The organism is Lacticaseibacillus sp. 22 (genome assembly GCF_055413445.1).
Genome location: NZ_JBVAYD010000017.1, coordinates 1 through 57,671 on the forward strand (window position 1 = coordinate 1; position 57,671 = coordinate 57,671).

Here is a 57,671-nt window from a genome sequence, read left to right on the forward strand (position 1 = left end):
TAGTATTGCTGATTGCAGGTGGGGTGGGGATGCTCACCCTCAAACCGGTTTCCGGAATCACGAAGTATATTGGCGTTGTCGTCCATGATATTACCGAATTGCAGCCGATTGCGATGGGGGTTTTGATGGGGATCATTTTTGCCATTTTAATTGTGACGCCGATCAGTACAGTCGGGATTGCAACGGCTATTATGTTGAACGGCATCGGTGCCGGATCTGCTAACCTTGGCATTGTCGGGGCAAGTTTTGCGCTGGCGGCTTATGGCTGGAAAGCGAATCCGCTTGGGACATCGCTGGCACATTTTCTGGGCTCGCCGAAAATGCAAATGGCCAACATCTTGTCTAAACCGAAGCTCTTCTTACCCATGGCGCTTAATGCCGGCATTCTTGGTGGTATCGGCGCCGCGTTGCAAATTCAAGGAACGCCTGCCAGTGCCGGATTTGGCTTTTCTGGTTTAGTCGGGCCACTTGCTGCACTTGATGCAATGAAGGCGGTGACGGTGGGGAATGTGCTCGAATTGACGGTCATTTTCTTCATCTTGCCGATTGGACTCGCCTATCTTAGCAATTTGCTGTTTACCAAAACCCTGCACTATCAGGTATCGGAAGACTATGCCTTGCATTACGACTAATGGCAGGTCGAAAAGCATTCACGCAACATACGTGACTTTTGAAGCTTTAGTCGGTGGCAAACAAAGAGTAGCTTCTTCATGCCACCGAGACTACATAGAGACGGGGTGTTGGCCCCGCAGTCAGCATGCAAAGCACCACTAAATATTTTTATTATTGGTATAGGCGTATAACCGTTTACATGATAAAATGAGGAAGATTTTAGTCCCTTTGAAAGCGAGGCGAGTGTCGTGTTGGCATGGTGGGCACAGCAAGAACTGTGGTTACAGATGATCGTCGGGGTGGTGGCGCTATTGATCATTGGCGGTCTCTTATGGATGTTGTTATCGCTGGTGCTGTTACCGTTATTAGCGTTATTGCAACGGCTACTGTCGCCGGTTGAGAACACCACATCAATGAGCGATCGGGATTACTTACTCGGTACGCTGACGTTAGATGTGGCGCATCATCACACTGGCGAAGTCATGGTAACCGGTGGTGGACGCGCCCGCCAGACATATCCGGCCAAGTTGTGGTCGGATAAAAGCCAGCCGCTAGATCAGGGCACAAAAGTCGTGATCATTGAACTCAAACAAGGTATTGCCTATGTTGATGCCTTGGCTACTCACAACCCTAAGGAGGGAACTGATGGAAATTTTAACTGATTATATGCCGTGGATTATTGCGGCCGTTTTATTGATCTTGCTCTTTATTTTTCTGGCCACCCATCGTAAGACCGCTTTGCCTAACGAAGTGCTGATTATTTCCGGTGCCTTGATTTCCGGCAAGCACAGTTTTCGCGATGTCAATGGCAATCGTGTCAAATTGATTACCAACGGCGGGTCTTTTATTTTACCGATTTTGCAGCGCTGGGACGTTTTAAGTCTAAATACGCGGACCATTGAAGTCGCAACGCCTGAAGTCTACACGCAACAAGGGGTTCCGATTATCGTCAACGGGACGGTTATTTTAAAAATAGGCTCCAGTCAGGAAGAAGTCGCAACCGCTGCGGAACAATTTTTAGGCAAAAATGACGAGCAGATTAATTCGGAAGCCACCGAAATTCTGGAAGGCCATTTACGGGCAATTTTGGGCACATTAACGGTTGAGGATACCTATCAGAATCGTGATGCCTTTGCCGAAAAGGTCCAGGATGTGGCGAGTTCCGATTTAGCCAAAATGGGTTTACAGATTATTTCGTTCACGATCAAAGATATTGCCGACAAGAACGGTTATCTGGACTCACTGGGTAAGAAGCAGATTGCGGAAGTTAAGAAGAACGCCGCTGTAGCCGAAGCAGCTGCCAATCGCGATACCCGGATTCAACAGGCACAAGCAGATCAGGAAGCAAAGCAGCAGGAAATTGAACGCCAGACCCAAATTGCTGACGCCGAACGGGAACAGCAGGTCAAGATGGCTGACTTCAAAAAGCAACAAGAAATTGCCCAGGCGCAAGCTGATCAGGCCGCGATTGTTGAACAGATGAAGGCCAAGCAGGTTCAAAAAGAAAAAGACATTGAATTAGCCCAAAAGAACGCCGAGTTGCAGGAACAGGAACTGAATGCAACCGTGCGTAAACAAGCGGATGCGGACTTGTATAAAGCCCAGCGTGCCGCCGAAGCCCAAAAAGCAACCCAGATCGCGGCCGCTGAAGCATCAGCAAAAGAGGTTGAATTGGATGCCGAAGCCAAAGCAAATGCAACCAAGGCGATTGGGGAAGCAGAAGCCGGCAAGACCAAGGCGATCGGGCTTGCTCAAGCGGAAGCGATTGCTAAACAAGCGGAAGCAGCACGGCAACTTGATGAGTCTGGCCGCTTCAAGATGACGATTGAAGCAATGCCGAAGATTATTGAGGCTGCTATGAGTCCGTATGCAAATGTTGACTCGATCAAGCTTTATGGCGATGGCGACCTGACGAATCAAACCAGCGGCAGTTTGGTCAAGCAACTGGACATGTTGCAAGAAGTTGCCGGCATCGATATTCGCGGGATGTTAAATGGCGCACTGATGCATCAGGCTGGTAATCAACCGGTTGTCGATGCGATCAAGCACCACGAGCAACCAGCAGCCAAAGCGCCTGACACCAAGCAACCAGCACCGGCGCCAAAGAGTGATCAACCGGCCACTACCGAGCAAGCGGCATCAAGTACACCATCGCGCATGGCCGAGAAGCAAAAGTAGTCATGAGTGAAATTCAGAATGATTGAGCTTAATTAAAAAAGTGGCTCCGTTTGCGATTGTTGTAAAATCGCAACGGAGCCACTTTTTGGTTGATGTCTAAAGAAATTAATACGCTAAGCAATTCCTTCAATGTATGGCGCCGGGCGGTGAAAATTTTGATGAATACTACTATAAATCACGCGGATGGCTTTGTCGTAGTCTTTATCATTTACGCCAATTAATAAATTGATGTCATCATTGGTCTGGCTGACAAGCTGGACATTGAGCAGGTTGTCGTCTAGATAGGCGAGGACCTTACCGGCAATTGCCGGTCGTTGCCGTAACTTTCGGGAAACCATCGCAATGAGCGCAACATTTTCAGTGACCTCGAGTTTATCAGGCTGACACGCTGCTTTAATTGCTGCCGTGAGTTCGTGAACGGAAATCTGATGGCGTGGTTCGCGAATTAACAGACTAAAACTGTCAATGCCGGTGGGGAGATAATCAACGACCAGATGATGGTCAGCAATGACGTCCAGTGCATGCTGAATGATATCGAGGTGTAATGCGAGTTGATATTGCCGAATCGTCACCACCAGATAATGCTTGCGGCCAGCAATCCCGGTAATGATCCGCATATCATTTGCCGGATCATCATCTTGAATAATCAAGGTGCCGGGATCTTCTGGGACGTTCGTGTTAAGAATGCGAGTTGGAATGCCACTTTCTCGCACTGGCTGGACCGCCTCTTCCTGAAAAACACTGAAGCCCATGTAGGTCAATTCGCGCAATTCATCATAACTCATTACGTCAATACTATCGGCATCTTGAATAATTCGCGGATCGGCCATTTTGATTCCGGAAACATCGGTCCAATTTTCGTAAAGATCAGCTTGAGCCAGCCGCGCCAACCACGCACCGGAAATGTCGGAACCGCCGCGCGCCATGATTTGTACGTGACCGGCAGCATTTTGCCCGTAGAATCCGGGAACAACTATCCCATGATGACGCGGTAGCCGCCGATAAGCAGCTAATGTTTTGGCTTCATCAATCGCCCCGTTTTGATCAAAAAAGAGGAGATCAGCAGCATCAACGAAGGTATAGCCCAAATAGGCAGCCATCAGTTGGGCGGTTAAAAACTCACCGCGCGAAACCAGATAATCGCGCGAGTAATGAGTGGCGATGTGATGACGAATCGTATTCATGAGTTTTATGAGCGGCACATGCAAATGTAAAGCCTGATTGATAGCTTCCAGTCGGGCTGCCACTTGAGCAAAAAGCGGGGTGACATCACGACCGGCTTCGAATCCATCCGCAATCAGATAAAGGGTATCAGTCAACTTGCGGGTTGCATCGCCATATTTACCGGCTGCACTGATGACAACGATTTGGCGCTGCGGGTCTTGGTTGATAATGGCTTTGACTTTTTGAAACTGCCCGGCGTCGGCAACCGAACTACCGCCGAATTTAACGACTTTCATTCGATTACCCCCTGATCAACTTGTTCTTTAACGTTACGGGTGGTCAGTTCACTATCGCCAATGGCTGCCATGAAGGCATGAGCGTCAATTGCCAAAACGCCACGCATGAGCCGATGCATTTCGCCGGTCGGGATTTGTTTGATTAAGAGATGATCCCGAACGACTTCGGTGTCTTTATCGTTAAACATGGCAAACGTGATCGGATCGGCTCGCAGCAAGTAATCAGCAGTATTCAGATCTGCATCGAATTGTAAGTTCTGATCAAAGTGCCGCGTCAGATGCGGGGCATTTTCCAGAATGTCGAAAAGATCCTGAACAATGGCATTAGCAGTCGGATATTTACCGGCGCCTTGACCATAAAACTGCAAATCGCCAATGGTCTGGCCGTGCAGTCGGATCAGGTTGAAGTTTTCAAACGTGTTAGCCGCCAAAGCAGTCGCCGGATAAAGGCGCGGTTCAACGACCATACTATAATGGTTGCCAACCCGTCTGCTCTTGCCAATTAGTCGTAAAACCTGATGACGACTGGCGAAAAAGTCAATATCGGCTTTGGTGACATTACGAATGCCAAACTTAGGAACATCGCGCGGCGGAACCATATCGTAAGCCAAGGCGGCCGAAATTTTGAGTTTGTTTACCACGTCATCACCGTCGATATCCGCACTGGGATCGGCTTCGGCATAACCCATGTCTTTAGCTGCCAACAAAACCGGGTCAAAATCGAGATGCGCCCGCTGCATTTGATCCAGAATATAATTACTCGTACCATTAAAGATGCCTTCGATGGTATCAATTTGGTCAATGCGAGCAGCACGTTCCAAATTGCGAATCCAGGGAATGCCGCCACCAGTAGTTGCTTCAAAATAAAAGCGAACGTGATGCTGAGCCGCCGTTGTGATGAATTCAGGCAGGTGTTGCGCAACGACAGCTTTATTGGCGGTCACCACATGTTTACCGTGCTGCAGTGCACGTAGGATATAATCATAAGCAGGATGCAAGCCGCCAATAGCCTCAACGACAACATCAATGTTGGGGTCAGCAAGGATAGCGTCGAAATTTGTTGTCATCTCAGGCATCGTAGCTGGGTGGGTTGGGCGAATGAAAATAGCAGTGACCCGCATTCGGCGATCACCATTTTCAACGATGTCATAAACGCCGCTACCGACAGTACCAAAACCTAAGATGGCAATATTCATTTTCTTCAGCTCCTTGTATATAAAATATAGACACTTGTTTTTCTAATGCGAACAGATTATCATATCCTTATTCCAAAAACAAGTCGGATCAGATAGGAGTCGTTCACATGCGATACACAAGTACACGGGATCAGCGCGTTAGCAAGACTGGACAACAAGCGATCAAGCAAGGCATCTCCGAAGAAGGCGGGTTATTTGTTTTACCGCATCTAACGGATTACCGCTTGAATCTTCAAAATTTATTAGGTAAAGATTATGAAACGATTGCTCAGAATGTTCTCACGACCCTGTTGCCTGATTTTAACACTGCTGCGTTGAAAAAGGCGATCCAATTTGCCTATCATAAAAATTTTTCTGATCGCCGGCTGACGCCTGTTCGGTCTGTGGGTGATTTTCATGTTTTAGAGCTGTTTCATGGCCCAACCAGCGCCTTTAAAGACTTGGGGTTGCAACTACTACCGCAACTGATGCGCCTGGCACTGGATCCGGAAGATCGCATCATGATCTTAGCCGCAACCAGTGGCGATACCGGGACTGCGGCGTTGCAAGGGTTCAAAAATGTCGCCCAAACCGGGATTACCGTCTTTTATCCTGATCATGGGGTTAGTCCGATTCAGGAGCGGCAAATGTTAACGACAACCGGCAATAACACACGGGTTTTCCCAATTGGCGGTAACTTTGATCAAGCGCAGAGTGCCGTTAAAGATCTCTTTACCGACACCGGTTTTGCGGCGCGTTTGCAGGCGGAACAAGTAACGCTTTCGGCCGCCAATTCGATTAATATCGGGCGTTTGATTCCTCAGGTGGTTTATTATTTTTCCGCCTACTTGCAACTGGTTGAATCAGGTGCCATTGAGCTTGGTCAAAAGGTTAATTTCACTGTTCCAACTGGCAACTTTGGGGATGTCCTAGCTGGTTTCTATGCGAAGTTAATGGGGTTGCCGATTCATCAACTAATTGCCGCGGCCAACGCCAACCATGAACTGGCGGACTTTCTTGAAACCGGTATTTATGATCGCAATCGTCCGTTCCTAAAGACGGTGGCGCCAAGTATGGATATTCAGATTTCCAGTAACTTGGAACGGCTACTCTACTATAAGAGTGGTGAAGATAGCAGTTATGTGGCTAAATTAATGGAAGAATTGGCCACAACCGGCCGCTATCAGGTACGGCCCGATGTTTTGGCAGCGATTCAGGCTGATTTTGCTGGCGGTTTTGCCGCAGATGCACAGATTGCAGCTTCAATTGCTGCGGTTTGGAAGCAAAACGACTATTTGTTGGATCCTCACACGGCTGTCGGCTACCATGTGATGCAGCAATATCGGGAGACAACCGGTGATTCGACCCCTAATGTGCTACTCGCAACGGCTAGTCCATACAAATTTCCACGCGCGGTTGCTCAAGCCCTTGACTTGCCGGTGACAGGTGACGACTTTGCTGTGATGACCCAGTTGCATCAAATGAGTGGTGTTCCGATTCCTGCTAATCTAGCGCGCTTGGCAACTTTGACTGCCCAACCTAAACACGTGGTGGCGCCGGAAGAAATGGGCCAGGCGATCATTGCAGCCGCAAAGGAGGTTTTTAACAATGATCAGCGTGTCCGTTCCGGCAACAAGCGCTAATTTAGGCGTTGGTTATGACGTTTTAGGATTAGCCCTTGATCTCAAAGCTCGGTTCACCTTCGAAGCGAGCACCCAAAAGCTTGAGATTTTTGGGGATGATCCCGACTTTGCCAATGAGCATAACTTGATTTATCAGGCATTTGTGACATTTGCCAAAGCGGTTGATCAACCAGTGCCAAATTTAAGGATTACGGTCGATTCGAACATTCCTAGTTCGCGCGGCTTGGGAAGTTCGGCCACGTGTGTTGTTGGCGGAATTGCCGCGGCGAATGCGTGGTTTCATGCCGGCTGGGATCGGACTCAGCTTTTGAAGCTTGCAGCGAAAATGGAAGGGCATCCGGACAATGCTGCCCCTGCAATTTTTGGTCAGCTGTGTGCGACTATTTTGGCAGATGCAGAGCCCATTGTGCGCCAGTATCCGGTCAGCTCACAGTTGCAGTTAGTGACATTCATCCCTGATTATGCTGTGAGCACTGCAGAAGCACGAAAAATCCTTCCTACAACGATGACTTACGCAGATGCTGCTTATCAGATGGGACGATGTGTTCTAATGACGCGGGCGTTGGCAGATGGTGATTTACCGCTTTTACATCAAGTGGCCCATGATCGGATGCAGGAGCCTTATCGCGCCACATTGATTCCGGACTATCAGGCTGTCCGTCAATTGGTTACCGCAGCCAATGGCGTTTTGTTGATCTCGGGTTCAGGATCGACCATGCTTGCAATCGTTGAGGGAGCAGCGGCTGCTCGCCAGTTGCAAGCAGCCGCCAGCCAACAATGGCCAGCATGGCGCGTGCAGATCGTCCAGCCGAGTACAGAAGGGGTGCGGGTTTCAGAAAGCTGAACAATATCAAAAAACGCCAAGCCCTGACACTTGGCGTTTTTGCGTCTAAATCTTGAAAAACTGTTATCCTATTAGTATCTTCATGAATGCAGATTGCCAGTATGGTATAATTCTGGGGCGACGAGCTGAAGGCAATATTCATTTTGACCAACCGCTCAGGGAAAATTATTAGTGCAGTTTGGACCCGCTGAGACAACTTGCCACTGCACTTTCAATGAAAATTTCATGGTACCCGGCATTCTTTTGCCCGCACCTAATCGAACGAGGAGATTATCATTCAGATGAAAGATACACCTAGTTTTACCCCCATCCTGCTTGGCAGTGATATGAACGTGTATGGTATGGCGCGTTCGTTCCACGAGATGATCGGCGGGGCGATTGATGTCTATGCGCGTGAACAGCTGGCCCCAACACGCTTTTCACGAATCGTAAATGTCCATCTGATTAAGCAATTTGATTCTGACCCGACTTTTATCGAAAAAATGCGTGAAGTTGCGCATCTGCACGCGGCTTCGGCTGGCCGTCTGCTGCTAATTGCGTGCGGTGACACATATGCACAATTGGTATCCAAACATAAAGATGAATTAAGTCAGTGGTTTATCTGTCCATATGTTGACTATGATCTTTTAAAACGCCTTAACAGTAAGGAAAGCTTTTACCAGGTTTGTGAAGAATACCATCTTCCTTACCCAGCCACTAAGATCGTGACCAAGTCAATGTATGAAAGCAACGCCACAATTACGGCGCCATTTGAATTTCCAGTGGCGCTGAAACCGACCGATTCGGTGGAATGGTTGAATATCCACTTTGAAGGGCGTAAAAAGGCATTCACGATTCATTCCCAAGTCGAATTGACCAACACCATCGCCAAGATTTATGACAATGGGTATACATCTGACTTAATTCTTCAAGACTTTGTACCGGGTGATGACAGCAATATGCGGACGTTGAATTGTTATGTGGACCAATATCATCATGTCAAAATGATGTGTCTGGGTCATCCGCTACTTGAAGATCCCACACCAGCGTCCATCGGGAATTATGTGGCGATTATGCCGGCTTTTGATCAGACATTGTATGATCAAATCAAAGAATTTCTCGAAGCCATCAAGTTTACCGGTTTTGCTAACTTTGATATGAAGTATGATCACCGCGACAACACGTTTAAGTTATTTGAAATTAATATTCGGCAGGGTCGCAGCAGCTTTTTCGTGACCCTGAATGGCTATAATCTTGCCAGCTGGCCGGTGCGCGATTATATCACCGGCGATCTCAAAAATGCGCCGACTGTTTATGGCAATTCCGATCGCAGCAAGTACAAATTATGGCTTGGGGTGCCTGAACGGGTCTTCAAGCAATACTCCGCCGACAACGAGGCCAAGCGGGAAGCGTTGAAGTTGATCAAAGAAAAGCGCTACGGGACGACGGTCTTTTACAAACCAGATATGACGCTTAAACGCTGGCTATTACTGAAATATATGTTTCATAATTATGTTGGTCGCTTTAAGCAGTATTTTGCGGAAAACAAAGGCGATGTGTGATAAAATAAACATGTTAGGGACACCTAAACTTGCAAGGGGGCATTTCTTTTGGTTACTGAAAATGATTTAACGATTGAATCCGTACATTATAATCGGCTGTTATTGGCGATTGATGATGATGATGACGACTCCTCGCGCAAGGCATTGAACTACGCCTGCACGGTTGCCAAGATCTATGATATTCCGCTGGGGATTGTATCGGTGCTTGAAACCGGCGATCTGAATATTTTTCAGTCATTGACGCCTGAGGATGTTGAAGCAGCACGGGAAAAAATGGCGAAGAACCTGAATACTTATGTTGAAAAAGCCCGTGAGTTTGGCGTGCAGAAGGCCCAGCCGATTATCGCTGAAGGTCGACCGGCAGCGGCACTGCTTGACGAGGTTATTCCAGCGTTCAAGCCGGACTTGGTTATCATGGGTTCACACGTACGTCGTGGCCGTCTGCGACTGGGCCACGTTGCAAGCGAAGTAGCCCGCGATGCAGCGGTATCCGTTATTATTGTCCGTTAATTGTCAGTGCTATGATTCAAATAAGCAGCCGTGAGATTTGATTAAAGTCCGCGGCTGCTATTTTTGTGTGAGCGCGAGCCGGCGCGTTTAGGGATCGGAGTGTAAGTGGCCTCAGGCGTGATGGCCGGTCTTTGGCCATTGCGCCTGAGGTCCTTACACGCAGACTTCTGCGCCGGGGAGCGCGTTATGGGCGTAAACCAGAACATAAGTGGCCACTGCAACCAAGGTCCTTACACGCAAATCCCTGCGCCAGCAAACACGTTATGAGCATAAGTCAGCGCGGTTAATAAGCACTATGCTACCTGTCAGGCAAAATCGAAATGAGGAGCGTTTATGCAGTATCAAAATGTCAGTGTCGGGCAACTGATCCGGCGCGTGAGTCGGTTTACGGTTGAACTTGCGATTGATGGCGTGACGACATCGGTACATATGAACAACACTGGCCGGAATAAGGAAATTCTAGTGCCGGGTTCGCTGGCCAGTGTCCGTTATGTGAATCATCCCAACCGGAAGACGCACTATGATCTGCTTGCGGTAAACCGGCAGAATCGTTGGATTAATATAGACAGCTTAGCCCCCAACCACGTTGCCAGAGAATGCTTGGAGGCTGGCACCATGAAATTGCCCGGATTATCCTTGCCTTATGCGGTTCGTCCCGAGACCACCTGGCGCGATTCCCGGCTTGATTTTGCGGGAACTGCGGCTGATGGCCAATCATGGTTTGTTGAAACTAAAGGCGTCACATTAGCCAACCAAACATTGGCGGCGTTTCCCGATGCTCCCACCACGCGAGCGCTGAAGCATGTGCACACGCTGACAATGGCCCAAGCGGCAGGCTATCAGGCATTTTTGGTTTTTATTGTGCAGTTACCCAATATTCAGCAAATGACGATTTATCGTGAACGGTTTCCAGAGCTTGTCACCGCAATCACAACTGCCAAGCAAAACGGTGTGCGCGTCTTGGCTTATGACACGATGACGGGTCCGGATTTTATTACTTTGGGCCAGCCGATCCTGTTTGACGAGCATCTGCCATTTACGGAAATGAACCTGACGAGTTTGTGAAATATGAGAATTCGGTCATGATATTTTCATATTAACTTGACAACGATTACGATGCACGATTAGCGGGTCATCAATCGTCCCTAGCCCTCAATCCTATGCCGATGAGGGCTTTTTTGTTGTGGCTAAAATTTTCAGCAAGTGAAAACGCCAGCGTGTCTTGAAAATGAAAATGAGATTCCGTGATTTGAATCACACACAAATGACTCGTACAATGGTTAGCATTGTTTCAATTCGATGACAACTGTTTCTGAAACAGAACAAAATCGCAACATCAGGTAAGTAGCGATTTTAAAAAGTACCGGGCACCAAGGCGATATCTTAATTCGTTAAGGGGCCTGAGAGGAGTGAGCAAATGCAACACAAGATTGAAAATGATGCTGAAACCAAAATCGAAGTGAGTGGTTTAACCAAGATTTTTGGCAAACGAATCAATCGTGCCAAAGAAATGTTAAAGCAAGGGAAAACCAAGGCTGAGATTCTAAAGGCTACGGGCGCAACCGTGGGTGTTGATCAAGCTGATTTCACCATTAAAAAAGGTGAAATCTTCGTTATCATGGGGCTTTCTGGTTCGGGTAAATCAACCACACTGCGAATGCTGAATCGGTTAATTGAACCGACTGCCGGACAAGTTCTGATTGATGGTGATGATATTGCCAAGTTGGACAAGCAACACCTGCGTGAAGTGCGGCGGCAAAAGCTGAGCATGGTATTTCAAGGCTTCGCGCTATTGCCTAACCGAACTGTTTTACAAAACGCGGCGTTTGGCTTGGAAATTCAGGGGATGGATAAATCCGAACGTGAAGCTAAAGCCAACAAAGCGCTTGATTTAGTGGGATTAGACGGGTTTGCCGATCAATTTCCTGATCAATTATCTGGCGGGATGCAACAACGTGTCGGCTTGGCGCGCGCGTTGGCCAGTGATGCCGAGATTCTCTTAATGGACGAGGCCTTTTCTGCGCTTGATCCGTTAAATCGGCGGGATATGCAAGACGAATTGTTGGATCTGCAAGAAGAAATGCACAAGACGATTGTTTTCATATCCCATGATCTGAATGAAGCGTTGCGGATTGGCGATCACATCATGATTATGAAAGACGGCGAGATCGTTCAAATCGGGACGCCAGAAGAGATTCTGAGTCAACCTGCTGATGATTACGTTGAGAAGTTCATTGAAGGTGTGGATCGGAGTCAGGTTTATACCGCAGCTAATGTTATGATTCGCGCTAACACCGTGAATATCGACAAGGATGGTCCGCGTTTGGCAGCACGGCGGATGCGTGACAACGAGATTTCCAGCTTGTATGTTGTCAACACCAAGCGACAATTAGTAGGAATCTTGGATGCCGATGATGTTCGTGCGGCCATTGATAGCGGGAAAAAGGACTTAACCACGATTGTTAAGACCGACGTACCGACAACAAAAATGGATACGCCGTTAGCTGACCTGCTGGATGCTGTGTCGACTACTTCAGTTCCGTATGCTGTCATCGATGATCAGAAACGACTTCGCGGGATTATCATTCGCGGTGCCGTTCTTGGCGCACTCTCAGGACAGGAGGTCAATGTCAATGTTTAATCTTTTAGTTACCATCCCAACGTTACCATTAGCACATTGGATTGATTCCTTCGTGGACTGGCTCACTCAATTTGCCGGGTTCTTCGGTGTGCTGACGAACTTTATCGGAACGATTGTCAATGCCTTTCAAGCGGTCTTTGATTTCATTCCGATTTGGCTGTTTATCATCTTAATTATGGCGCTGACTTGGTACCTTAAGCGAGGGCAGAAGTATCGCAGTTTGCTGATTTTCGAATTAGTGGGGCTGTTGTTAATCTGGAATCTGGGATTTTGGCGCGATATGACGCAGACGCTGACCTTGGTTCTGACCGCAAGCTTGTTGGCAATTGTCATCGGCATTCCACTGGGTATCTGGGCTGCTGAAAGTAAAACCGTTTCGGCGATTGTCAAGCCGTTGATGGACTTTATGCAGACCATGCCAGCCTTTGTTTATTTGATTCCCGCCGTGGCATTCTTTGGTATCGGGATGGTTCCCGGCGTTGTTGCGTCAGTCATTTTCGCGATGCCGCCGACAGTTCGGATGACGCAATTGGGAATTGAACAGGTACCAGCTGACTTGAATGAAGCAGCCGTTGCATTTGGTGCTACGAGTTGGCAGCAGCTGATCAAAGTGCAGCTGCCCTTTGCCCGCGGCACCATTATGGCCGGCATTAATCAAAGTATGATGTTGGCTTTATCCATGGTCGTAATTGCATCCATGATCGGGGCAATGGGCCTAGGTACCAAGGTTTACTTTGCTGTGGGTCGTAACGACGCTGGCGGCGGGTTTGTTGCCGGTTTGGCGATTGTTATTCTGGCAATCATTCTGGATCGGATTACCCAAAGTCTCAATCGCACGCGCTAGGAGGTGGCTGTTTGACTTTTTATAAAAAAATCATTGCGGCACTGGCGATGGTAGCCACGGTTGGCTTTTTGACCGCATGCAGCAGTACCCAACCTAAGTACGATGCCAAAAAGCCTCTAGGGCCGCAAATTAACTATACGATTACCGGAATCGATGCAGGTGCCGGCATCATGAGCAGTACCGATAAGGCCTTGAAGGCATACGGACTGGAAGAAAAGAATTGGCAGTTGCAACCAAGCTCGACCGCGGCGATGACCAGTACACTGCAAAAGGCGATTGCCGATAAGCGGCCCATTGTGGTGACCGGCTGGACGCCGCACTGGATGTTCACCAAGTTTCCGTTGAAATTTTTGAAGGATCCTAAGAATGTCTATGGTAAAGCCGAACAGATTCATACGATTGTGCGTAAAGGGCTTAAGCAAGATGCTCCGCAAGCCTACCAGGTGCTTGATCAATTTCACTGGACGCCCAAAGAAATTTCTAGTGTGATGTTGGCGGTGAACAATGGCCAGGATCCTGCTGCAGCTGCAAAAGCATACGTGAAGAAACATCCGGAGCAAATTGCTCAATGGACTAAGGGTGTTAGTCATGTTAGCGGTAGTCCTAAATTAACCCTGACCTATATTGCCTGGGATTCGGAAATTGCCTCCACAAACGTTGTGGCGACCGTTTTGCGGCAAATGGGTTATAAAGTGACGATTCGCGCGATGGAGCCGCAGCCGGTTTGGGCATCAGTTGCGACTAAAGCAGCAGATGCACAGGTATCGGCGTGGTTGCCAAACACTGCCGCCAAGTTATACGCCGATTATAAGAACCAGGTTGTTGATCTTGGCGTGAATATGGATGGCGCTCGGGTCGGTTTGGCCGTTCCAAAGTATATGAAGAATATCAATAGCATTGAAGATTTGAAGTAACCATCATTAAAACGCTGAGGGTACGGTTCGTCATGAAGACGGATCATATCCTTGGCGTTTTTACATAGGCAGATGATTTGCTTTCTCATCTTTTCGTGCCTAGTATAACCGCGGAAGCAGCTTTAATAACACGCCAAAACTGGCAGGTTCAGATTGCCGGTTTTTAAATAAAAGGGGGACTTATGATGGTTGAGACGATTAAAGCTGGGGTTGCAGCGCTACAAACTTTGGAGAGTTGGGGCGTCACGCACATTTACGGCATCCCCGGTGGCACATTTAATAACATGATGTACGCGTTGCATGAGGAAAAGTCGCGCATCAAGTATATTCATGTGCGCCATGAAGAAGTCGGGGCCTTGGCAGCGGTCGCCGATGGAAAGCTGACGGGTCATATTGGGGTGGCGTTCGGGTCAGCTGGCCCCGGAGCAACGCATCTTTTCCAAGGCGCTTACGATGCCAAAATGGATAAAGTGCCTACTTTGTTCTTAGTGGGCCAAGTGGAACAACGGTTTATGAATGCTGATTTCTTTCAGGAATTAGATGAAGATCCAATGTTTCAGGATGCGGCTGTCTATGCACGTACCGTCACCACAGCGCAGAGTTTACCGCATGTCATTGATGAGGCGATTCGGCGGGCATATGCTGCTCATGGTGCGGCGATTGTGGTGATTCCTAACGACTTGGCCGCCGAGTTGATTCCGGCGAATGGGTATTACAGTGCCGCGGCGACCCATGCCACCCCGATTTTAGCGGCCGGCACTGATGAACAGGTGGATCAGGCACTAAGATTGATTCGTACCGCGTCTCGGCCGGTGATGTATGTCGGTCAAGGCGTTCGCGGGGCAGCTGATACGGTGATGACGCTAGCCAAAAAGTTACAGATGCCAGTGATAACGACAGCGCTGGGCAAGCCGATTATTCCGTACGCCTTTGAAGCACTCTTGGGTTCGGCTGCACGGGTCGCATCGAAACCGGCCAATGAAGCATTGCGGGTGGCCGATTTGATCATGTTTGTCGGCTCGAATTATCCATTTGCGGAAGTTATGTTTTCGCCTAAAGCCAAGTTTATTCAAATCGAAGCTGATCCCAAAACCTTAGGCAAGCGGCATCACACAGATGTGGCAATCTTAGCGGATGCACCCGCAACTTTGAAGAAAATGATTGCCCACAGTGATGAGGCTCCTAGCAGCGGCTGGTATCAGGCCAATGTCGATAACGTCAAAAATTGGCATCAGTACAATGATGACATGATGCAACGGACCACTGGCGATATGCGCTTTGAGCCGGTATTTGGCCAGATCAACCGCATTGCGACCGATGATGCAATTTTTGCGATTGATGTCGGGGATGTCACCCAAAATGCTGTGCGCTTGTTGAAAGTGAATGGTCGGCAAGCGTGGACAACCAGCGGACTGTTCGCCACGATGGGTGCAGGATTGCCGGCAGCCTTAGCCGGACAGTTGAGTTTTCCTCAGCGCCAAGTGTTCAATCTTGCTGGTGATGGTGCCGCGGCGATGGTCATGCAGGATCTGGATACAGAAGTGCGGTATCACCTGCCGATTATCAATGTTGTTTTTTCAAATAATGCATTAGGTTATATTGAAGATGAGCAAGAAGATGACGGACACGAATGGTTTGGCGTTGATATGCCAGCAATTGATTTTGCAACGGTTGCCAAGGGAATGGGCATGACCGGTTTGACCGTCACCAAGGTTTCGGAACTCGCGGCTGCGTTTGATGAAGCCGAGGCCAATCGCATCGCTGGCAAGCCAACACTTATTGATGCCAAAATTACGAATGAGCGGCCAATCCCGGTCGAGCATCTGCAGTTAGATCCGGATCGTTTCGATGCCGCTACAATTGCTGCCTTCAAGAAACGTTATTATGCTGATAATTTGGTGCCGTTTAGTTCGTTTCTAGCGGCGCATCATGTTTCGGTGGGTTGAATTTGATTGATGAAAACGCAAACGTGCCCCAAAAGCGGTTTTTACTTTTGGGGCACGTTTTAGTTAACAATCTAGAACTCGATAAGCATAGCTACCGTTTGCGGACAAAGATCAGTTTTGAGAACAGGTAGTTAGCGACGACAATGATGATTTGATCCAGAATTTTGACCAGGATCTCGTTGCCGTGAAGCCAGTCCACGCCGACAATCATAATGAAGTTATCCAGCAACAGTGAAACGCCACGGAGGATTAGAAAACTGGTTAGCTCGAACCAGAATTTCTTTTTGCTTGAATAGTCACTGTGGAAGACGACACTTTTGTTGGCGAAGAATGCAAAAATGACACTGACAATGTTAGCGGTCGTGTTGGTTAAGACCAAGCCAATATCAAAATAGCGCATCACAAAAAAGGTGACGAAATTGATCAAGGTGGTGAGTCCACCGATAAATAAGTAGTTGATGATCATTTCGTAGCGTTTATATAGATGAATCAGCGTTTTCAAAGGTTAAATCTCTCCTAGCTTTGAGTTTGATGCAATGCAGTGTTTGGCTGCGCACGAATGGTGTCAGTATACCATGCAAGCTGAGTGGTAGTGAGATGCTTTTTATAAGGTTCATGCGAGACTGACATTAACGATAACCCTTGTCAGTGCGCAGCTAAAAAAACGACTGAGCTGTTGACTTGCGTTTATCCGCCTAATTGACTTACAATTTGTTAGCGAAAGGCTGAGACTTGGGTGTCATGGGCCTGCTTGAATCTCAGTGGGTTTCAAGGTATGCTCTTTGCAAGGAGGATAACGATGACGAAATCAGGTAAACAACAGTCCCCACGTAAGCATCGCTGGCTATGGCGGACGATTTTTGCGCTCGGTGTCCTTCTGGGCTTAGCGCTGGTTTTCAACGAACCGATTAAGCTGTTTGTCGTTGATCATTTAAGCCAATGGACGATGGGGCAGATTGATCGCAATACAGTTGATAAGAACGAAAAAAGAAGTGCCACGTTTGATTTTAAAGGTGTTAAAGCGCTTGATATCAACACGGTCGGGAATGCCGCGTTGACCCGTAACCTGCATCCGATTGGTAAGATTGCCATTACCAGCGTTCATCTGAAGTTGCCGATTCTCAAGGGGCTGTCAAATGATAACCTGAGTGCCGGCGCCGGGACGATGAAGGCTGATCAGAAGATGGGTGAAGGCAATTATGCGTTAGCCGGCCACTATATGACCAACCAAGGGATTCTTTTTTCACCTTTGAAAAATGTCCAAACTGGCGATACAGTCGCGATTACGAATATGAAGAAAGTTTACACTTACAAAGTGACCACGAAACAGATTGTTAACGAAACCCAGGTGCAATGGATCGATGATGTGGCAGGGAAGAAACTGATCACCTTAGTCACATGTGCGTCACCGACAGAAGGCGAAGTGGATCGGATCATTGTGCAAGGAGAACTTCAGTCGGTCAAGAAAGCAAATCAAAAGAATCTGAAAATTTTCTTATAATTTGAACAAGTGCTGGCGAATGCTTGCACTTTTTTTATTTTTGCGGCACGCTAAGATTTAACTAGCGAAAAATGGATGGTGGGGAAGACGATGTCAGCGTACGAAAAGTTTATCAACAATGTGCCAGTCCGACGTACAGTGGTTTTATTCTCGGTTTTTTTGGTTTTGTGGTTTGCCCGTAGCATTATGAGCGACATTTTGTTGACCTTTATTTTTGCGTTTCTAGTCAGTCGCTTAGTGCACGCGGTTCAACGCCATGTTCATGTTCGGCCGTTTGTGATCGTTGTACCTGTTTACATATTGGTGATTTTAGGGTTGATCTATGCAGCGGTCCATTATGTTCCAGCCATTATTCACCAAACGATCACGCTGTTTAATTCGGTACAGGATTTTTATAACAGCGATGCCTTTGCCAACAACCAGGTAATGCAGTGGGTTTTGCAGAGTACCAAGAGCCTGAACCTCACCGAACAACTTAAGACTGGCCTGTCAACGGTTCTTGAATATGCCGGTAACATTGGTGCGATGGGCTTGACGTTGGTGTTGTCGTTTATTTTAAGTTTCTTCTTTACCATCGAGTTGGATAGCTTACCGGCATTTGGGCAACTGTTTTTGGATTCACCGTTTGGTTGGTACTTTAAAGATCTGCGTTATTTTGCCTTGAAATTCATCAATACGTTCGGGGTTGTCATGGAAGCCCAGATCTTTATCGCGGTGGTTAACACGGTGATTACGACGATTACGCTGTTGTTTATGAAAATGCCGAATATTCCGAGTCTGGCGATTATGGTTTTCCTGTTATCGCTTATTCCGGTTGCCGGGGCGATTATTTCGCTCATTCCGTTGACGATCATCGGCTATACAGTTGGCGGCTGGCAAGATGTCATCACCATTTTGATCATGATTGCGGCGATTCATGTGTTAGAAGCATATGTCTTGAATCCTAAGTTTATGAGTAGCCGCACGCAATTGCCTGTCTTCTTCACCTTTGTCGTGTTGCTGGTGGCAGAACGACTCTTTGGGACCTGGGGCTTGATCGTAGGTATTCCGATCTTCACCTTTTTCCTGGATGTCTTAGGGGTCAAAAAGATTGCCGGAACCAAAGCACATCATTCGACTTATGACACTGTCCCACAGCCAAAGGAGCATCATGAAAATGACGCGTAAACGCCGGTGGCTGATCATTTTGGCGGTGTTAGGTGTTTTGGTCGTCGCTGGCGGCGTGACGATGGGCTGGATCCAGCATCAGCGTCAAGCCAGTAAGATTACGGCGCGACCGGTTCCCCAAGCACAGTTGCGGCGGCATGTTCGCAAACTGATTGATGCGACCGACTTTAGAGGCAGTGTTGCCTTGATCAAAAAAGGCCGGATTGTTTATACAGGCGGTGTCGGTGAAGCAGATCATACGCGCAAATTGGCGAATAATGGGGCGACGATGTTTCCGCTGGCCTCGGTAGAGAAGTATTTAACGGCGCTTGTCATTGGGCGACTGATTGCCGATCACCGGCTGTCATTCACCACTAAGCTAGCCAAGTTTTATCCCGACATTGATCATAGTCGCGACATTACCATTCGGCAGCTGCTGGATCATCGCTCGGGCATTCAAATGGATGAACTTACACCGGAGCAAATACTGACATCAGAAAAAAACGCGCTCGACTGGAATTTGAATCAACTAGGATCCACCGGCGACCATAGCTTTATTTATACTAATGCCAATTATGCGTTATTAGCGGGGATTATTCGCAAAGTCACAAAGAAGCCTTTCGCTGCGGCATTAGACCAAACGATTCTGGCACCGTTAAAACTCACACATACCCGTAACTTCGATGCGTTATCGGCGAAAATGCCAGTGGCGCAAGGTTATCTGAGCGAAGATGATCAATCGTACCAGCCGGATGATTTAAGCCAGGCGCTTTTGTCGAGTTTACTTGGCAGTGGGAGTGTCTACATGAGCGTGACCGACTTGGCCAAGGTGATCATTGCAGCAGAAACCGGGAAGATTATTCCTAAAAAAGTCTATCATCAGTTAATCGCGGCACATTATGCAGACAGTAATCAGTATGCCAGCGGGGTAGCGTGGTTGGACGATCAGCGTTTATTGCAAGGCATGTACAACGACAATCCGGAAAGTTTCAGTACCCTTGCTTATTTTCGTGCTAATGCGACCAGCGGCGTTGTGTTGTTTGGTAATCATACGATGACAACCGACACGGTGACGCTGGCGCAGAACTTAGAAGCGTTAGTGGAATAAACAGGCGGGAACATGAAAACCGGTCTTAATGACAGAAGATAGATGTCATTAGGACCAGTTTTGGGTTGAACGGCAATTGCTTGTTTTTTTAGCGCGAGTGCCTTATGCGTCTGACTGATGGCACAAGCATTCCAGGTGGTTAATACGCGATTGAGCCAGCTGTATTAGTAATTAAACGAGCGGCCAAAATCGTTGAGTCCTTGATAAAGGCTACCCATGATGCTGGCAAGACCAAACATGGTAATCACCATGAAGACAATGGCTAGTAGCACACTGACGATGAGAAGGGCGTAAATCTTGTCGAAATGATTAGTTGACTGAGCCGTAAATAGCATATAAGGACCGGCTAAGAAAAAGAGGCTAAGACTGATGGTCAATAATAACGAAATTAACATTGCCGAACCAACGTTGATGAGACCCAATATCTGCATTAACAGGGTAAAGACGGAGAAGAACACCATCCAATTACAGTGGAACGCATAATCTGTCGTAAAGTCGAGAAAACGTCGCCGCCGATCACCTAATATGCCGCGAACGCCCAGATAATAAATGGCAATCACGCCAATCGCCAGAATCGCAACTAAGACCAGCAACTTCAAAAATGTACTCATGACAGAACTGGCAAGGCTGCCGGGCAAGGATGAAAAAGCCGAGCCGGCGCGCAAAGCAATCGTCAAGGCCAGACTAACGATGGTAATCGCCAGACTGGTCAGTCCAAAATAACTATGATAAGTGCGCTCAATGCTGGCCGGATGCTTAATACTATCGACTAAATACCGCCAGTAACTGCCCGCATACTGCTTGGTAGCCTCAACGGTTGGATTAGGCTGTGGCGTTGGCTGAGGGGCCTGACTGGTTGGAGCATCGGTAGCAGTATTGTCGGTAGTCGGCGCAGTTTGCGTTGCGGCCGCTGAGCTTTCCGAGCTTTGGGCAGCTTGTGAATCGGCGGCCGTATCAGCTTGGGTGGTTTGAGTGGAAATCGGTTTCGTGGTTTCCGGTGCTGCTCCAGATTTTGCGTCTGCCGTTGGTGCGGTTGCTACAGGTGATTGGCTAGTCGCACTAACGGTATCGGCTTCTCCGTTGGTTGTGTCAGGGGTTGCCGGAGCTTGCGGTTGAGTGGCGGCCACCCCCGCCAGATTTGCACCGCATTTTGTACAGAAGTTAGCAGTGGGTGCGTTATGTGCCCCACAATTTGGACATAATTTAAACATGATATTCCCTCCAAAGTTAAACCCAGTTCCATTTTCAAAAACAATCGTCACTTAATCATAACAAAAGACAGACACAATACTGACTAAAATGACGGGAAATTTCTTACCGCCGATGAAATAAACGATAAAGGCCTCCTGCAACTAAGGCAAACGTACCGCCAAGTAAGATCAGATCCATGATGCCATGAACCAACGATAAAAAGCCGTTTTCATTCACTGCCAGTTGCATCGCCGGTAAGTTGATATAAATCAAAAAATAAATGACACTGATCAACCATATACCACCAATTGTGAGCCAAATTTTTTTCACGAGAACCTCCAAATTACTGAGCACATAAGTCATAAGGGACATTAATCCGATGCGCAGCGGCACCCTGTACTGACAAGGTTGCTACCGATGACATCGCACCGTGTGTCGTAACTGATGCACCAATTACAAACGTTGTTAAACCTTTTCTTTTTGCTATGTTTCCAATATACCAGAGAAAGCGGGTGCGAACTTACTGAAAATGGTGTAACATGAGATTCTGTAAACAGGCAGAAGACTGTCAAATCATAAAAGCGAGGTATTCTCTGATATGGCGAAATTAGTATTGATCCGTCACGGACAAAGTGAATGGAACCTGTCCAACCAGTTCACTGGCTGGGTAGATGTTGATCTGAGTGAAAAGGGTGTCGAAGAAGCAAAGCATGCCGGTGAATTAATTAAGCAGGCTGGTCTTGAATTCGACCAAGCTTACACCTCAGTTTTGACCCGTGCGATCAAGACCCTGCACTACGTCTTGGAAGAATCCGGCCAATTGTGGATTCCAGAAATGAAAACCTGGCGCCTAAACGAACGTCACTATGGCGCATTGCAAGGTTTGAACAAGAAGGAAACGGCTGACAAATACGGTGCCGATCAAGTTCACATCTGGCGCCGTTCGTACGACGTTTTGCCACCATTGTTGAAGGCAACTGACGAAGGCTCTGCTGCTAAGGATCGTCGTTATGCCGACCTTGATCCGCGGATCATTCCTGGCGGCGAAAACCTGAAAGTGACGCTGGAACGGGTTATCCCATTCTGGGAAGACCACATCGCACCAGATCTGTTGGACGGCAAGAATGTTGTTATTGCCGCACATGGTAACTCTCTGCGTGCCTTGACCAAGTACATCGAAAACATTTCCGATGCTGACATCATGAACTTGGAAATGGCAACTGGCGAACCGGTTGTTTATGACTTTGATGAAAAGTTGAACGTTAACAGCAAGACCAAGTTGGACTAATGATCCGCTAACTCATTTGCATAATTGAAAAGACGACCATCCCTTGAGCGTTGATAAGACGCTTGAGGGTGATGGTCGTTTTTGTATGGTGTTGCTTAGAATTTTTTATAGAAAATCGGGTCAGTTTTTGGCTCCAGCAACTGTGTGCGAAATCTTGATCCGGGTGATGAGTCGCTTGCACTTGCCAAGCATCTATTGAATAATCAATGTAATGAAATCAAGAAAAGAGGCAACCAAGTGGCAAATTATATAAAAGACATCCGCAGCAAGGTCGGGCATATGCCGATTTTTCTAAATGCAGTTGCGGGTGCTGTCGTCAATGACCAAGGACAAATATTACTGCAACAGCGTACAGACGCGGGAAATTGGAGTTTACCCGGTGGCATGATGGAGTATGGCGAGACGTTTGTTGAGACGCTGAAACGGGAAATGAAGGAAGATGCCGGCTTGCTGGTTGAACCTGTCAAGCCGTTACACACTTTTGAGCAGGGTTTTACCACGTATCCAAATGGCGATCAGGCCCAGATTATCTGCCGACTATATCTGGTAAAGCCAGTGGGTGGCGGTTTGGAGCAAGCTGATCCGAATGAGACGCTTGCCTTGAAGTATTTTAACTTCGATCAGTTGCCACCATTATTCAATACGCAATCACGCGACATGATTGCGTGCGTTCGCGCTTATCTGGATGGGGAACGGCAACATTAAAAAGTTAGCAATTCAATAAAGTAAAGTCCGCCCGGGAATGATAGGGGCGGGCTTTTTGCTAGCATTTGGAACCAGAGTGGCAATGAAGAGCATTACAACATTGGGCTGGAACTTGTGGTCGACAGTCTCAGGGGTTGTTTTGAGGCGGTCACTCAAATTTCTTGATGATTTTATGTTAGTCTTAATTGACACTAACTAAATAGATGGCTATACTAATGTCAGTTAGTCGGATATAAACAAAACTAACTTTTAAAAACCTCGTATTCAAAAGGAGAAGTGTGATGACACAAACTTCAGAAGCATTATTAAAAGCATTCGGGCAATTACTCCAAAAGCGGCCATTTATGGGGGCCATCGCCAGCAGCCTGCGTTTTGGTGATCAGCAGCGGCAACCTAATCAATTGCGTTTGTTGCGCTTACTCGATCAGCACGGTGAACTGACGAACTCGGATTTAGTCGAAGCTTTAGACATTCGCCCTAGCTCGGTTTCGGCTTTGGTGCAGAAACTGGAAGAACTGGGCCTGATTAACCGCCATGAATCGGAAACCGATAAACGGGTTCAACTCATTGCTTTGACTGACGATGGCCGCAAATTCATTGAAACCACCGGAAAGCTGAAAACCGATTTACCGGATCAAATTTTTAGCGGTTTGACTGACGATGAACAAGCTGAGTTGTTGAAATTAATTGAAAAATTAACGGCGGATTTGGCTAATCGCGATGATCTCAGCTGGCCAGAAGGAAAACAGTTTGACGATATGCGGGCGTGGGCGGAGCGCTTTCATCACGGGCATCATGGTCCCCGCCGCGGCTACCCTGGCAGCTTTGGGGCAGGTGGTCCCCATGGCTTCGACCGCCATTTTTAAGCGGTTGTCGTGAAGATGGCGCTTCCGCTTGAAAAGCTTAAAAGTAGCGGATGCACTGACTTAATCTAGAATAAGCTAGTAACTTAAAGAGGCTGAGCAACAATTCACAGCTTCAAAATAAAAGCGAATCGTTTCTCGCTAAAATCGAGAAATGGTTTGCTTTTTAGATTCCTTACATTAGTGTAAATAGACTTTAAGGACTTTAGTGCCAAGGCGGAGCAATCGTAGGCCAGATGGGGCTCAGCCGTGGAAACAACACAGCGACCGGTTTTTGTCGCGGGGGTATGTTGTTAGGCGACTTGGAGACTGCCGGGCTTGCAGGCTCCAAGCGCCGTCTCCGCTCTAGCTTCGCGTCGCCACCCCATCTGGCCGGAGATTGCGGAGTTTGGCACGGCCCGGAACTGTTTTAATGACCCATTCTATTAAAGTATTCGGACTTTAGTAAGCATCACATCCTGAGATAGAATTGTGTCCCAGTTCCTTTTGTTTCGGAACGATCATAAGTAAGTGAGGGTGGAAGCAGCCAATGTTCATTTTCACAAAAATTCAGCGGCAAGATGACTGCTGACTATGCCATTCATGGTTTGCAAAATCGCTTGCTTTTCGTTAAAAAGTTGGCAGAAACTTTACTATTTTGGCGGAAGCAGGCAAGATGGATTTAAACAACAAAAATGGGAGGGAAACCGATTTGGCTGGAAAGATGCGGTACTGTCCAAATTGCGGTTTTAAAATACCGGCAGGCGTTAAGTTCTGTCCAAATTGCGGCATGGATTTGGTGCGTTTTGATGCCCAAATTGCGGCACAAACAGCGGCACAATCCACGCAAAGCCGACCGACTAAACAAGCGGAGCCGCAAGATTCGATTGCTGACAAGGAGCCAACAGTTGGTGAGCGCTCTCGGCGACGTCAAAGTCAGACGCCGGCCGGTAAGAAAAGCCTAGACTTAACTGACGACAGCTTTCAGCATTTTCTTGATTGGCTGGCTGTTCACATTGTGTATACGTTAATTGGCGTCATGGTGTTATTTTGTGTCTTTAGCTTTTCGGTCTTGATCGGTTGGGTGCTTGCAGTTGCCAGTGCGGTGGCGGTTTATGTCGTGGCGAACCGGCGACCGGTGGCACCTTACCAGCCGCGGAATCGTAGCGATCAGTCCGATGATGATGATATTTGGACGATGCCTTCATCTGGACAAGCTAGTCAGGTGCCTCCGTATTCGACGCCTAATCGTCAGCCAAATTTTTCACCTAATTCCCAAAGTGGCGGTTCGTCGCGTTGGTGGCTGCAATTTGCCGGAAAATCACATCGGCGCGGCAGCTTGATCTGGCTGGTTTATTTAGCGGCCGCGTTTCTTGCCCTAATTGCCGCTTATGCTTGGCCTTTTGGAGCGAGCGGGGTTGGTACGACAACGGTGGGCGGCAGTTTGTATGACTTGGTTCGCAGTGCCAGTACATTGGCCGAAACGACGGCTGCTACCACTGGGACAGTGGGTGCGGCAAAGGTTAATCTGCCTTATGTAGCGCTAGCGTTGGCAGGTGTGGGGCCAGCTTTAGGATTAGTGTTTGGGCTTTTCCGGGCGCGCGGCATGATGCGACTTGGCGGGATGTTAGGATTATTAGGGTATGCGGCTTTATATGTTGCCTATGCACCGTTAATGAGCAGCGGAACGAATCAAATTCAAGGGTTGCTCAATCCTGGTATTGGTTATGTTGTCGGGATAGTTGCTGCATTAGTGATGGTCGTCACGGCACGGCTTTTGCGACGTGATTGACGCGTTTCGCAACTGAACGTTTGTTGCGATAAAATAAAATATGTTCTGTATTGGTGTTGAGTGTTGTACGATAAAGAAGTCCTTCACAAGAGGCAGTTATGGGGTAAGGGTTTGAAACCGAAACAAAGGAACGTATTGGCTTGGGTTAAGGTGCACAACCATGCAACGGCGTAAGCGAATCTTTGGTATTTTAATCACTGCTTTGATGATCGCGGTCGTATTTTTGATCTGGGGGGGTCCATCTTGGGCACCTTCAAAATCGGGTCAATCTTCAACGTCAACGCCACGGCAGATGACATCGGCGTCTGCTTCCAAAATCGTTAACCGCAGCACTATCAGCGCATCAACTTCATCTGAGTCGAGTGTCACGTCACCACAAGCGGCTAGCAGTCTCAATGAGTCAAGTTTCTTTTCGCCGACGCTGAATCGTTCCTGGCGCTATTTCACGTATCTTCCGGCTGGCTATACCTCATCACGCCAGTATCCGCTTATCTTGATGCTGCACGGGATGGATGGTGATGCAACCAATCTGGTGAAGTTGGTTGATTCAAAAACCATGTTAGATCAAGCGGTGACAGCCACTAAGCATCCCGCAGTCGTGGTTTTCATTGATGGCGGCAATAGTTTTTACGTTGATTCGCCAGCAGAAAAAATGCAGACAGCGATCGTGCAGGATTTATTGCCGCATTTGCAGCAGCAAGTTGCCATATTGCCCCAGGCGGATGCCCATGCGGTCGGCGGCATGTCGATGGGCGGTTATGGCGCACTGCATCTGGCGTTAGCGGTTCCGACAGCATTTCGCACGGTTGCAGCACTGTCACCGGCTGTCTGGCAACAAGTTCCTGAAGCTGCGCGGCCACGGATGCCAGCATTTTTGCGTGCCGGACAATGGAATCAGGCACAGTGGGAAGCAGAAGCGCCGGCTAAAATGTTGACAGGTGATCGCACTGCCGGGTTGCACGTTTTCCTCGCTTCCGGTCAGGCAGATACAACGGTATCATTTCAGGATGTTAGCCAGTTTTCCGATCAACTCACGGCTGCCGGGGTAAATCCGACTACGCACTGGAGCGCTGCTGGGGCGCACGGTTTTACTTATTGGCAACAGATCCTACCTGAAGCTTATCAATGGCTGTTGCGACAGCTGCCGGTTCCTAAAAAAATAAGTGAGTAGCGCATACAGCTTGCGATCGTCAGTGCTAGCTTGGCGTTCAATCGTTGATATGACAGGGTAGTAAGATACCAAATATCAAAAACGGAGGAAGTAGAAATGGAATTTTGTCCACATTGCGGCGTTCAGGTTAGCGCTGACGAAGCATATTGTCACAATTGCGGTTTCAATCTTAAGGCCTATCGATTAGAAAATCAGAATGCTGCGCTAGCTAATCAGCAGGAAAATGTTGGCGGTCAGACGAGCTCAGCATCGGCGTCAGGACCACAATCAGGCAGCGTGCCACCGGTGACCCGTCGCCGACAAACCAGTGGCGGATCCCCCAACCACCCGAAACGACCATGGCTAATTGTGACGCTAGCATTACTCGCTGCGGTTGTCATTGTGGGCGGTGTCTTATATTTTCAAAATCGCAGTCAGCAGACGCAAGAAGCCGCCTCGAGTTCGGCCAGTGCTTTAGCAGCAAGTGCCTCCTCAGCCTCAATTGCTTCAGCCTCGGCGTCCGCATCGCAGGCAGCAGCATCTAGCTCACTGGCAGCGTCTCAAGAAGCCGCCAGTGAATCACTCGCTAATGCCAGCGCGTCACGTGCAGAAAGTCGCGATAACTCAGATGAGACCGACAACAGCAGCAGCGGCGATCTAAGTAACCGCGATGTTGCCAAAATGGCCGCCGATCTGGATGATTTTGATCTTGACGATTACCGCGTGGAAGTCACATCGCCAGCGGTTAACATGAAAGAAGTCGATGTTTACGACAAAGATAGTGGCGAACTGTACAATAAATACCGCTACGATGAGATTCATGACCAAATGAGCAAATACGATGATGATTCAGGCAAATGGGAGCTTATTAAAGACAGCGATGATTAATCGCGCCAAGAAGACAAGGGCGTCTGTATACAATGAGATTGTGGCAGGCGTCTTTTTGGATGTCCTTCAATTGTGACGCGGTTTGCTATTGGGATTCAGAGAAAAGACGCTAACGAAACTGTTGTGTTTGCAAGTCAAACGTGTATGCTAATGGGTATGGAGGTTCGACATGCAAACCGAAACAAACATTTCCGGCTTGATTTATCAGCTGGCTAAATTACAAAAATATTTTCTTAATCAACATCTCGGCACACTCAACTTAAATAGCGATCAGGCTAAGGTGTTGACTTTTGTCGCTGCACATCCCGGTACGAATCAGCGCCAGATCAGCGTGGATCTAAGTCGTGGCCCGGCGAGTGTTTCTAACCTGATCAAGCGGCTAATTCAACAAGGTCTGCTAGAAAAACGGATGGCGCCGCACAGTGACCGCGAGCGGCAACTTTTTTTGACGGCTGATGGACAAGCGGCGGCTGCGGAAGTCCATGAGCTGTTTCAGGTGCTGGAAAAAGCTTTCGCCACCAATGTTAAAGATCCTGAAGCGCTTACCGTCACCTTGGAACGATTGTTAACCGCTTTGCAATGAACTTGATGGTCCGTGCGAACCCCAGCTTATTCGTCTTTACATACAGAGGTAAGGGTTCTGAAAAATTCTGTGTTCAACCCAATTTCATGATTGGCGGATGGCTAAAGTAACATTTAGATTAAAATAACGAAAACATTCAAGATTCTCTTGGCGCCTGAGAAGAAACATGCTACACTATGCACAAATTACAGCAAGCAGAAAGGTGTCCCTTATCATTGATTGGCGCAACGAACGAAGCGTTGTTCGCTTTACTATTTCCAAAAGATTTTCCAACCCTGTTAGTCGCTAAACAGGCCCGACGCATGCTATGTATCCGCGCCAGCCATGGCAACCAAGAGGCAGCACGTCTACTGCGAGTCCGCTCAACCCCGATTCGCGTTGTTTATGCCGTCAAAGTTAGTCATTAGTTTCAGAGCAGCATCCTAAGCCCGATGATGATCGGGCTTTTTTGGTGTGAGCGCGAGCCGGCGCGGTTAGCAATTGGAGTGTAAGCGGCCTGCCGGGGTTTGGTCACTGCGCTTAAGGCCTTTAAGCGCAGAATGCTGGACTGACGAACACGTTATAGAGAGTAAGATCAAACTTGCAAATCCTCCAGAGTAGAAAGTCGTGCTCTGTGCTCACAACCGATAGCTGATATAAATACCCTGTCTTCGCATCACGACTAAGCATTTTCAAAGTCATCATCGAATAACAATTGTATAAACCCATTTTTCGATAAAACATTGCTTGACACGCGTGAGAATGAGTTACATACTCATGTTGTTAGCCGGCTAACAACATGAGGAGGATGACTTTTGAATTTTGACTTTACTGATCGCCCGGATGAACATCGGCTTGACCTAATGCGCAAAGTTTATCCCGATGTTGATACCCAATCAGTCTTGACTTTTCTGAATTTTCGCACTTGCTTCAGAGCGGTTGCCAATGACTATCAACAGGTTCTGGATCAGTTTGGGTTGTCGGAATCACGCTTTTTGATCCTAATGTTCCTGTACCATCAACAACCGCAAGCTTTAAGTATTACGGTCTTAGCTGAAAAGCTCGGGGCAACTAAAGCAACCACGAGTAAATTAGTTCGAGGCATGGTCGCAAGTGGTTTGGTTGAGAAGACGACGACCGCAGCTGATAAACGCGCTTCTTTAATTCAGATGACCACAGAAGGGGCAACGTTACTTGATCGGTTTTTACCGGTGAATTATCAAACGGTTAACCGGCTCTTTGCCAACCTAACCCACGATGAACAAATACAACTCAACCGATTACTCGATAAATTACTGCTCGGGACCAAGTAACCCATATACCCTCAGAAAGGGGCACATCATGATGGAACAAGCTAAAATTGATTTTTTAAAAACCTACTTAAGTCTTTACATTGATCACTTCACAGTTCTTCATGCGTTACAGGCTGGTGACCAAACATATGAAGTTCTGGATGTTCGTAATGCACCGACGCAAGCCAAAAAGGTACAAATCAAAGGTGCCCGCGCCATGCCGGCAAAAGATCTTGTCACTAAATTGGACCAACTCGACCAGCAAAAAACCTATGTGGTGTATGACTGGACTGGCGGTACTACTTTGGGCAAACAAGCCTTGTTGATTTTGCTTTCGCATGGGTTTAAGGCTTTCGAGTTGGCAGGTGCGTTGGAAGGATGGCAAGGGATGAACCTACCAGTTGAACCAGCACATTAAGAATGACTCAGTGGCAATATTAGGGGTGTAACAGTCATTGGACTTTGTTGCACCATTGAATCAAGTACGGCAAGGGGAGGTGTCACTCATTCCTTTTGCCGTATTTTTGGCTTTCGAACAACATAAGAATGCAAAAATCGGCATTTCGCTTACAAATCAGGGTCATTGTTTCTTTGCAGCATGGTTCGCATAAATTTGGCTTGGTGTATTGGCTATCTTGAAATTAAGCCGAGGACAGTATGCCCGTGTTCGGCACGAATCCGGTTTCTTTTTTAATGCCAACAACGGTACAATTAAGTTGACATTATATGATAGGAGATGGCACTGTGAAAAATTTTCGATTTCAAAACGCCACCGATATTCGCTTTGGTACCGGCCGGCTTGATACTGAGTTACATGATGCCGTGAGTCGCTTTGGTTCACGTGTTCTTTTCGTTTATGGCGGTCATTCCATCAAAAAGTCCGGCTTGTATGATACCGTTAAGGGGCTTTTAGCAGACTTAGACGTTACCGAACTGGCTGGTATTGAGCCCAACCCAAAAATTGCCTCGATTCGTGAAGGTCAACAGTTGGCAAAGCAACACGATATTGACGTGGTGCTTGCAGTTGGCGGCGGTTCGGTGATTGACGCTGCTAAAGTCATTGCCAGTGCCAAATTCTATGACGGTGACCCGTGGGACTTGGTGAAGGATCGCGGGATAATGCGGCACAAGTTGCAGCAGGTACCGGTTGTTGATATTTTAACGTTGGCGGCAACAGGTAGTGAAATGAACAGCGGCTCCGTGATTTCTAATCCGGCAACCCATGAAAAGTTGGGTACCACTGGCCCGAATACCCCCGCCATTTCGTTTCTTGACCCGAGCTTGACCTATACTGTCCCAGTACGGCAAACGGCGGCTGGTTCAATGGACATCCTTAGTCATTTGATCGAGCAATATTTTGACCGTTCGAAAAATAATGACGCCAGCAAAGGAATGATGGAAGGCCTAATGCGTACTGTTATTAAGTGGGCACCGATCGCCGTTAAAGAGCCGCATAACTCGGATGCCCGCGCCAACTTGATGTGGAGTGCGACCATGGCATTGAATGGTCTTGTGAGCGTGGCCAACGAAAATGGTTGGACGGTTCACAGTTTGGAGCATGAGTTATCAGCCTACTATGACATTACGCACGGCGTTGGTCTCGGCATTTTGACACCGCGCTGGATGGAGTTTATTTTGACCAAAGATCCGACCACCGCGGAAATATTTGCGCGATTCGGACGGCATGTTTGGGACCTTGAAGGAGACGAAACATACGCGGTTGCCCAAGCAGCAATTGACGCAACGTTTGACTGGATTCAGCATTTAGGCTTCCCGATGACCTTACCGGAAGTCGGAATTGCCGATGAAGCGCATTTTGACGCGATGGCAACAGCGGCTGTGGCCAATGCCAGTCTGGAAACCCGCGCGTATGTGCCATTATCTGAAGAAGACGTCAAAGCGATTTATCAAGCTTCCATGACGAATGGTTTGACAGCTTAGATTAGTCGCTAACTGGAGGACAGGATTAAAAAAGGAGGAATTGATTGGTGACGCAACCCATTCTTGAACATGATTCGGTTGCTTTTCAGGCGGCGCGTAATGCGGAGAATCAACTTTGGCTTGATTTTCACTTAAAACCGAAAACGCGATGGCTTAAAATCGCACCCACGGAGTCAGCAGAAGCAAATTTGCGTGTCCGCGTCTTAGAATTTGGTCACGGGGATCCGGTACTCATGATCCCTGGCAATACCGGCGATCCGTATGAATTGGCGCCATTGTTGCCGCAATTAGCCGGTTATCATTTATTTGTGCTCGCACTACCAGGCAGTGGGTTAAGTGACGGCTTTGATTATGAACAGGTCAAGGTGCATGACTTTGCGGTTGAATTGATCGGCCAAGTCATGGATCAGCTTGATTTGAAAACAGTGCCGATCATTGCCCACTCGCTGGCCGCACACTGGGCAACCTGGTTTGCACTGCCTTATCCGGAACGAGTGGATCAGCTCATTTTGCTAGGCAATCCGGGCCGGATGCTGATGACCAGTACGCCAGCACCATTGAAGGCGGCCTTAAATCCGGTCTTGAGTCGCTGGTTTATGAAACGCCAGATCCCGAAATCAGCCAAGCGCGCCTGGGGACCGCTTCATCGCATGGGGACAGATCCGGCCGCCGTGAGCGCACTGCCGCAAAGCTTTGCTGATTGTGTTTATGCGTTTACACATTTACCGCATTATCAATTAACCACCTTGTCGTTATTACGCAGCATGTATCGGTCAAAAGAATCCAACGTCTTGCCGGAACGGTACTTACGGCAGCTAACGGTACCCATGAGTTTAATCTGGGGAACCAACGACCCATTTGCCAATCCTGAATTAGGTCAGGAGATCGCCGCTGTTGTCCAACATGGTGAATTAACAACGATCAACGGTGCGGGCCATGAACCATGGATTGATGACCCGGAAAAAGTCGGAACCATTGTGCGGCTGAAACTAAAAGACAGTGAACTACGCGCTGCCGTCAGCCGTCATTAGCAGTAAAAAGGCTTAAACGAACTTAAATCGAAAAAGCGGTTATCCCAAGGCGGATGGCCGTTTTTATGTGAGCGCGAGCCAGCGCGGTTAGAAGTCGGAGTGTAAGCGGCCTTAAGCGCGATGGCCCGGTTTTTGGCCATTGCGCTTAAGGTCCTTACACGCAGACTTCTGCGCTGGGGAGCGCGTTATAGAAAGTGAGCATAAACGGCGCAGTTAGAAATCCACATATCAGGCAGTGTTTTCCAAACGACTACCATCGTGCCAACAACACATCACCAGATATTATCAGCTTCAAGTTGAAACCGATTTGCCGTCATGATCAACCAACTGTCATTCACCAAATTAGTTGTGGGTGGCTCGTCAATCGACCGTTCGCAGATAAAATTTAATAAATAAATTTTCTGCATATTTTATCAATTTATGGCAACCCTTAAATCCCTTAACAATATTATCTGAGACCGCATTCATTCAGGAATATCAATATTCTCACAAATGAATAATGACGAAAAAGGTTTGACAATCAAAACAGTTCTGCATATGCTTTGAACATCCAATTAATCTGGTTGGACAAAAACCGGCAACCAGTGATGACGGTTCAACGCGAAAATATCGCACAACTGCTTTTAGACATTTTCGCGACTGTCACCATCTGAGGCCGCGGTTAAAGAGGAGGCGAGGCTATGACAACTTTGGATACCTCAACCATCCAAACGCTAATCCCAAATCGTTACCCGCTCTTTTACATTGATCGGGTGACCGAATTAGTACCGGATGAATCGATTGTCGCAGAGAAATACGTGAGCGTGGCAGAAGATCATCTGGTTGCGTATCTACCCGGTGAGTTAACCATGCCGCCAACGCTGATTATTGAAACGCTAGCGCAGGCAGCATCGATTTTGATTCTGAAGTCACCGAAGTTTGCCGGCAAAACTGCTTATCTGGCAAGTATCGGCAAAACAGAATTCCTTAAACCCGTTCCAACTGGCAGTGTGCTGACACTGGCAGTCAAGATGGGTAAGGTTCGGGCGAATATGGGGGTGGTCACAACGACCGCCAGTATCGGTGAAGAGCTTGTCTGCCACGCAGAATTGCATTTTGTGGTAGAAGCAAATGCTTAGTCCACTTGACAGGCTTTTTTTTTCAACTGATACTTTGAGTATCAAATCAGTTGTACACGGAGGCACACCAATGTCCCAAAAGCCAAGCGTCAAGCGGATAAACGATAAGCTCATTCGCGTTTATTCGGATATTTTACGAATGGAAGAAGAGGAACTACGTAAAAGTCAGTTCCGGGATTTAGGCATTAAAGAAATGCATACCATTGATGCGATTGGTATTCATGCGACCCCTAGCTCTAGTGATGTTGCCAAGAAGCTGCATGTGACCCAAGGCACTTTAAGCGTCGCCATTAACAATCTGGCGCGCAAAGGCTATGTTGAACGGTTGCATCTAGAGTCGGATAAACGGGTTGTGAACCTGCGACTCAGCCGCAAGGGACGACTCATGTATCGGGCGCATCTTGCTTTTCACCAAAAAATGGTTGCCAGTTTTGTTAAGGGATTTACCGAACCGCAAATCGAGCTAATCGAACGCGCGCTTGATAATCTCAATGAATTTATTGACGAATATCGTCATTAGAAAGAAGGCCCCGTCTTGGAGATTCTGGCCAGTGCTTACTCGGTGCCAGCCACGCGCATTGAAAACGAGCAGTTACGAGAATTTATGGACACATCGGATGAATGGATCAGAGAACGCACGGGGATTAAAACCCGGCATGTGGTCACTGACCAGCGTAACTTTGATTTAGCCTATGATGTCGCCCAACAATTGCTAGAAAAATCGACGGTCACCGCCGATCAGCTCGATTTCATCATCGTGGCGACCATGAGCCCGGACTATGCCACCCCGGCCGAGGCTAATCGCCTGCAAGCAGCTTTAAATGCGAATCACGCATTTGCGTTTAATCTCAATGTTGCTTGCGCCGGTTTTGAATATGCGCTGCATGTCGCTGATCGGCTGATGACCAGTCCCAACGTTCATCAAGGACTGGTGATCGGGAGTGAAGTCCTTTCCCGGTTAGTTGATTGGCATGATCGGCGCACAGCAGTTTTGTTCGCTGATGGTGCTGGCGGCGTTTTGGTTAGTGATCAAGGCGCCCCGGTTCAAGCAGTTGATTTAAAGAGTTTCGGTGATACCGAGATGGTGTTGTTGGCTGGGGAGCAAGCAAATCAAAGCCCCTTTGCCGATGAACAAGCGCAACCGTCACCATATTTCAAAATGAATGGGCGCGCGGTTTACCAGTTTGCCATTAGCGAAGTACCACGTTCGATCAATCGGGCTTTGGAACAAGCTAACCTGACAACAGATGACATTGACTGGTTTTTGCTTCATCAAGCGAATGCGCGCATTGTTCAATCAGTGAATAAAAAGCTAAAAGTCGCGGAAGCAAAATTCCCGATCAATATTGATGAGTATGGTAACACCAGCGCAGCCAGCGTCCCGATTCTGTTGGCACAGTTGGCAGAAAGCGGTCAGTTAAAACGCGGCCAGAAAATAGTGCTTAGCGGTTTTGGCGGCGGCTTGTCTGTTGGCTCACTTATCATGACTTACTAACTAACGGTTACAATTGACAGACCAATGAAACGGTCAAAACTTAACACTCAAAGGAGAACATATAAACATGACTAACGAAGAAGTATTGCCTAAGGTACAAAGTATTATTGCTGACCAATTGGACAAGAAGCCTGAAGAAGTAACCTTGACCACGAACTTCAAGAATGATCTGGATGCAGATAGCTTGGACATTTTCGAAATCATTAATGAAATCGAAGACGAATTCGACGTTAAGATCGATACTGACGAAAGCATCGAAACGGTTTCAGATTTGGTTACGTTCATCACTGAAAAGGCTGAAGCTTAAGACACTGGAGAGGAGTGGGCCAATGAGTCCATTAATGGAACGTTTAGGCGTTAAATATCCGCTTTTTCAAGGCGGCATGGCGTGGGTCGCTGACGGCAAATTAGCTGCGTCGGTTTCTGAAGCTGGCGGTCTTGGTATCATTGGCTCCGGTCATGCACCTGCTTCATGGGTTAAGGAACAGATCGAAGTAGCAAAATCAATGACCGACAAGGCATTCGGTGTCAACGTGATGTTACTGTCGCCGTTTGTCGAACAGGTGATTGATGTGATTGTCGATGCCAAAGTTGCCTTGGTAACAACCGGCGCCGGCGATCCTAGCCGCTATCTGGAACGGCTCCAGCAAAACGGCACCGTGGTCATGCCGGTTGTGCCGTCAGTTGCGATGGCTAAGCGCATGGCTCGTGACGGCGTTGATGGTGTGATCGCTGAAGGCATGGAATCCGGTGGTCATATCGGCAGTATCACCACGATGGCCCTAGTGCCGCAAGTGGTAGATGCCGTTGATATTCCGGTCGTTGCAGCTGGCGGTATTGGCGATGGTCGCGGCGTTGCGGCTGCGCTTAGTTTAGGTGCAGTTGGTGTCCAAATGGGGACCCGCTTTTTAACCTCAACCTCAAGCCGCATTCATCAAAACTACAAAGACGCTGTGATTAAAGCAAAAGACGTCGATACCCTTGTTACCGGTATGTATGTCGGTCATGCAGCCCGCGTCTTGAAGAACCCGATGAGCCGCAATTATCTCAAACTGGAAAAAGAAATTGCGCTTTCTGGCACCACTGATTTTACAGCGGTGGAAGAATTAGGTAATGGTAGTTTGCGTAAAGCCGTTCTAGAAGGCGATCGCGACCATGGATCCTTTATGGCAGGCGAAATTGCCGGATTAGTGAAACGCGAAGAAAGCAGCAAGGACATTGTTGAAGAAGTCATGCAGCAGGCAAAAGAAATTGTCGCCGGCTCGAAAATGGCGGCTTTGCTCACTAGTCAGGTTGACGTGCAAGCGTAACCCAAACGCAGGCAAGGAGGTACCACTTTTTGCAATTTGCTTATGTGTTTAACGGCCAAGGTGCCGAGGTCCCCGGAATGGGGATTGATTTTTACCAGAATACTTTGATATTCAAAGAGATTATTGATCGTGCCGATGCCGTTTTGGACTTTGACTTGCCAGAGTTTTTGGCTAACGGTGATTTTGCGGCCCATCCGGATTACCTACAGCCGGCCTTAGTTGCTTATAGTGTGGCCATGCATGAGGTTGCCTCAGCAGAGTTGCCGCCGGAAGCTGCTTTAGCCGGCTTGAGTCTGGGCGAATATAGCGCATTAATCGCAGGTGGCGGGTTGAGCTTAGAATCAGGACTTGAGCTCGTTGCAGCCCGTGGTAAAGCGATGGCCGCCGCGTGTCAAGAACAACCAGGCGGTATGCTGGCGGTGATGAGCGGCGATGAGACCATCATCAAAACAGCTTGTCAGCAGGCAGAACATGTTTGGCCGGCTAATTACAATGGCCCGAAGCAAACGGTTTTGGCAGGGACACATGATGACTTGGCAACGGTTGAAAAGTGGTTGACAGACCAAGGTGTCCGCGCCATTCCTTTGCAGGTTGCCGGGGGCTTTCATAGTCCGTTAATGGCAAGTGCACAACCGTCATTACAAGCGGCACTGGCAGCGGCTCATGTCTTTGAACCAGTGATTCCGGTCATTAGTACGACGGCACTTAAGCCGTTTTCAGCTAGCAACATCCGGCCGGTATTGGCGGCACAAGTAGCCGAACCGACGAAGTTTGCTGCCGTGATCGCACAACTGAAAGCACAAGGCGTTGATACGATTGTTGAATTAGGCCCGAAACCGGTACTTAGTAAAATGATTAAACGCATTGACCGCAAGATGACAACCTACCTGATTCGTGATGCAGCAAGTCTCAATGAGGTAGCAGATTTGAATAACGGAGTGAAGGCAGATTGAAACTAACTGATAAAACCGCGATCATCACAGGTGCCTCACGAGGTATCGGTGAAGCGATTGCCAGAAATTTTGCGCAAGCAGGGGCCAACTTGGTCTTGAATGCGCGGCATGAATTTCCGGAAACTTTGATCAAAGAATTAGAAGACTATGGCCACGGTGTTGTGACCGTGCTGGGCAGTGTGGATGATCCCACAACCGGTGATCAATTGGTCGCCGCTGCCTTGGACCAGTTTGGCAGCGTGGATGTGTTGGTCAATAATGCCGGCATTACCGACGATATGTTGGCGATGCGCATGAAACCCGCTTCTTTTGCCAAGGTCGTTCAGGTTAACTTGGATGGCACCTTTTATGTTACCCAACCGGCCTTTAAGAAAATGCTAAAGGCGCGCGCTGGCGTCATCATCAATCTGGCCAGTGTGGTCGGTTTGACCGGTAATATCGGTCAAGCCAATTATGCGGCAAGTAAAGCAGGCATCATCGGGCTGACTAAGACGCTAGCTCGTGAAGGGGCTATGCGTGGCGTGCGCGTTAATGCCATTGCCCCAGGGATGATCGCCACCGATATGACCGCTGCCTTGAGCCAATCCAGTCAGGACCAGATTCTAGCGGAGATTCCGTTGAAGCGGTTCGGTCAACCTGAAGAAATTGCCCACACGGCCCGTTTTCTGGTCGAAAATGCCTACATAACCGGTCAGACAGTGACTGTCGCCGGCGGATTAGGTTAAGTACATGAACGGAGGAATGACATTGCAACGAGTAGTCGTAACCGGAATGGGTACTGTGAATCCGCTGGGCCATTCAGTCGCCGAAACTGTGGCGACAATGGACGCTGGCAAGGTCGGCATCCAGCCAATCACCAAGTTTGATGCTGAAAAAACCGGAATCACAGTCGCTGGTGAAGTCAAAGATTTCAAACCCGAAGAACGGATGAGCAAACGCCTAAGTAAACGGATGGATCTGTTTACCCAATATGGTCTCTATAGTGCCATTGAAGCATATGAACAATCCGGTCTAACTGAAGATGCGGTCGATTCAGATCGAGTGGGCGTTATTTTCGGTTCCGGGATTGGTGGTTTGACAACCATTCAGGAACAAGTGACGAAGATGTATGTAAAAGGCCCGGATCGCGTGAGTCCGCTGTTCGTGCCGGAAGCCATCAGTAACATGGTCGCAGGGACAATTTCCCATTACTTTGGTACGCATGGCCCCAGCTATGTTGTCGTAACGGCATGTGCTTCAGCTACGAATGCGATTGGTGAAGCAGCGATGCGGATTCAAACCGGTAAAGCCGATGTTGTGATTACAGGCGGCGCCGAAGCTTCAGTTAACGAAATCGGAATTGCCGGTTTTGCTGCGCTTTCCGCATTGTCCAAAAATACCGATCCAACCAAGGCCAGCCTGCCATTTGCGGCTGACCGGAATGGTTTCGTTTTGGGCGAAGGCGGCGGTGCATTGATTCTCGAAAGCCTAGAGCATGCACAAAAACGCGGCGCCAAGATTTTAGGTGAAGTGGTTGGCTATGGTGCCACCAGTGATGCCTATCATATGACGGCGCCCGATCCAAGTGGCTCTCAGGCGGCACGTGCGATGCAATTGGCCGTTGAAGAAGCCGGAATTAAGCCAAGTGAAGTCGGCTACATTAATGCCCATGGGACAGCAACCAAAGCCAATGACGCGATGGAAAGTAAAGCCATCCATGATCTTTTCGGTGACGATGTGTTGGTTAGCTCAACCAAGGCACTGACAGGGCATCTGCTGGGTGCTGCTGGTGCCATCGAAGCGATCATGACGCTAAGTGCCTTACAAAGCGGCCGGTTGCCAATGAATGTGGTGGATGCGGCTCAAGACGAGGATTGCCCGGTCACGCTGGTTAATCGCGACAATCGTGATACATCATTCGACTATGCATTGAGCAACTCCTTTGGCTTTGGCGGTCATAATGCCGTTTTGGCCTTCAAAAGGTGGTGAGTGTCATGGACACCAAAATGATCGAAGTTTTGATCAAACAGTTGGAGCAAAGTTCGCTGCACGAGCTGGAACTGACGCTTGGTAACGACTCGCTACATTTGGTCAAAGCAAGCCCTGCTGCCGCGCCTGCACCTGTGACCCCGGCTCCGGAAAATACGGCAGCGACACCCGTCACGCCGGTACCGGACAAGCCGCAAGCGGATGAAGGCACAGCGGTCAAAGCGCCACTGGTCGGAATCGTTTATCTGGCTCCTAAACCAGGCGCTGATCCGTACTTTCAAGTCGGCGATCACGTTAAAAAAGGTGACGTTGTCTGCATCATCGAATCTATGAAAATGATGAATGAGATTAAAAGTACCGTTAGCGGCACGGTTAAAGCGGTTAAAGTCGATAACGAAAGCTTAGTTGAATACGACCAGCCGTTGCTCATCGTACAAGAAGACAAAGCGTAAACCGAGTCGCATTCCGGCTCCATAAACACGTTTTAGGAGGATAGCATTCATGCTCGAAACCAAAAAGACACTTGAAGCACAAGAAATTCAGGCGATTTTGCCACATCGATATCCCATGTTGATGATTGACCGGGTACTGGATCTCAAACCCGGCGAATCTGTGGTTGCACAAAAGAACGTTTCTATCAACGAACAGATTTTTCAGGGGCATTTTCCCGGTAACCCGATTTTCCCGGGCGTCTTGCAGATTGAAGCAATGGCGCAAGCAGGGGCAATTGCTTTGCTTTCGATGCCAGACTTTAAAGGTAAAACAGCTTATCTCGGCGGCATTAAGAAAGCTAAGTTCCGTCACATGGTACGCCCCGGCGATGTTTTGCGCATCGAGGTCACTTTAGAGAAATTGATCGACAATGCCGGCTTAGGAAAAGGCAAGGTTTACGTCGGCGAAGATATGGCTTGCAGTGCCGAACTTGTCTTTGCAATTGGTTAAATCGACCCGATTCAGACTCGTGTAAGGAAGTGGAACTGTGTTCAAAAAAGTACTCGTTGCCAACCGTGGCGAGATTGCGGTCCGCATCATTCAAACGTTGCGGGAAATGGGCATCACCTCGGTGGCGGTGTTTTCGAACGCCGATCGCCACAGCCTACATGTCTTGCTGGCGGATGAAGCGATTTGTATCGGTGGTCCGCGGGCAACTGATTCTTATCTGAATATGCGCAATGTCGTGAGTGCCGCCATTTTAAGCGGTGCGGAGGCGGTGCACCCGGGTTTTGGTTTCTTATCCGAAAATGCCGAATTTGCCAAGTTGGTGACTGATGCCGGGTTAGCCTTCATCGGGCCCAAGCCGACTGCCATTGAGCAAATGGGTGATAAAGCCGTTGCCCGTCAAACGATGATTGATATTGGTGTGCCGGTGATCCCTGGCAGCCGGCCGCTTCAGGATGTCGATACAGCATTGGCGGCTGCACAGGCGATTGGCTATCCGCTGATGCTTAAAGCCAGTGCTGGCGGTGGCGGTAAAGGTATTCGTAAATTGGCGAGTGCCGATGACCTGACAGCCGAATTTGCCGGGGCGCAGGCAGAAGCCCAAGCCGCATTCGGTGATCCCACCATGTACTTGGAAAAGGTGATTGTCCCGGCTAAACACGTTGAGGTTCAGGTATTGCGCGATCAGCAAGGGCACGTGAGCGTTTTTCCGGAGCGTGATTGCAGCCTGCAACGTCACAGTCAGAAAATGATCGAAGAAAGTCCCTGCCCGGTGTTAACGTCACCGGAACGGGCTAAGCTGTTGCATTTAGCCGAAACAATTGCTGACGGCGTTGATTACCTTAATGCCGGAACGATCGAATTCTTAATGGATCAGCAACATCATTTTTATTTCATGGAGATGAATACGCGGATTCAGGTTGAACATCCGATCACGGAAATGGTGACCGGCGTGGATTTGGTTCAGGCACAATTGCGCATTGCGGCAGGCGAAGACGTGGAGTTGACCACGCCGGAACCTTCAGGCGTTGCCATTGAATGCCGACTCAATGCCGAAGATCCGGATCATCAGTTTATGCCCGATGTCGGGACGCTGGAACAATTACGCTTTCCGACTGGCGGACTGGGTTTGCGCGTCGATACCGGCGTGGCGCCAGGCGATAAAATCAGCCCGTACTATGATGCGATGATTGCCAAGATTATCGTTCATGGTCAAACCCGACAAGCGGCCTTGGCTAAAATGCACCGAGCCCTGACGGAATTAGACGTTCAAGGGGTTAAAACCAACCGCGACTTTGCACTGGCACTTTTCCAGGCACCCAAGGTATTGGCTGGAGAAGCTGATACGGCTTATCTCAACCGTGACTTTTTGCCACAATGGCAGGATGAAAGGAAGGATGCTGCATGTTCCAACCACAACTAACCCAAGAAGCACTTGCTCGTGAGGCGGCTTTGCCTGAAAACTTATGGATTCAATGTCCATACTGCAAGCAAGGCAGTTATCGTGAAAGTCTCGGCGATGCTCAGGTTTGTCCGCATTGCCATTATGGATTCCGCATCACGGCCAAAAAACGGTTAGCCCTGGTAGCAACAGATGCAACGGAATGGGATGCGGATTTAACCACGACCGACCCGCTGGATTTTCCGGGTTACGAGAAGAAACTAGCCGCGGGACGTCAGGCGTCTGGTTTAGAAGACAGCGTTTGGACCGGTCAGGCGAAAATCGGCGGACAGGTATGCGGTCTCGGTATTATGGATCCTAAGTTTATGATGGGTTCACTCGGAACCGTGACTGGTGAACGGATCACACGTTTGTTTGAAAAAGCCACTGAAGCAAACTTGCCAGTCGTTCTATACTGTGCAAGTGGCGGTGCGCGGATGCAAGAAGGCATTCATTCGCTGATGCAAATGGCAAAAGTCAGTGCGGCTGTGAAGAATCACAGCAATGCCGGCTTATTGTTCATCAGCGTGCTCACCGATCCAACCATGGGCGGCGTCACTGCCAGCTTTGCCATGCAAGGCGACATTACACTAGCTGAACCCCACAGCCTCATCGGATTCGCCGGCCGCCGCGTCATCGAACAAACCATCAACCAAAAACTCCCGCAAAACTTCCAACGCGCCGAAACCGTCCTCCAAAGCGGCTTCATCGACGCCATTGTTCCAAGAAGTGAGCAGGTTAGTTACATTGGGGATATGCTACAAATGCACAGAGCGTGAACAGGCCCGCTTAGAAACCGGAGCGTAAGTGGCCCTGAGCCTAAATGGCCGGTCTTTGGCCATTTAGGCTCAGGGTCCTTACGTGCAGGTTTCTGGGCCTGTGAACGCGTTTCAGCATTGGAGAATGTCCCCAACCGAAACAAAAGTGACTTTCCCGATCCAGCCGGTCTTTGGCCATTTAGGCTAGAGGTCCTTACACGCAGATTTCTGCGACTGCGAACGCGTTTCAGCATCGGAGAACATCCCCCAACCGCAACAAAAGTGGCTATTTCCGATCCAGCCGGTCTTTGGCCGAGGTCCTTACACGCAGATTTCTGCGACTGTGAACGCATTTCAGCATCGGAAAACATCCCCACCAGCACCAACACGAAGCAAGGAGGTACCCTGGCATGCCCAAAAAAGAAACATCCGCCTACGCCACCGTTCAAGCGGCGCGCGCACCACGTCCCTATACCACCCGCGAACTCATCAACGGCTTAGTCGCCAATTTTCATGAATTACATGGTGATCGGTCCAGTCATGATGATCCGGCTGTCATTGGCGGCATCGGTTGGTTGGATGACCAAGCTGTAACTGTGATTGCGACCGATAAAGGCAATGACTTGACAGAACGGTTGCAGACCCATTTTGGCAGTCCGGAGCCTTGGGGTTATCGCAAGGCGTTGCGGCTTATGAAACAGGCGGCGAAGTTTCATCGTCCGATTGTCACGCTGATTAATACACCCGGTGCTTATCCAGGTAAAGAAGCAGAGGCAAATGGGCAAGGGGCAGCGATTGCAGACTTGCTCGTCACGTGCGCCGATTTACCGACACCGATTCTGGCAATATTGGTTGGCGAAGGCGGATCAGGCGGGGCGCTGGCGCTGGCGTTTGGTGATGAAGTCTGGATGACAGATAAAAGCATGTACAGCATCTTGTCACCAGAAGGCTTTGCGGCGATTTTGTGGAAAGATTCCAGCCGCGCCAAAGAAGCAGCTGAAGTGATGCAGCTGACCCCGCGGGATTTATTGGCTAAAAAAGTCTGTGATCGGATAATTACGGATACCGGTACCGACTTCCCCAGCGCACTCAAAGCCGAGGTTAAGCCAAAATTGGCGACCCTTATGGCATTGGATCCGCAGACACTGGTTACCCAGCGTCAAGCCCGCTTCCGAAAATTTTAATGAAAGCGGCAACACACCGTCCATTTCATTGGCGGTGTTTTTTCTTTGGTCAAAAAGCTTTATAATTACGGTTGTAACTTTTCAAAACGGAGGTCATCATGCTCGAAAAAAAGTTTTATCATACCATGTTCAGTCACTCTTTCAATATTCCGGTCCGTGTTGAGTATTGGGACCACACGGAAGAAACATATGGAACAGGCGAGCCGACGATCACGATTAAAATGAAAAAAGCGATCCCAGTGCGTTTGCTGCTAAAGAATGCTTCGCTTGCATTAGGTGAGGCCTACATGCGTGGTGACATTGAGGTGCTTGGTGGTAAGCGGCCGTTGCAGCAATTAATTGCGGCGGCCTATGCCAGTGCAGACAGTTTTATGCGTAACAACAAACTCATGCGCGTGTTGCCTAAGCAAAGCCACACCGAGCGCAAGTCCAAGCAGGATATTCATTCACACTATGACTTGGGTAATGACTTTTACAAGCTATGGCTGGATCCAACGCTGACGTATTCCTGTGCTTATTTTGAGAACTGGGATGACGATCTGGAAACAGCACAATTAAATAAAATCGATCACATTTTACGCAAACTGAATCCGCAGCCGGGTCGGACGTTATTGGATATCGGCTGCGGGTGGGGGACGCTCATGTTACGGGCGGCCAAGACTTACCATCTGCATGTGGTTGGCATCACCTTAAGTAAGGAACAGTTTAAGCTGGTTTCTGACCGGATTGAAGCGGAACACCTGAATGACGTGGCGGAAATTCTATATATGGATTACCGCGAATTAGATCGCGAACCGTTTGACTACATTACCTCTGTCGGTATGTTTGAACATGTCGGTAAGGAAAATCTAGAAGAGTACTTTAAAGATGTTGCTAAGCTGCTAAAAGATGATGGTGTGGCGTTGATTCATGGGATTACACGGCAGCAAGGCGGGGCTGTGAATGCCTGGATTAATAAGTACATTTTTCCGGATGGCTATGTGCCTGGGATGGCGGAAAATCTGACCCATATTATTGATTCCGGTATGCAGTTGGACGACTTGGAGCCATTACGCCGCCATTATCAGCGGACGCTTGAAATTTGGGATACGAATTTCAATAATCACCGTAATCCGATTCAGCAAAAGTTCGGTTATGAATTTACGCGCATGTGGGATGTTTACCTGCAAGCCGCCGCTGCGAGTTTTGAGGCCGGTAACATTGATGTCATGCAGTATCTGATTAGCAAGGGTCCGTCTGGTAAGGACTTGCCGGCCACCCGTGACTATATGTACGAATAGTGCCGGAAATTTAGTTAACGGTTTATGGATACGACAGCTTTGAAAAGGTACCTTCAGGGGTGCTTTTCTTTTATGGAGGAGTATTCAACTTGACGAATATATTAGTGATCGGAGCGACCGGCAATATTGGACTGCCGCTGATTCAAGCTTTAACCAAACGTGCAGACGTGCAACTTTTTGCTGCTGTACATTCGCCGGCTCATGCGCGTGCAACTTTACGGGACTTGCCGGTTCAATTACGCAAATTTGATTTTCTTGACGCCGCAACTTTTGACCCGGCATTGGCGGCCATTGACAAGGTCTTCTTCGTGCGCCCGCCGCAATTAGCAAAACCCAAAACGGACATGTATCCGTTTCTTGATGCCTTGGTGCGCCATGGGATTAAGCAGGCGGTTTTCGTCTCGTTACTGGGCGTTGAACACAATCCAATGACCCCGCATCATAAGATTGAAAAACGCATTGAAGCACTTGGGTTGCCGTACACATTTATTCGGCCAAGCTTTTTCATGCAAAATCTCAATACCACGCATCGCCATGACATTGTGGCCCACCATGATCTATTTGTACCGGCTGGACGCGCTCGGACGAGTTTCATTGATACGCGCGATATCGGTGCCGTGGCAGCAACTGTCCTGTGTGATCCGCAATATATTGGCCAAAAGCTGGCGATTACCGGCGATCAGGCGCTAACATATGCCGAGGTCGCTAAAACCATGACGGCAGTGTTAGGCGTCCCGATAACGTATAGTCGGCCAAGTCTATTGCGTTTTCGCCACACCATGATTGCGCGCGGCTTGCCGAAGAATTATGTGAATGTGATGGTCATGCTGTATCTGATCACGCAAATGGGGAATGCCAAAGAAGTGACCACAACGTTGCCAAAAGTGCTTGGGCGACCGGCAATCACGTTTTCGCAATATGTCCACGATTATCGGCGCGACTTTTTACCGGAAAAATGACTTTGGCGGTGGAACGCAATGTCGTGAAACACGGCAGAAAATCTTGTTAACACAAAGAGCGATTTGCCGTCACAGAATGTTCAAAGTTCGTCGGTAGTATTAACAACATAGAAATGAGCCACCCACTCATTCCTAAACCCCAACCCAACTTTTTCATTTCTACTCCTCCAAAATAATGATTGCCAATTGGTACCCTCCGATTGGTAAAACTGAGACCCGCAGCTGATGGCCGCGGGTTTTGTGTTGAATTTTAAGCTGAATAAAGTTGGGCGGCTCGCTTTTTAACCGGGCGAATTTAAAAAGGGGTGCGGTTCTTGGTGATTTTTAGTCGTACCCGTGGCATAATGGGTCATTCGTGCGTAATCAATGATTAAGCAGCCCGGATCACCGCATTGTTTGCGCTTCCATTGACAATGCCGCGAACTCAGATAAGATAAGGGTATTATTCCAAACACAAGGTGGTAAGTACATGACGGACTCAATTGAGAATATGGCTAAGCGGTATCAGCCGTATTCGACGTGGACACCAGAGTATGTGGCAAGCTTGAAAGCTGAGGTTGCTGCGAGTCAATGGCGAACTAAGACGCATATTCAACCGGATACGGGCTTGATCAATGATCCCTGCAGTCTGAATTTCTTTAATGGCAAGTGGCATCTATATTACCAGCAGTTTCCATTTGGTCCGGTTCATGGTTTGAAGTCGTGGGCACATGTCGTATCCAAAGACTTATTCAACTGGCGGCGAGTCCCGGGTGATTTATTGCCGGATAACGAACTCGATGCGCAAGGTGCTTACACCGGTTCGGCATTAGTGACGCATGGTACGCTGCGAATCATGTACACCGGTAATGTGCGGGATGAGCAGTGGCATCGACAGTCCACGCAATTAGGGGCGGTTCTGGGCGCAGATAGCCGTTTATATAAAGATCCGAAGCCATTGATCGCTAATCCGCCTGCTGGCTACACCCAAGAGTTCCGGGATCCATTTCTATTTAATTATCAAGATAAAACCTATGTCTTAATTGGTGGTCAGCGGGCCGATCACACCGGCGCCATCCTACTCTATGAAAAGCAACCGGATAAGACCTGGCGCTTTGTGGCCCCGTTAAGTATCCCGGACGAATTTTGCGGTTACATGGTGGAATGCCCGAACATTGCTTTCATTAATGGCAAAGTCGTCTTAGTATATTGTCCACAAGGCTTGGATCAAGACTTTTTCGAATACGAAAATGTTTATCCTAATATTGCACTTGTGGCCGACAGCTTTGATCCGGAGACTGGCACACTGACCCATCAGCGCCTGCAAAATATCGATAAAGGGTTTGACTTTTACGCAACCCGGCTTGCCAATACCGAAAAAGATGGCACTTTAGCAATTTCCTGGCTAGGCTTACCCGACACGAATTACCCAACGGATGCAGACGGGTGGGAAGGCGTCTTGAGTTACGTGCGCCAGCTGGATTTACGCGATGGTCATGTTTGCCTAAAGCCACATCCCAACATTGAACAGCTTCGGGAAACTGCTACTGATGCCTTACCAGTTGTCAGCCAAAATACGGATCAATGTTCAGTCACGGCGTTGAGCGGTGCGTTCGAACTGAGTATGACGTTAGCTGCCGGCCAAAAAGCCACCGTCCATGTTCCAGATGGTGATCACGATCAACTGTTGATCAATCTTGACTCAGATAGTGGCCAAGGGATGGTTCAGCGCGAGAACCGTAATAATGGCGGCAGCCTGCGGCAATTTGGTTTCCCAGCAGGCAAAACGGTCACGATTCGGTTGTTTGTGGACGTCTCCGTTTTCGAGTTGTTCATTGACGATGGTTATCGGGTGGTTTCCGGGCGCTTCTTTGGGGACACTTGCCCCACTGCCGCACGTGTGAATCCACCTGCTGCGGTTAGCAACGTGCAGGCGTGGAATCTGCGGAAGGATAATGGCGGGCTATAGGCCGCTTTTGAAACTGAATGAAGCGATGTCAGTAGAAAGCACATCTGATATCAACCATGTCGCCACCATTTAAACAACTTATTTGCGCCAATAAATAAAAAAGCATCAGCCAAATGTCATTTGTGCAGACATTGGCTGATGCTTTTTTGCCAATCAACTGCAGTCATCTGTGCACCGAGGCATTTCATTTTCAGAAGTAATCGAATTTTTTCAGTTGTGCCTTGACAATTTTTGAAAGCGCTGTATACTCACAGTATGAAATCGATTCCATAAACAGGAGGTGCGCCATTCATGGCAACGATTAGCGAAATTGCTGCAGCAGCCGGCGTTGGGGTGACAACGGTATCGCGGTACTTGAATCATCATCCGTATATTTCCGCTGATAAGAAGGCGCGGATCGAAGCTGCGATCAAGACGCTGGGTTATACGCCTAGCGCAGCCGCTACCTCCTTGCGCGCCCAGGCAACCGGAAATATTGGCGTTTTGGTCTCGCGAGTCACGAACCCGTTTTTTGCCGGCTTGTTTGATGCCATTGAGCGAACACTGCACGCCCACGGTTACCAAGTCATGATTTCGCAAACTTACGATAATCCGGATGCCGAGGAGCGGTTTTTGAACCAGCTGAAAAGTCGCGAACTTGATGGTGTTATCTTAGCGTCAGTTGAAGTACCAGCGCGGGTGGCGACCGTGGCTAAAGCATTTCCTGGGCGAGTTGTCGTGGTCAATGCGGATGTGCAGATTCCCAATGCTAAGTCTTTGGTGTTACCGCACTATCAGGCAACCCGCGATGCATTGGATTACCTATTTGCACAAGGTCATCGTCGTTTTGCTTATATGACCGGTGGTGCGATTAAAAGTGCCCGCCACGGTCAAAGTCGAACCCAAGCTTTCTTTGATTTTATGCAAGCGCGCGGGTTGCCAGTCGAACCTGCCTGGCTGTTTGAGCAGGTGCATACCGCAACAGAAGGCCAAACGCTCGGACGCCAAATCGCCGCGCTGGCACCGGCAAAGCGTCCGGATGCTATTTTTACGAACTCAGATGAAGTGGCAGTTGGCGTTGTGGACAGTTTAGTCGCTGCTAACATTGCCGTTCCGGATGACATTGCGGTGATGGGTTATGACGACCAGCCGTTTGCACCGTTTGCCCGCGTGCCGCTGACGACCGTCCATCAGCCTGTTGCCGAAATGGCGCAGGTGGCAACGGACTTACTATTAGCCGGACTTGGCCGCGGTGAACCGGCTGTGGCTCCAGAACCGTTAACTTTGACGTTAAAAATCAGGCAAAGCGCCTGAATTTTATTTTTAATAAATATGGAATCGATACCACATTATGAAGAAGGAGTTACGCATGCTTAACGAAACCAGCCGCACATGGTGGCAACAAGAAATTTTCTATCAAATTTATCCGGCGTCCTTTAAAGATAGCAACAATGACGGCATTGGCGACTTGCCAGGGATTACCAGTGAGTTGCCGAAGCTCAAGGCCCTAGGAGTGACGGCAATTTGGTTGTCACCGGTTTATCGAAGCCCGATGGTGGATAATGGCTATGACATCTCCGACTATCAGGCAATTGACCCGCGCTTTGGCACCATGGCTGATTTTGACGCGTTGATGGCCGCTGCTAAAGAACTAGGGATTAAAGTGGTGATGGATCTGGTGGTGAATCACACTTCGGATCAGCATCCGTGGTTTCAAGCCGCGTTGAAAGATCCGACTTCACCCTATCGCCAGTATTATATTTTCCGCAAAGGTCATGACGGACAGCCGCCGAATAACTGGCGCTCTAATTTCGGCGCTGGCTCGGCGTGGACGGCGGTTCCCGGTGAAGCCGACATGTATTACCTGCACGTCTTTTCCCCGCAGCAGCCGGATTTGAACTGGGAGAATCCCAAGCTGCGGCAGGCGATTTACCAGATGATTAACTGGTGGCTGGCAAAAGGCTTGGCGGGCTTCCGGGTTGATGCGATCACTTTCATCAAAAAGGATCAGGATTTTGCAGCGATTACGCCAGATGGCAACGATGGCCTGGGCAAGGTGAAGCGGAAGGCAGAGAATCGGCCTGGCCTAGCGCGCTTCCTTAAAGAACTGAACGCTGCTACCTTTAAGCCTGCCAATGCCGTGACAATCGGTGAGGCTTCCGGGGTCGCCTATGATGAACTAGGCGATTTCATCGGCCCAAACGGCTACTTTTCCATGATCTTTGATTTCCATTATGCCGATATTGATGTAGCTTCCGGTTCGGAGTGGTTCAAGCAGACGCAGTGGACGCCGAAAATGCTGGGCGATGCGATTGCAAAAAGTCAGCTGGCCATTCAACGCGTCGGCTGGGGAGCTAATTTTCTTGAAAATCATGATCAGCCGCGGAGTTTGAGTAAATACATTCGCGAACCGGCGTACCGCAATGCCACCGGTGCCAAAGCATTGGCATTATTGTATTTCTGCTTGCGCGGGTGCCCGTTTATCTATCAAGGTCAGGAGTTGGGAATGGTGAATGCGGTTCGCAGCAGCATTGATCAATTTAACGATTTGTCGGCGCATGATAATTATCGGCGGGCGTTAGCGGAAGGTTATTCAAAAGCGGATGCACTGGCATGTGTCAATCGCCGCTCGCGTGATAATGCCCGCACACCGTATCTCTGGAACGACGAGGCAAACGGCGGGTTCAGCGATCACCAGCCGTGGCTACCGGTGGCCCAACAAGCACCCGGCGTCAACTGGCAGGATGAACAGATCGATCCCGATTCGGTCTGGCACTTTTACCAAAAGCTGTGCCAGTTGCGTAATGATTCGCCGTTGCGGTCGGATCTGATTGATGGTGATTTTTCGCCGCTTACGGTGGCAGACGAACACGTCATCGCATATGCCCGCGGGAAACATTTGCGGATCTATGTCAATCTCAGCGCTGCACCGGCGACCATCGACTTACCGGCTGGCCGAATCTGGCTGAACAATTATCCGGCTGCAGCACCAACGTTGAAACCCTACCAAGCGATTCTCATTGAGGTGAATTAAGATGGCAAAAAATTATGAACAAGAAGCAAAAGCAATTTTGAAGTTGGTTGGCGTCAATAATGTTGATTCCGTGACTCATTGCCAAACCCGGCTGCGTTTTGTTGTGAAGGATCGCAAGGCTATTGACGATAAGGCGTTGGAGCAGCTGCCGGAAGTCAAAGGTGTTTTCTATGGATCCGGTCAGTATCAGGTGATTATTGGTACCGGCGTTGTCAACGATGTGTACGCGGCGATTGCCAAGCTGGGGACCGTGAATGCGATTTATGGCAAGGACGATGCGGACACCACCGCAGCGGCAAGCGATGAACATAAGACTTGGGTGCAACGCTTAATGGCCATGTTATCCGGTATTTTCATTCCGATCATCCCCGTCATTGCGGCGACAGGACTGTTCTTAGGATTAAAAAGTGCGGCGACCAACGCTCAGGTATTAAAGCTTTTCGGCGCCGTGCCTAGTGACATTCCCGCCAGTCTCACCTCGGTCGTTTCAGTGCTGACCGACACCGTGTTTGCCTTTTTGCCGGCGTTGATTGTGTGGTCGACATTTCGCTACTTTCATTTCGCTACTTTAAAGGGACGCCGATTATCGGGATTGTGATTGGTCTTATGTTAGTTTCGCCGATTTTGCCTAATGCCTACTCAGTTGCAGACGGCAGTGCCAAGGCGATCATGCTGTTCGGCTGGTTGCCAGTGGTTGGCAGTCAGGGGTCAGTGTTAACCGCTTTGGTCGCTGGGTTCATCGGTGCGAAACTGGAGCTGTTCTTCCGCCGTCACATGCCGAATGTTTTGGAGCAAATCCTGACGCCATTTCTAACGATGCTGGTCACGTTTGCCATTATGATTTTAGGCGTCGGCCCGCTTGTCCATGCGATTGAAAACGGGATGCTGGTTGGTGTTCAGGCGGTGATTCACTTACCATTTGGCATTGGCGGCTTCCTGATCGGGGCAGCTTATCCGCTGATGGTGCTCATTGGGATCCATCAAACCATGATTGCCATCGAAACTTCGCTGCTGGCGTCCACCGGCTTGAATCCGTTGATTACGTTAGAAGCCATGTACGGCTTTGCAAACTTAGGCGTGGCGTTGGCGATTTTCCTCCGCGCGCGTTCCGGTAAAGCCAAGGCAACTTCAATGGGGGCATTCACCTCACAACTCTTCGGGGTTTCAGAGCCGACTTTATTCGGGGTTTTGATTCGTTATAATTTTCGGCCATTAATTGTCACCGTGTTAACTTCCGGACTTGGCGCGGCGGTCTTGAGCATTCTCAATGTTTCCGCCAACTCATATGGACTCGCCGTGGTTCCGTCATACCTGATGTATATTTACAACGGCCACGCCTTGCTGTGGTACACCATCGTTTCACTGGGGACGATTGTCGTTGCGTTTGTTGCCACCAACGCTTTTGCCATTCCTAAAGAAGTCTTGGCGCCCGATCGTGATGTCGAAACGGCGAATGCAGTGATTTCGTCAACCGTGAGTGACAACAAGGTCTATGCACCGGTCAGCGGCGAAACGCTTGCTTTGAATAAGGTAAGCGATCCGGTATTTGCTTCCGGCATGATGGGCGACGGCTTAGCGATAAAACCAGAAAATGCCGGCGTCAACAAAATCTACGCGCCACAATCCGGCACCTTATCGGTTGTTGCCGACACGGGTCATGCTTACGGGTTGAACAGCGATGACGGCATGGAAATTCTGGTGCACTTAGGGATTGATACCGTTAATTTACACGGTGCGCCGTTCACAGTGGCCGTCAAAGCCGGGCAACACGTCAACAAAGGCGACTTGCTGGGGACCATGGATCGCGCAGCCATTGAAAAGGCCGGCCTTGATCCGACAACGATGGTGCTGATCACCAATAGCAAAGCCTATGCCCGGATCGAACCAGTTGCCGACACCACGGTTGAAGCCGGCGCTGATCTGTTGGCAGTGCAGCGTGAAGATGTCAAAGTCGAATCGGTTTCACCAGCGTCCTTGTAAAAGATGCTGAAATAAGCCTTAATCCTATCGCCCTAGTTATTGTGACTGGGGATGGGATTAAGGCTTTTTTTATCCCGTTAGTTTAGGAGTACCGAAAAAACGTGAAAGCGTGTAGGATGAAGGACGTACAAAGCCAAAGCTTCATCCCGACACTTTCTGCTTTTTGTCCAATTGCGTGACCAAACACCTGTGATATAATCAGAAAATATCTCAATCTAGGACTCGGAGGACGTTATGCGTAACATTGGCAAATTAGTGGCGCTGGACTGGAAACGAATTTTCAAAAGTCCTTTAGCCTTCTTACTCATCGCAGCGCTGGTCGTCATTCCCAGCCTTTACTGCTGGTTCAACGTCTGGGCGCTGTGGGATCCTTACAGCAACACGCAGGATTTAAAAGTAGCCGTGTACTCGGCAGATCAACCCGCCACTTTTCGCAACCAGAAAGTGGCAGTCGGCGATGAGCTGATGGATCAACTAAAAGATAATAAACAACTCGGCTGGCGCTTTGTCGACTCCAAACAAGCCGTCCAAAAAGGCGTTAGAAGCGGTAAGTACTACGCCGGGGTGGTGGTACCAAAGCATTTTTCAAAAGACTTGCTGAGCTTCGTTGATGGCAAAATTCACAAACCGAAACTCGATTATTACGTCAACGAAAAAATCAACGCGGTGGCGCCTAAAATCACCAGCACCGGCGCGACCACGCTGCAAAACAAAATTTCGGACGAATTTATCTCAACGGCAGCCAAGACATTGGTGAAAGCCTTCAATAAAGCGGGCATCAAGCTAGATCAAAACCTGCCGATGATTCGCCGCTTCACCAGCTTGGTTACCAATACCAACGATCAGCTGCCAACGATCGAAAAGTATCTGGCGGAAGTCGACCAGCTACAGGCTAAAATGCCCGCGATTCGCGCCAAACTGCAAACCGCTAACGAAATGGCGGGATATCTGCCAGAAATCAATCAAATGGCTCAAAAGCTCACGGGGGCAAATGGCTATCTGCCCATGGTCCAAGATGCCGGTGAGCTCGCCACGAATGTTAAAGGCAAGCTACCCGAAGTTCGCCAGGCAGGCCAGCAGCTGAATACGGTGGTGACCAATTTTGACCAGCTCGAATCCGGTGTCACCAAAGCAGTTCAGGTGACGGATCAAGGCATCACGGTGGTTAACCAAGTCGATGGCACGCTGCCGGCTTTAACCGATTTTGGCAAAAATGCCCAAGCAGCGGTGGCAACGACCAAAGATGACGTGATTCCCAAAATCAATACGGCCTTGGGTGTGGTCCAAAATGCAACCGACGCCGGGCTGACATTGATTGCGGCTGCCAACACCAGCTTGAGCGCGGACTTGACCACGTTGCAGCAACAATTACAACAATTAGACAGCAGCAAGGACACCGCGGCATTGAAGCAAGCGATGGCGCAAAGGCTGACGGCACTGGCCAATCGTCAAGGCAAGGTTGCCGCCAACGCCACTAGCTTAGCAGACACGTTAACCCGGGTGCAGACCACTCTTAATCAGTTAACCGGCAAGGATGATCATGGGCTTGACGGGGCCATTGCCAAGCTCAAAGAAGTTGCCGCGACAGCCACTGCGGTTCAACGCGATGCCGAAGCTTTGGCTAAGGATGTACCTAACCTAAGTACGAGTGAATTGCAGCGGCGGCTCGGCGTTTTAACCAACACTGCCAATCAGTTCGCCGACGCGGCCAATACACTCAAAGCCCTTGATCTCGGCACCAGCGTCAAGCAGATTTTGAATGCTTTCAAAGCGGCTCTCAACGATGCCAACACCACGCTGGATACGATTAACCAGCAGATCCTGCCATCCATGCCGTCACTGCTCAGTGGCACGAAGGATCTACTGACGCAGGCGCACAACTTTTTGGTCAAAGCGAAAAAGCAGCTGCCGGCACTCAAGCAGGAACTCACCGACGCCAACGCGCTGCTTAACGGTCACATGGATCTCATCACCAGCGGCATCACAACCGTCGCGGATTTATACCAAAATGATTTCCCTAGCCTCAAAACCAAGCTGACAAAAGCCACCGACTTCATCAATCAAGATCTCCCTGGCGTCGAATCCGACCTCACCAACACCTTGGCCTTGGCAAACGAAAAAATGCCGCAACTCCAAAGCGGTTTGGATGACGCCCAGAAATTCGTGAAAAACGACTGGCCGACGCTAAAAGAAGCGATTCAAAAAGGCGCCGCGGCCATTAAAAAAGGCGAAAAGTCCGTCGATTTATCCCAGTTAATCAAACTGTTACGCCGCGACGCCACCAAAGAAGCCGGCTTCTTAGCTAAACCGGTTGAACTCAAACAGCAAAGCTTCTATCACATTCCGACATACGGTTCGCAAAGTGCGCCATTTTACCTGGCACTCTGTATCTGGGTCGGGGCACTGCTGCTGGGTGCGATCCTGATTACCGAGTATCGACTGCCGCCAACGCTCAGCGACGCCATGGTTAAGCAGATGTACACCGCACGCTGGCTGACATTTGCCGGCCTAGGGATGCTGCAAGGCCTCATCGCTGCACTCGGCAACCTGTTCTTAATCGGCACGTACGTCGTCAACAAGCCGCTTTACCTGCTATTTGCCATGATGCTCAGTCTGGTCTTCGTCTCCATTCTCTACGCCTTAATCGCGCTATTCGGCAACATCGGCAAAGGCATCGGGATCATCATCTTAGTCCTTTCCATCTCCGGTGCAGGCGGGAACTTCCCTGTCGTCTTATCCGGTAAGTTCTTCCAGATGATCAACCCATGGCTGCCATTTACCTACGCCGTCAATCTCCTACGCGAAACAGTCGGCGGCATCTACTGGCCAAATCTCTGGATTGATGTCGCGGCACTTCTGGCATTCGGCACCGTCTTCTTCCTGCTAGGACTGTTCTTGAAAGCGCCAATTCACCCGTGGATTGAGCGGATGAATGAGAAGACGCGCGAGTCGAAAATCATCGAGTAGTTCGTGCGGGTGGCAAAAGTAAAGATTGTTCAATTGAAACAGGCAATGTTGCTGGTGATCAGCCAGTGGCATTGCCTGTTTGCGTGTGGGAAAAGGGTATTGAAGGGCGCAAGTGTTCGAAAGTAGACAGGCTGTGGGCGCGTGCACGGCAGCCAAGAACGCTATCCTTTGGTATTGATTGCCGTGGAGTCAGGCTAGTGAAAGGGCTGGCGATCGAAGGCTTAAGGTTCGAAACTGTGCGTGTTGCAGCCACAGTGTAGGAACCATGCAACACGCCACGGACAAGTTTTTAGGCAAAAGAAAAGTGACGCCTCGTTGTGAGTACGCCACTTTTCGATTCAGTCGCTGATTATTCTGCCTTTTCCTTCTTCGCGGTCACCGTCACAACGAAGGTGGATTCGTCTTTTTGATACAAGCGATGAATGTTCTGCAGCAGCAACATGATCCACGACATGGCGAGGGCAAAGGCGATCATCTCAAATGCCGTCAGCGAAAGGTAGTGGACAAATTGGAACAGAATCGCGGCAAAAATAATGATGCCGCCGATGATGTAACTGGTGCTGAGAAATTCGCGTGAGACCCCCGGCAGCAGCCAGCGCACGGCGATGATCATTCCAATGAGGAAATAATTCAGAAACCACGCGCTTTGAGTGTGAAGGACATGCCAGATGCCGCGGTTATTCGGAAACAGCCCAACGCCCAGTAACGCTACGGCCGCCACGGTTAACATAATCCGCATCGTAATCAGCCGCCAATCCGTTTTCCGATGCGCCATCAACGGCACGAACAAATAGTCCACCAGCGCAATCCACAGCAATGCCGACACCGCAATCGTTAAGTTAAACTGCCACGCATTCAACGCCTTGCTCGTTCCCAAAAAACTGACATTATGCTGCCACCACTGCCGCGAACTGTTCGTCACAATCGCTCCGACAACGCCACCAACGAATGTCGACAAAAACAAAGTCGTAATGAAAGACGTTGAAATCGACAGCGCCGAATAAATCATCAGGTAGTTCACAATACTGATAAACAGCAAAAACAACCCTGTCGCCGTGTAAATATCAAAACTGACACCTTCAAACATGTAGCCAATCGCCCAAAAGAACACCGACGCCACAAACGCTAGAATAATCGCAAACGCCAGCAACAACGTCGGAAAAATCCGCCAATACCGGCGCCGATGATCACGCCCATGAATCCGCCGATGATTCTGAACATACGTCACCGCAAACGTCCCCATGCCACTCAACTCACCCAGCACAATCACCATCTGCGCAATCGAGTTCTTCCCCGTCATCGGCACCTGCAAAATCTGAAAATAAATAAAGTAAGCCAGAAAAAACAGCCCCGCCAAAACCGTTGGAATCAGGAAAAACCGCAACGAAATCGTCTGCGTCCCCGTATCCGTCCGTTTCGGCCGAATCACTGCTTCTTTATCCTTCAACGTCACCTCAACCTGCTCGCCATCTTTAATATCAAGATCCTCCATAATGGCATCCGGAATGACGACTTGATGTGCTTCTTTAGTCAATTTCTTCTACACGCTCCAACTTGTTTGATATGTTTTGTTCAGAAACTTACTGTAGCACATTTGAGAGTTGAGGTGATAC

52 protein-coding genes and 2 pseudogenes are annotated in these 57,671 nt (G+C 48.9%); 48 read left to right on the plus strand and 6 right to left on the minus strand.

The genetic code is table 11. The features are described from left to right. The 3 genes from ACWP87_RS08770 to ACWP87_RS08780 form a co-directional block, all read left to right on the plus strand. On the plus strand, positions 1-632 hold a 632-nt coding region (locus ACWP87_RS08770), incomplete at its 5' end, for a PTS sugar transporter subunit IIC (RefSeq protein WP_032953766.1). Positions 633-860: 228 nt separating this feature from the next. Further along, on the plus strand, positions 861-1,274 hold the full coding sequence (locus tag ACWP87_RS08775; protein WP_014569940.1) for a hypothetical protein: 414 nt from the start codon (positions 861-863) through the stop codon (positions 1,272-1,274). Next, positions 1,258-2,790 (plus strand): flotillin family protein, encoded by a 1,533-nt coding sequence (locus ACWP87_RS08780; protein WP_005684715.1) that lies wholly within the window; start codon positions 1,258-1,260, stop codon positions 2,788-2,790. The genes ACWP87_RS08775 and ACWP87_RS08780 overlap by 17 nt, the downstream gene beginning before the upstream one ends. A 113-nt stretch (positions 2,791-2,903) precedes the next feature. Here the strand turns inward: ACWP87_RS08780 and ACWP87_RS08785 are convergent, their stop codons facing one another. Beyond that, positions 2,904-4,250, minus strand: coding sequence for an aspartate kinase (locus ACWP87_RS08785; protein ID WP_014569939.1), 1,347 nt, complete (start codon positions 4,248-4,250; stop codon positions 2,904-2,906). Continuing rightward, the gene (locus ACWP87_RS08790) at positions 4,247-5,446 is read right to left on the minus strand and encodes a homoserine dehydrogenase (RefSeq protein WP_014569938.1); all 1,200 of its coding nucleotides are present in this window, start codon (positions 5,444-5,446) and stop codon (positions 4,247-4,249) included. Before ACWP87_RS08790 ends, ACWP87_RS08785 begins: the two co-directional genes overlap by 4 nt. A gap of 107 nt (positions 5,447-5,553) precedes the next feature. Here ACWP87_RS08790 and thrC point away from each other — a divergent pair, with 107 nt between their 5' ends. The 9 genes from thrC (at position 5,554) to spxB (ending at position 16,308) form a co-directional block, all read left to right on the plus strand. Next, on the plus strand, positions 5,554-7,068 hold the full coding sequence (gene thrC, locus ACWP87_RS08795; RefSeq protein ID WP_014569937.1) for a threonine synthase: 1,515 nt from the start codon (positions 5,554-5,556) through the stop codon (positions 7,066-7,068). Next, on the plus strand, positions 7,034-7,912 hold the full coding sequence (gene thrB / locus ACWP87_RS08800; protein WP_014569936.1) for a homoserine kinase: 879 nt from the start codon (positions 7,034-7,036) through the stop codon (positions 7,910-7,912). The genes thrC and thrB overlap by 35 nt, the downstream gene beginning before the upstream one ends. Positions 7,913-8,193: 281 nt before the next feature. Beyond that, positions 8,194-9,453, plus strand: coding sequence for a carboxylate--amine ligase (locus ACWP87_RS08805; RefSeq protein ID WP_005684720.1), 1,260 nt, complete (start codon positions 8,194-8,196; stop codon positions 9,451-9,453). 48 nt (positions 9,454-9,501) lie between these two features. Then, complete coding sequence (locus tag ACWP87_RS08810) at positions 9,502-9,963, plus strand: universal stress protein (RefSeq protein WP_005684721.1); 462 nt, start codon at positions 9,502-9,504, stop codon at positions 9,961-9,963. A gap of 333 nt (positions 9,964-10,296) precedes the next feature. Beyond that, positions 10,297-11,028: a DNA/RNA nuclease SfsA gene (sfsA, locus tag ACWP87_RS08815; protein WP_014569934.1), complete on the plus strand. Its 732-nt coding sequence runs from the start codon at positions 10,297-10,299 to the stop codon at positions 11,026-11,028. 352 nt (positions 11,029-11,380) lie between these two features. Beyond that, the gene (locus tag ACWP87_RS08820; RefSeq protein ID WP_005713097.1) at positions 11,381-12,604 is read left to right on the plus strand and encodes a quaternary amine ABC transporter ATP-binding protein; all 1,224 of its coding nucleotides are present in this window, start codon (positions 11,381-11,383) and stop codon (positions 12,602-12,604) included. Continuing rightward, the gene (locus tag ACWP87_RS08825) at positions 12,597-13,448 is read left to right on the plus strand and encodes an ABC transporter permease (RefSeq protein WP_005684724.1); all 852 of its coding nucleotides are present in this window, start codon (positions 12,597-12,599) and stop codon (positions 13,446-13,448) included. The genes ACWP87_RS08820 and ACWP87_RS08825 overlap by 8 nt, the downstream gene beginning before the upstream one ends. Positions 13,449-13,459: 11 nt before the next feature. Then, positions 13,460-14,362, plus strand: coding sequence for a glycine betaine ABC transporter substrate-binding protein (locus ACWP87_RS08830; RefSeq protein ID WP_014569933.1), 903 nt, complete (start codon positions 13,460-13,462; stop codon positions 14,360-14,362). Between the two features lie 185 nt (positions 14,363-14,547). Then, positions 14,548-16,308 carry a pyruvate oxidase gene (spxB, locus tag ACWP87_RS08835; RefSeq protein WP_029943740.1) on the plus strand — a complete coding sequence of 587 codons (1,761 nt, stop codon included), beginning with the start codon at positions 14,548-14,550 and terminating at the stop codon, positions 16,306-16,308. Positions 16,309-16,399: 91 nt separating this feature from the next. Here spxB and ACWP87_RS08840 read toward each other — a convergent pair whose 3' ends face one another. Then, positions 16,400-16,810 (minus strand): GtrA family protein, encoded by a 411-nt coding sequence (locus ACWP87_RS08840; RefSeq protein WP_005692619.1) that lies wholly within the window; start codon positions 16,808-16,810, stop codon positions 16,400-16,402. A 297-nt stretch (positions 16,811-17,107) separates the two neighbouring features. Between ACWP87_RS08840 and ACWP87_RS08845 the strand changes: the two genes are divergently transcribed. The 3 genes from ACWP87_RS08845 to ACWP87_RS08855 all read left to right on the plus strand — a co-directional run bounded on the left by ACWP87_RS08845 (position 17,108) and on the right by ACWP87_RS08855 (position 20,063). Then, a complete protein-coding gene (locus ACWP87_RS08845) occupies positions 17,108-17,809 on the plus strand; it encodes a class A sortase (protein ID WP_005684728.1) in 702 nt (233 codons plus the stop codon). 90 nt (positions 17,810-17,899) lie between these two features. After that, positions 17,900-18,976, plus strand: coding sequence for an AI-2E family transporter (locus tag ACWP87_RS08850; protein ID WP_005714699.1), 1,077 nt, complete (start codon positions 17,900-17,902; stop codon positions 18,974-18,976). Further along, positions 18,966-20,063: a serine hydrolase domain-containing protein gene (locus ACWP87_RS08855; protein WP_014569931.1), complete on the plus strand. Its 1,098-nt coding sequence runs from the start codon at positions 18,966-18,968 to the stop codon at positions 20,061-20,063. Before ACWP87_RS08850 ends, ACWP87_RS08855 begins: the two co-directional genes overlap by 11 nt. A gap of 164 nt (positions 20,064-20,227) precedes the next feature. Here the strand turns inward: ACWP87_RS08855 and ACWP87_RS08860 are convergent, their stop codons facing one another. After that, a complete protein-coding gene (locus tag ACWP87_RS08860) occupies positions 20,228-21,274 on the minus strand; it encodes a zinc ribbon domain-containing protein (protein WP_015765022.1) in 1,047 nt (348 codons plus the stop codon). Positions 21,275-21,377: 103 nt separating this feature from the next. Continuing rightward, the gene (locus ACWP87_RS08865; protein ID WP_014569929.1) at positions 21,378-21,584 is read right to left on the minus strand and encodes a hypothetical protein; all 207 of its coding nucleotides are present in this window, start codon (positions 21,582-21,584) and stop codon (positions 21,378-21,380) included. A gap of 268 nt (positions 21,585-21,852) precedes the next feature. On the opposite strand from ACWP87_RS08865, the gene ACWP87_RS08870 reads away from it, so the two are divergent. From ACWP87_RS08870 to ACWP87_RS09030, 33 genes and pseudogenes are all read left to right on the plus strand, one after another. Beyond that, complete coding sequence (locus tag ACWP87_RS08870) at positions 21,853-22,542, plus strand: 2,3-diphosphoglycerate-dependent phosphoglycerate mutase (RefSeq protein WP_005684733.1); 690 nt, start codon at positions 21,853-21,855, stop codon at positions 22,540-22,542. A 237-nt stretch (positions 22,543-22,779) separates the two neighbouring features. Beyond that, on the plus strand, positions 22,780-23,247 hold the full coding sequence (locus tag ACWP87_RS08875; RefSeq protein WP_015765020.1) for an NUDIX hydrolase: 468 nt from the start codon (positions 22,780-22,782) through the stop codon (positions 23,245-23,247). Between the two features lie 281 nt (positions 23,248-23,528). Further along, positions 23,529-24,113 carry a MarR family winged helix-turn-helix transcriptional regulator gene (locus ACWP87_RS08880; protein ID WP_014569927.1) on the plus strand — a complete coding sequence of 195 codons (585 nt, stop codon included), beginning with the start codon at positions 23,529-23,531 and terminating at the stop codon, positions 24,111-24,113. 205 nt (positions 24,114-24,318) lie between these two features. After that, positions 24,319-24,539: pseudogene (locus tag ACWP87_RS08885) on the plus strand (hypothetical protein). A 262-nt stretch (positions 24,540-24,801) separates the two neighbouring features. Further along, positions 24,802-25,881, plus strand: coding sequence for a zinc ribbon domain-containing protein (locus ACWP87_RS08890; protein WP_015765017.1), 1,080 nt, complete (start codon positions 24,802-24,804; stop codon positions 25,879-25,881). A 160-nt stretch (positions 25,882-26,041) separates the two neighbouring features. Next, positions 26,042-27,052 carry an alpha/beta hydrolase gene (locus ACWP87_RS08895; protein WP_014569925.1) on the plus strand — a complete coding sequence of 337 codons (1,011 nt, stop codon included), beginning with the start codon at positions 26,042-26,044 and terminating at the stop codon, positions 27,050-27,052. Between the two features lie 96 nt (positions 27,053-27,148). Next, positions 27,149-27,919, plus strand: coding sequence for a zinc-ribbon domain-containing protein (locus ACWP87_RS08900; RefSeq protein ID WP_014569924.1), 771 nt, complete (start codon positions 27,149-27,151; stop codon positions 27,917-27,919). 169 nt (positions 27,920-28,088) lie between these two features. After that, on the plus strand, positions 28,089-28,502 hold the full coding sequence (locus ACWP87_RS08905) for a MarR family winged helix-turn-helix transcriptional regulator (protein ID WP_014569923.1): 414 nt from the start codon (positions 28,089-28,091) through the stop codon (positions 28,500-28,502). Between the two features lie 215 nt (positions 28,503-28,717). Next, entirely contained in the window at positions 28,718-28,909 is a 192-nt protein-coding gene (locus tag ACWP87_RS08910; protein WP_005684745.1) for a hypothetical protein, read from the plus strand. A gap of 387 nt (positions 28,910-29,296) precedes the next feature. Then, complete coding sequence (locus ACWP87_RS08915; RefSeq protein WP_014569922.1) at positions 29,297-29,794, plus strand: MarR family winged helix-turn-helix transcriptional regulator; 498 nt, start codon at positions 29,297-29,299, stop codon at positions 29,792-29,794. A 31-nt stretch (positions 29,795-29,825) separates the two neighbouring features. Beyond that, positions 29,826-30,191: a rhodanese-like domain-containing protein gene (locus ACWP87_RS08920; protein ID WP_015765016.1), complete on the plus strand. Its 366-nt coding sequence runs from the start codon at positions 29,826-29,828 to the stop codon at positions 30,189-30,191. A gap of 326 nt (positions 30,192-30,517) precedes the next feature. Next, complete coding sequence (locus tag ACWP87_RS08925; RefSeq protein ID WP_014569919.1) at positions 30,518-31,714, plus strand: iron-containing alcohol dehydrogenase; 1,197 nt, start codon at positions 30,518-30,520, stop codon at positions 31,712-31,714. Between the two features lie 47 nt (positions 31,715-31,761). Next, positions 31,762-32,745 (plus strand): alpha/beta fold hydrolase, encoded by a 984-nt coding sequence (locus ACWP87_RS08930; RefSeq protein ID WP_015765015.1) that lies wholly within the window; start codon positions 31,762-31,764, stop codon positions 32,743-32,745. Between the two features lie 680 nt (positions 32,746-33,425). Beyond that, positions 33,426-33,863 (plus strand): 3-hydroxyacyl-ACP dehydratase FabZ family protein, encoded by a 438-nt coding sequence (locus ACWP87_RS08935; protein ID WP_005684751.1) that lies wholly within the window; start codon positions 33,426-33,428, stop codon positions 33,861-33,863. Between the two features lie 70 nt (positions 33,864-33,933). After that, entirely contained in the window at positions 33,934-34,383 is a 450-nt protein-coding gene (locus tag ACWP87_RS08940) for a MarR family winged helix-turn-helix transcriptional regulator (RefSeq protein ID WP_005684753.1), read from the plus strand. Positions 34,384-34,398: 15 nt separating this feature from the next. Then, entirely contained in the window at positions 34,399-35,358 is a 960-nt protein-coding gene (locus ACWP87_RS08945; protein WP_014569916.1) for a beta-ketoacyl-ACP synthase III, read from the plus strand. Positions 35,359-35,425: 67 nt separating this feature from the next. Then, positions 35,426-35,665, plus strand: a complete 240-nt coding sequence (gene acpP, locus ACWP87_RS08950) for an acyl carrier protein (RefSeq protein WP_005684756.1) — start codon at positions 35,426-35,428, stop codon at positions 35,663-35,665. Between the two features lie 22 nt (positions 35,666-35,687). After that, positions 35,688-36,668 (plus strand): nitronate monooxygenase, encoded by a 981-nt coding sequence (locus ACWP87_RS08955; protein ID WP_005684757.1) that lies wholly within the window; start codon positions 35,688-35,690, stop codon positions 36,666-36,668. Between the two features lie 29 nt (positions 36,669-36,697). Then, entirely contained in the window at positions 36,698-37,621 is a 924-nt protein-coding gene (locus ACWP87_RS08960; protein WP_014569915.1) for an ACP S-malonyltransferase, read from the plus strand. Beyond that, complete coding sequence (locus tag ACWP87_RS08965) at positions 37,618-38,346, plus strand: 3-oxoacyl-ACP reductase family protein (RefSeq protein WP_005684760.1); 729 nt, start codon at positions 37,618-37,620, stop codon at positions 38,344-38,346. The genes ACWP87_RS08960 and ACWP87_RS08965 overlap by 4 nt, the downstream gene beginning before the upstream one ends. Before the next feature lie 22 nt (positions 38,347-38,368). Next, positions 38,369-39,589 (plus strand): beta-ketoacyl-ACP synthase II, encoded by a 1,221-nt coding sequence (fabF, locus tag ACWP87_RS08970; protein ID WP_014569914.1) that lies wholly within the window; start codon positions 38,369-38,371, stop codon positions 39,587-39,589. A 5-nt stretch (positions 39,590-39,594) separates the two neighbouring features. Then, the gene (gene accB / locus ACWP87_RS08975; RefSeq protein WP_005684764.1) at positions 39,595-40,041 is read left to right on the plus strand and encodes an acetyl-CoA carboxylase biotin carboxyl carrier protein; all 447 of its coding nucleotides are present in this window, start codon (positions 39,595-39,597) and stop codon (positions 40,039-40,041) included. A gap of 49 nt (positions 40,042-40,090) precedes the next feature. Continuing rightward, complete coding sequence (fabZ, locus tag ACWP87_RS08980; RefSeq protein WP_005684766.1) at positions 40,091-40,531, plus strand: 3-hydroxyacyl-ACP dehydratase FabZ; 441 nt, start codon at positions 40,091-40,093, stop codon at positions 40,529-40,531. Positions 40,532-40,568: 37 nt separating this feature from the next. Next, positions 40,569-41,951: an acetyl-CoA carboxylase biotin carboxylase subunit gene (locus tag ACWP87_RS08985; RefSeq protein WP_014569913.1), complete on the plus strand. Its 1,383-nt coding sequence runs from the start codon at positions 40,569-40,571 to the stop codon at positions 41,949-41,951. Then, complete coding sequence (locus ACWP87_RS08990; protein WP_014569912.1) at positions 41,933-42,748, plus strand: acetyl-CoA carboxylase carboxyltransferase subunit beta; 816 nt, start codon at positions 41,933-41,935, stop codon at positions 42,746-42,748. The genes ACWP87_RS08985 and ACWP87_RS08990 overlap by 19 nt, the downstream gene beginning before the upstream one ends. A gap of 338 nt (positions 42,749-43,086) precedes the next feature. Beyond that, positions 43,087-43,911: an acetyl-CoA carboxylase carboxyltransferase subunit alpha gene (accA, locus tag ACWP87_RS08995; protein WP_223804815.1), complete on the plus strand. Its 825-nt coding sequence runs from the start codon at positions 43,087-43,089 to the stop codon at positions 43,909-43,911. Positions 43,912-44,009: 98 nt separating this feature from the next. Further along, positions 44,010-45,191 (plus strand): SAM-dependent methyltransferase, encoded by a 1,182-nt coding sequence (locus ACWP87_RS09000; protein WP_014569910.1) that lies wholly within the window; start codon positions 44,010-44,012, stop codon positions 45,189-45,191. Positions 45,192-45,280: 89 nt separating this feature from the next. Continuing rightward, positions 45,281-46,150, plus strand: a complete 870-nt coding sequence (locus tag ACWP87_RS09005) for an SDR family oxidoreductase (RefSeq protein WP_014569909.1) — start codon at positions 45,281-45,283, stop codon at positions 46,148-46,150. A 469-nt stretch (positions 46,151-46,619) separates the two neighbouring features. Continuing rightward, positions 46,620-48,098 carry a sucrose-6-phosphate hydrolase gene (locus ACWP87_RS09010; protein ID WP_014569908.1) on the plus strand — a complete coding sequence of 493 codons (1,479 nt, stop codon included), beginning with the start codon at positions 46,620-46,622 and terminating at the stop codon, positions 48,096-48,098. A 291-nt stretch (positions 48,099-48,389) separates the two neighbouring features. Next, complete coding sequence (locus tag ACWP87_RS09015; RefSeq protein WP_014569907.1) at positions 48,390-49,391, plus strand: LacI family DNA-binding transcriptional regulator; 1,002 nt, start codon at positions 48,390-48,392, stop codon at positions 49,389-49,391. Between the two features lie 55 nt (positions 49,392-49,446). Then, positions 49,447-51,111: a glycoside hydrolase family 13 protein gene (locus tag ACWP87_RS09020; protein WP_014569906.1), complete on the plus strand. Its 1,665-nt coding sequence runs from the start codon at positions 49,447-49,449 to the stop codon at positions 51,109-51,111. A 1-nt stretch (position 51,112) separates the two neighbouring features. Beyond that, positions 51,113-53,091, plus strand: a pseudogene (locus ACWP87_RS09025) (glucose PTS transporter subunit IIA). A 234-nt stretch (positions 53,092-53,325) separates the two neighbouring features. Beyond that, a complete protein-coding gene (locus ACWP87_RS09030; RefSeq protein ID WP_014569903.1) occupies positions 53,326-56,058 on the plus strand; it encodes a YhgE/Pip domain-containing protein in 2,733 nt (910 codons plus the stop codon). A 349-nt stretch (positions 56,059-56,407) separates the two neighbouring features. Here ACWP87_RS09030 and ACWP87_RS09035 read toward each other — a convergent pair whose 3' ends face one another. Next, entirely contained in the window at positions 56,408-57,592 is a 1,185-nt protein-coding gene (locus ACWP87_RS09035) for an AbrB/MazE/SpoVT family DNA-binding domain-containing protein (protein WP_014569902.1), read from the minus strand. Positions 57,593-57,671: the final 79 nt, after the last annotated feature.

Excerpts from the sequence above, each read along its gene's own strand:
- ACWP87_RS08780 (WP_005684715.1), top strand. The coding sequence starts at position 1,258 with ATGGAAATTTTAACTGATTATATGCCGTGGATTATTGCGGCCGTTTTA.
- ACWP87_RS08935 (WP_005684751.1), top strand. The coding sequence starts at position 33,426 with ATGACAACTTTGGATACCTCAACCATCCAAACGCTAATCCCAAATCGT.
- ACWP87_RS09010 (WP_014569908.1), top strand. The coding sequence starts at position 46,620 with ATGACGGACTCAATTGAGAATATGGCTAAGCGGTATCAGCCGTATTCG.
- ACWP87_RS08940 (WP_005684753.1), top strand. The coding sequence starts at position 33,934 with ATGTCCCAAAAGCCAAGCGTCAAGCGGATAAACGATAAGCTCATTCGC.
- accB (WP_005684764.1), top strand. The coding sequence starts at position 39,595 with ATGGACACCAAAATGATCGAAGTTTTGATCAAACAGTTGGAGCAAAGT.
- ACWP87_RS08900 (WP_014569924.1), top strand. The coding sequence starts at position 27,149 with ATGGAATTTTGTCCACATTGCGGCGTTCAGGTTAGCGCTGACGAAGCA.
- ACWP87_RS09015 (WP_014569907.1), top strand. The coding sequence starts at position 48,390 with ATGGCAACGATTAGCGAAATTGCTGCAGCAGCCGGCGTTGGGGTGACA.
- ACWP87_RS08990 (WP_014569912.1), top strand. The coding sequence starts at position 41,933 with ATGTTCCAACCACAACTAACCCAAGAAGCACTTGCTCGTGAGGCGGCT.
- ACWP87_RS08845 (WP_005684728.1), top strand. The coding sequence starts at position 17,108 with ATGACGAAATCAGGTAAACAACAGTCCCCACGTAAGCATCGCTGGCTA.
- spxB (WP_029943740.1), top strand. The coding sequence starts at position 14,548 with ATGGTTGAGACGATTAAAGCTGGGGTTGCAGCGCTACAAACTTTGGAG.
- ACWP87_RS08785 (WP_014569939.1), bottom strand. The coding sequence starts at position 4,250 with ATGAAAGTCGTTAAATTCGGCGGTAGTTCGGTTGCCGACGCCGGGCAG.
- ACWP87_RS09020 (WP_014569906.1), top strand. The coding sequence starts at position 49,447 with ATGCTTAACGAAACCAGCCGCACATGGTGGCAACAAGAAATTTTCTAT.
- sfsA (WP_014569934.1), top strand. The coding sequence starts at position 10,297 with ATGCAGTATCAAAATGTCAGTGTCGGGCAACTGATCCGGCGCGTGAGT.
- ACWP87_RS09000 (WP_014569910.1), top strand. The coding sequence starts at position 44,010 with ATGCTCGAAAAAAAGTTTTATCATACCATGTTCAGTCACTCTTTCAAT.
- ACWP87_RS08895 (WP_014569925.1), top strand. The coding sequence starts at position 26,042 with ATGCAACGGCGTAAGCGAATCTTTGGTATTTTAATCACTGCTTTGATG.
- fabZ (WP_005684766.1), top strand. The coding sequence starts at position 40,091 with ATGCTCGAAACCAAAAAGACACTTGAAGCACAAGAAATTCAGGCGATT.
- ACWP87_RS08850 (WP_005714699.1), top strand. The coding sequence starts at position 17,900 with ATGTCAGCGTACGAAAAGTTTATCAACAATGTGCCAGTCCGACGTACA.
- ACWP87_RS08880 (WP_014569927.1), top strand. The coding sequence starts at position 23,529 with ATGACACAAACTTCAGAAGCATTATTAAAAGCATTCGGGCAATTACTC.
- ACWP87_RS08825 (WP_005684724.1), top strand. The coding sequence starts at position 12,597 with ATGTTTAATCTTTTAGTTACCATCCCAACGTTACCATTAGCACATTGG.
- ACWP87_RS08920 (WP_015765016.1), top strand. The coding sequence starts at position 29,826 with ATGGAACAAGCTAAAATTGATTTTTTAAAAACCTACTTAAGTCTTTAC.
- ACWP87_RS08955 (WP_005684757.1), top strand. The coding sequence starts at position 35,688 with ATGAGTCCATTAATGGAACGTTTAGGCGTTAAATATCCGCTTTTTCAA.
- ACWP87_RS08855 (WP_014569931.1), top strand. The coding sequence starts at position 18,966 with ATGACGCGTAAACGCCGGTGGCTGATCATTTTGGCGGTGTTAGGTGTT.
- thrC (WP_014569937.1), top strand. The coding sequence starts at position 5,554 with ATGCGATACACAAGTACACGGGATCAGCGCGTTAGCAAGACTGGACAA.
- ACWP87_RS08805 (WP_005684720.1), top strand. The coding sequence starts at position 8,194 with ATGAAAGATACACCTAGTTTTACCCCCATCCTGCTTGGCAGTGATATG.
- ACWP87_RS08870 (WP_005684733.1), top strand. The coding sequence starts at position 21,853 with ATGGCGAAATTAGTATTGATCCGTCACGGACAAAGTGAATGGAACCTG.
- ACWP87_RS08905 (WP_014569923.1), top strand. The coding sequence starts at position 28,089 with ATGCAAACCGAAACAAACATTTCCGGCTTGATTTATCAGCTGGCTAAA.
- acpP (WP_005684756.1), top strand. The coding sequence starts at position 35,426 with ATGACTAACGAAGAAGTATTGCCTAAGGTACAAAGTATTATTGCTGAC.
- ACWP87_RS08860 (WP_015765022.1), bottom strand. The coding sequence starts at position 21,274 with ATGTTTAAATTATGTCCAAATTGTGGGGCACATAACGCACCCACTGCT.
- thrB (WP_014569936.1), top strand. The coding sequence starts at position 7,034 with ATGATCAGCGTGTCCGTTCCGGCAACAAGCGCTAATTTAGGCGTTGGT.
- ACWP87_RS09030 (WP_014569903.1), top strand. The coding sequence starts at position 53,326 with ATGCGTAACATTGGCAAATTAGTGGCGCTGGACTGGAAACGAATTTTC.
- ACWP87_RS08820 (WP_005713097.1), top strand. The coding sequence starts at position 11,381 with ATGCAACACAAGATTGAAAATGATGCTGAAACCAAAATCGAAGTGAGT.
- ACWP87_RS08790 (WP_014569938.1), bottom strand. The coding sequence starts at position 5,446 with ATGAATATTGCCATCTTAGGTTTTGGTACTGTCGGTAGCGGCGTTTAT.